Below are 57,262 nucleotides of genomic sequence, written 5' to 3'. Positions count from 1 at the left end.
GCTGACGTTGGGCATATCCTGCGTCATTAGAGGCGCCTCCGGCCTTCGCTATCGACGACCTGCTCGCCGTCCTCTTTGGCGAATGAGCCTCTCTGCCCAGCAGGCAGAATCTCCAGCACGACCTCGGAGGGCCGGCACAGGCGCACGCCGAGCGGTGTAACAACAAAAGGACGATTGATGAGAATCGGATGCTGCATCATGGTGTCGAGCAACTGCTCATCGCTCAGGGACGTGTCGCCCAAGCCGAGTTCGGCGTACGGCGTATCCTTTTCGCGCAGCGCAGAGCGGACCGTCAAGCCGGAGCGAGCAATCAGCCCCTTCAGGGTCTCCCGATCGGGCGGCGTCCTCAGATACTCGATTACTTCGGGCTCGATCCCGGCATTGCGGATCATCGCCAGCGTGTTGCGCGATGTGCCGCAATCGGGATTGTGATAGATCGTGACGCTCATACGTTTTGCCCCTTGATGCCGTGTTTCGCTTCGTACCAATGCTGCGAGCGGTTGACCACGCCGACGACGAACAACATCACCGGCACTTCGATCAGCACGCCGACTACCGTCGCTAGAGCCGCGCCGGAACGGAAACCGAACAGGCTGATTGCGGTGGCGACCGCAAGCTCAAAGAAATTGCTCGCGCCGATCAGACTGGACGGCCCGGCAACGCAGTGCGCGACGCCAAGCCGCCGGTTCAGCAGGTAGGCGAGGCCCGAATTGAAAAACACCTGTATCAGGATCGGCACCGCGAGCATGGCGATAACGAGCGGCTCCTCGACGATCGCCTGCCCCTGAAATGCGAACAGCAACACGAGCGTAGCGAGCAGTGCGCCGATCGAATAGGGACCGAGACGAGCAACCGCCTGGCGGAAATGCGCATCACCCTTGGCGAGCAGCTTGCGGCGCAGCAGTTGCGCGAGAATCACCGGGATAACGATGTACAGAGCGACGGAGATGATCAGCGTATCCCACGGCACCGCGATCGCAGACAGGCCGAGCAGGAGTGCGACGAGCGGCGCGAACGCCACAATCATGATGGAGTCGTTTAGCGCCACTTGTGAGAGCGTGAAATACGGATCGCCCTTGCACAGTTGCGACCATACGAAGACCATCGCCGTGCAGGGTGCGGCGGCCAGCAGGATCAGCCCGGCGATATAGCTGTCGAGCTGATCGACGGGAAGCAACGGCGCAAACACGTGGCGGATGAAGATCCAGCCGAGTAACGCCATCGAGAACGGTTTGACGAACCAGTTCACGAACAGCGTGACGCCTATGCCGCGCCATTGGCTCTTAACCTGACTCATGGCGGCAAAGTCGATCTTGACCAGCATCGGGATGATCATCACCCAGATCAGCACGCCGACCGGAAGATTGACCTGTGCCACTTCCATTGCGCCAATCGACTGGAAGAGCCGGGGTAGGAACTGGCCGAACAGGATGCCGCCCACAATGCAGAGGGCGACCCAGACCGTCAGGTAACGTTCGAAAAAACCGATCGCCGGCCGTGCGTCGTCGAACGCCGTATCAGTGCCGCTCATTTGCTTCCTCTGCGGGCTTCTCGCCAAGGGCGCGCATTCCTCGCTGGATCGCATTGCGATCCAGCACATGCAGCGGCCGGTTCGCTTTTGAGCACGGTGGGCTCTGCATTGCCGAACATGGCGCTGTGAAACCTCATGCTGCCGTCCATGTTCTGAACTGCGGCATGGATGTGCATCCGTTTCATGATTCGTCTCCGCAGCAGTTGGGGATGTCGCTTGCGGTACAGCTCGCACCGGCGCAGCAGTTCTCCGTCAGGAAAGCGATCAAGCCCGACATGGCGTCGAAGTTCGCCGTGTAGATGATGAAACGCCCTTCCTGTCGCGGCTTCACCAGGTCTGCATGTGACAGGTCCTTCAAGTGGAAGGACAGGCTGGACGGTGACAGCCCAAGCTGCTGAGCGATTTCGCCGGCAGCCATGCCATCAGGGCCGGCCACAACCAGCAGACGGAAGATCGCAAGGCGCGATTCATGGGCGAGCGCGCTCAAGGCGCGTACAACGAGGTTTGAGTCCATGCCCAAACAATAAATCATCCATTTCTATATTTCAAGTATTCTTGAAATGATCACCCCGTTCAGGCGAATGGCACTCGATAGGCGACCGGAGATCGAGCACGCGAACGTCCACCAGCGCCTGCCTGACTCGCTGGGTCAACGCCTGGTCAGCGACCGCGCGGTGACTCGATACCGCTCAGGATGAGATCGATCCCGGCGAGAAAATCGACCCGGTCGTCGTGAACGCGCAAGTGTCCGGCGAGGCTGCGTGCGAACGGATACTCATTCGGATCGAGCTGGGACCATACAGTCGCCATCGCGTCCAGAAAGTCCGATCTGTCGACGCTTCGCGTTCGAGCGAACTGCGTGTTGGCGGCGTTCTGTCCAGCGACACCAAGGATGTAGTGCAGCAGCGTGGACACCGCGCCCCACTGGTCTTCGTCCGCCACGCCAAGAGCGCGGACCTGCTGCCCCAGACATTCGACAATGCGCACCATGGGCAACTGCCCCGCCACTCGTGTGAGCGCCGAGCCAACCCACGGATGCACGTCGATCGCGTCGAACATGCCCAGCGCGAGGGCGCGAATTGTCGCCTCCGGTGTCGCGCCGGCCACGCACGACGCCATCGTGCGAGCGACGATGGCGTCGCAGGCGGCGGTCAGCAGATCGCTCTTGTTCTCGACGTGCCAATAAATGGCGCCAGCACCGGTGGCAAGCCGTTCGGACAGGGCGCGGAATGTCAGTCCGCTTTCTCCACTGCTGTCCAAAAGCGCGATCGACGCCTCGATGATGCGATCCCGCGAGAGCGATTCTTCTCGTCGTTGAGAGCTGCGTGGAGTGTTGCGTGAATTTTTGGTCATGCCGCATCTTGACACATTTGGAATGTCGTTCCAATATCATGGAATGACGTTCCATAGCTATCTGCGGAGTTCCCGGTGGTGGCCCCAACAACGAAGGAAGCAGGATGAATACTCCAGGCACGGCCAACGGCAAGCAATCCGCACAGAATCAATCTATTCACGATGTGATCATTTCCGGCGCAGGCCCGGTAGGTTTATTCCTCGCCTGTGAACTGGCCTTGGCTCAATGTTCCGTCCTGATACTGGAAAAGGCGGAGGATCCGCACTCGCCATTGAAGCAGCTTCCTTTCGGCATACGGGGACTCTCCGCACCAACTATTGAAGCGCTTTACCGTCGTGGGTTGCTACAGGAACTCGAGGTCCATAAACGACTTAAGAATCCCCACCAAAACTCAGGAGAAGGGTCGCGTCGTCAGGTGGGACACTTCGCCGGCATTCCGTTTCATGACGGCGATGTTGACACCTCTCAATGGACGTATCGCCTGCCGAGTTCGACCGAAACCAGTTTGATATCTGAAATGGAAGAACTTGAAGTGGTGCTGTCTCGCCGCGCAGAAGCCCTTGGCGTCGAAATCAAGCGCGGGCTTTCCGTTACCGACTTTCATCAGGCCGAGCACGGAGTCACTGTTCAGTCCGGCAACCAGACTTTTGAAGGTCAATGGCTCGTGGGTTGCGATGGAAGTCGCAGTGTCGTTCGCAAGGTAGGCGGTTTTGAATTCGCCGGTACGGAGCCAGAATTCACCGGCTACACGGCTAAAGTGGACATTGCCGATCCGCGGAAGCTCAGGTCGGGCCGAAACGTGACACCCACAGGCATGTACTTGCAATCGCAGCCTGGTTACCTGGTGATGCAGGATTTTGACGGCGGCGCATTTCATAGTGCAGGCACGCCAATCACGCGTGAACACGTGCAGGAAGTTCTACGCCGCATCTCGAACACCGACGTGACTATCAATGCTTTGCACATCGCGACTACGTGGACGGACCGAGCGCGGCAGGCAACAACCTATCGCAACGGACGGGTTCTTTTAGCTGGCGATGCCGCGCACATTCACGCGCCGCTTGGAGGCCAGGGGCTTAATCTCGGACTGGGCGACGCCATGAATCTGGGCTGGAAACTCGCCGCAACCATCAGGAAGAAAGCGCCGGAAGGCTTGTTGGACAGTTATCAGACGGAACGACACCCGATCGGTGCACGAGTTCTGGACTGGTCACGCGCCCAGGTCGCAATCATGAGACCAGACCCACAAGCTCGCGCGCTGAATGCAATTATCCGCGACCTGATGAACACGCGTGATGGTGCCACCTACTTTGCAGGAAGGGTGTGGGGCGTATTCGCAAACTACGATCTCGGTGGCGGCCACCCTCTCGTGGGCCATAGCGTTCCCAACTTTAAGTTCGAAGACGGTACAACAATTGGTGAGCTAATGCACGATGGCCGAGGCGTACTGCTTGATTTTGACAGGAACGCTTCGCTCAAAACTTTGGCGAACGAAGATGGCGGCCGAATCAAGTACGTTTCTGGCCCGGCGAAAGAACAATTGGGCTTGAGCGCTGCCCTGATACGCCCTGATGGGATTATCGCGTGGGCCTCTGACAACGACCCGGATTGCAGCGAACTCCAAAAGGCTGCGGCTCGCCGGCGAGTGACGGAATCAGGATGAATACGCCAGTCACCATTATCGGTGCCGGGCTCGGCGGCCTGACACAGATGGGATCGCGTACCCGGGGTGACTCTGCTCGGCGATGCAGCGCATCTGATGTCGCCGTTCGCTGGTGAAGGGGCCAACCTCGCAATGTACGACGGCGCTGAACTCGGGAAGGCCATCGCCACCAACCTCGGTGACGTTGAAGCTGCGCTCATCGCGTATGAAAAGGACCCCTTTCCCCGCAGCGCGTCCGCTGCTGCGGAGGCCGATCGGAACCTCAGGCTTTTCTTCAACGACAACTCGCCACAGAGCGTCGTTGAATTTTTCACCGATCACCAGCCCGTCAAGTAACCGCCTTCACACCAGCAAATCGTGCCCGTCGGCGGGCGCCGGAGGGCAGACCTTCCTCAACTGGTTTCTGAACGGTCGTCATTGCCGCTGCCATTCCGGGCTTATCTGCTAAGTTGTCGATGGCTGCCTACAGCCTAGTCCGCCTTCACGCCTTCAACCTGAATCTGCAAACGAGTCAGCGTCTTGAAGCCATATTTAGTGCCCCAAGTCACGCCGTAGTCGGCGCGGTCGAATTGCGCGCTGGCTTCCGCACCACACACCTCGCGCTTGATCAGCGGGTTGACGAAGCACTTGAACGAATCAATCTTCAACGTCAGCGGTTTGGTCACTCCGTGAAAAGTGAAGTCGCCGGCCACCTCGATCGGCGTGTCGCCATCAAAGCGGAGCGCATTGCCTTTGAACGTCGCGGTTGGGTACTTTGCGACATCGAAAAACTCATCCGATTTCACGCGCGTATCGAGTTGCGCATTACCGGTGTCAATCGACGCAGTGTCAATCGACACGTCGATCGTGCCAGCCTTCGCAGCACGGTCAAGTGTCACGACGCCGCTGCTTTTCGTGAACTTACCCCGCCACACCGAAATGCCGCCAAAATGGTCAGCTTCAAAGCTGGGATAGGTGTGCCTCGGGTCGAGGTCGTAAGTCGTCGGGGTCGCCATGGCGGCCCCTGCGATCAGCGCCAGAACGCCAGCTGCAATCAGGTTTTTGTTCAATTCAGACTCCTTAAGTTGGTCTGGTAAGAGTAAAAGAGGCAGTCTGTCTATCCACTTCACCCGGACGGTTCAGGAAGGCGAACTCACCCGGCCAAAGATCCGGACGGATCGCGTCAGGATGGGGATTCGAGGCGGCACGACGTTGTCGACTTGGCGTCAGCAACAAGAAATTCTCGCGAAATGCAGTTTCGCTCGGTGCGCGGTCTTTCAAAAATTTCCGACGCCTCTCCCAAAGCGGACTGGGACCCTCTTCGTGGGCGTCCGCGTTCTAAACGATCACGGTATCGACTCGCTCCGCGCGCTCAACGGCAACACGCATGCAGGCATGGGTCACCATAACCCTGAACATAAAGCAGGCAGCGGCGAAGTCTGAGGACTTCGGTGACGCCAACGTCGGCAGCAGCAGCAGCAAGGAAATGCAACACGACCATGGCAAGTTTTCTCGCAAAATACGGCGTCTTGATTGGCATTGGCAAAATTGAATATCGCTGTTGCTCCGCCGCCGTACAGCTGTTTCCACGTAGTGCTCTCACGCCCTCGTCTGCAATGCAGATAGCACTTGCCGTGAAAATTCGGCGAAAAACCGTAACTCCGCTCCGCATCAATTTTCGAAAAAAGAGCGCCTCGTGGCACGCCGCCGGCGATGTTGAACGCCGATACTTGCCTAACGCTGAAACGTTTGATCGACAACGTTGTTTGCTACATCTGGATTACTAACGAATCTGTCCGTGACACAGCAACCTTATCGGCGATGTCCATGCGATCATCCTATCCGCGTAACTTGACCAAGACAAGTGAACAGGTTATCCATTCCTTTGCCAACCGTGCAACAATGCCGCCGAGTCAACCAAGGAAGGGAAGTGCAATTGGACATCCATCGGCAAGATTTCTTGCCGATATGCTTGGTCTTGACTTTCTGAATTCGAAGACGATGCGCCGCGGGAACGCGGCAAATTGGCTTGCAAACGGCGATGATCTGTTGAACTGGCTTGAGCGGTGCCCACCTGGTTTCCGCTGAAGCGGCAGTGACAATCCGCGCCAATACTACTTCGGGAGAAGTCGACGCCGTCGCCCGCCGACTGCACGGAGCTGTCTGGGGGGCAAATCCAGCTGAAAGCTGTGGGTCAGAATTCGGTGAAAATCAATACTTCATGCCTTCATTCAGACGGGCTGAACCGCGAACCCACTAGGGCTCCCCGCGTGACGTTACTCCGGTACTCCGTCTATGCGGCGACCATCCGCGGCCCGAGCTGAGACCGTGCAACATCGACGAAAGCCTGCATTGCGCTCGAGACATAAGCATCATGCCGTCGGATGAATAGCGTTTCGACTTGCGCCTTCTCTGGCGATATAGCGTGGATAGTAACGAGATCCTGTTCCGCTGCCGCCGAGACCACGCCTCGCGGCAATAACGTGATACCGATACCAGCAGCAACGCACGCAATGATCGCATCCATTGAGCCAAATTCGAGGGGCGCTGCCGTGAGCACCCCCATTTCGGCGAGCAACGCGTCGAGCCGCTGACGGTACGAGCAACCCAAACGGAAGACAATTGTCTTGAGGTCCTGCACCGATCTGATCGCCTCGAGCGAGCGCACGGTACGCGGCGTAACCAGAACCAACTCCTCATGAAAGACTGTCTCAATGTAAAGGTCCGGATGGTCCAGCGGACCCGCTATAAATGCCCCGTCGAGCCGGCATTCCGCAACATCGGCAGTGAGACTGCAACTCGTGCCCGTCGTCAGGGACAATCGAACCTGCGGATACATTCGAGCGAAATTACTTAATATTGGAGACAGCCTAAGCGCCACAGTCGTCTCGAGGGTTCCAAGCGTGAGAGTGCCGCTCGGCGCGCCGTCATCCAGCGCAGCGACCTTGGCATCCGTAATGAGCTTTGCAATACGCGCGGCATACGGGAGCATGCGTTGCCCCGCAGGGGTCATGCTCACGCCGCGCACATGCCTTTGAAAGAGAGCGACCCCGACCTCTCTCTCCAGAGATCGGATTCGCGCTGTCACATTGGATTGAACAGTATTTAGCTCGGTAGCTGCCCGGTTCATACTTCCATGACGAGCTACGGCTTCGAAGACCTTGAGGTCGGCAGCGTCCATGCTTTGCACCTCTACGAAATGTCCACGGCCTCGATAAAACCTTCGCTGCCCGAGCGACAAGCTATCAACAACCGCGATTCGATAACTTCGATTTATTCAGACGCGTGCACGACAAACTGATTGAAAACGAGTGCAGACCTTCGGCAACTGTCGAAGTCAGCCAAAATCTCACGAACCGTACGGCGGCTCAAGCAGCGCTGCACGGCGAACTTATCTTGCATCCTACACCAAAGCGAAATTGAACATTCGAGGGAAACAGTACCCTTCCGTGGCTTCGCAAACGTAAGCAATAGCGCAGGAATAGAGCAGAGTCGTTGCTACGTTCAGCGTACTGCCGATCCTGGAGGATTGCATGTTTCTACCTGACGCGAATGCGTAGGAGAGGTTCGATAATCCGAACAGCAAGCCTTTCGTGTTTCACGATAGAACGCCGAGTAAACGTGCAGAGCGGATCTCGACGATCCGCCCTCGAACTGAGCAACACGTTAAATCGTTTTGTCCAGCGAACGAATACCCAATTGAATGGCCCGCGAGTTCAACCAGCCAACGGCGACACAATCTCTGTGTGCCCCTCCCGAATCTAATGACCAACCGGCCCCGCGAATACCGGATGCTCCTGTAGAGTCGCACTCCGCGCCCGGTCAGCATCCGCCTGTTTGCTGCGGTCCAGTATGGAGACCAACCAGCACGTCATGAACGCGACCGGCATAGTCACTATGGTCGGCGGATCGATCGAGAACAGTGGCTTCGCATTCCCCATAACATGCACCCAGACGGCCGGGCCTGCGACGGTCAGCAATATGGCAGAGACCAACCCGACGGTCCCACCGACAACGGCTCCAATCGTGGTCAATCGTTTCCAATAGAGGGCAAGCAGTAACACTGGAAAAGTCGAGCTGCAGGCGACCGAGAATGTGAGTCCAAGCATGTAAGCCACGTTCTGTGTTCTGAATGCAATGCCTAACGCCACCGCAATGACGCCAAGAACCAGGGTCGATATCCTTGATACCCTTACTTCATTGGCTTGACTAGCGGCACCTTTGCAAAAGACACGGGCGTAAAGATCATGCGAAACCGCCGAAGAACCCGCGAGTGTCAAGCCCGACACAACCGCAAGGATGGTAGCGAATGCGACTGCCGAGATAAACCCCAGCAACGCGTTTCCTCCCACCGCCTTTGCAAGGTGGATAGCAACCATATTGACGCCGCCGAGCGGTTTGCCCGCAGCATCCAGGAAGTCGGGATTGGAGGCGACCAGCGCGATAGATCCAAACCCGATGACAAACACGAGTGCAAAGAACAGGTTGATGAATGCACTTGCCCAGAATACCGAACCGCGTGCAGCCCGTGCGTCCGGCACCGTGAAGAAACGCATTAGAATATGCGGCAATCCCGAGGTACCAAACATCACCGCAAGACCCAATGAAAATCCCGATACAGGATCCTTCGCCAGAAACTGCGGACTGAGGATTGCACCGCCCCTTGGGTGAATCTCCACGGCACGCCGCAACAATTCCGAAAAGTTGAAGCCAAAGTTTCGCAGCACCAGAAAGCTCATCACAATCGTGCCGAGCAGCAGCAACGCCGCCTTCACGAGCTGCACCCAAGTCGTGGCGACCATCCCTCCAAAGGCCACATAAAACATCATGAGAGCGCCAACAAGAATTTCGGCGTAAACATAGTCAATGCCGAACAGCAGCTTGATCAGCTGCCCTGCCCCTACCATCTGCGCGATGAGATATAGCGAGACAATACATAGCGATGCACAGGCCGAGAAGATACGAATCGGTGTCTCGCCAAGACGCGTTGAAACCGCATCCGCGACTGTATATTTACCGAGTTTTCGCAGCCTCGTTGCCAGCAGAAAGACAACAATTGGCATCCCCGTCGCATATCCGACCGCATAGACGAGACCATCAAAACCACTACTGAACACCAAAGCTGTCAGGCCAAGAAATGCACCGGCTGACATGAAGTCACCCGCGATTGCAAGACCATTTTGCAATGCGGTTATTTCACCTCCAGCCGCGTAGAAATCGTCAGTCGACTTTGTTCGCTTCGCGGCCCAGTAGGTGATAGCAAGCGTCGCCAGCACGAAGGCAAGAAAAAACGCTATTGCCACGCCGTTTCCAGTACCTACGCCGCTCCGAGCGGCAAAGGATCCGGAACTCGCAACGCACGCGGACGCTGAGAGCGCGAGAAAAGCGCCATTTCGAAAAATATTCATAATGGGTCACCAGGCATTTAACGATTAAATTTCAGCGGAATCGATACGAAATTTTCGCGAATCGGCTGCGTTTTCAACGAGGACATACAACCCGATTAGCAGCACGCTAGCGACCAGAATGACTATCCCGTACAGGAACGCAACCGTAACCTCTGACCCATCTACCACTGGCGAAGCGAGTGTTGCCGGCGACACAACGGCAAGAGTAATGAACCCAAAGAACATCAACACTTCAACAAGCGTCAAGAATACTGCCAGCCCCACCCTCTCACTTCCGGCGGCGACACCGTCGACCACCATTCTTGCTCCATTCATCTCTCCTCCATGTTTTTTTGCATTACGTACTATATATTTCGAAAAACGCGTTTCTCACCAGACCCGACGTAGACCATGCTATGGTTTTTCCATATTCTCCATCGTTGTCACGTGCACTGCATTCCGACCGCCGGATGCCACGCCCCGGCGGAACTCCGAACAAGACCTTAGCGATCAGTTTGGCGCGGCTACCCGGTGGACTTCTTGAAGTCCTCTCCATTGATCCGACTGGAGATACTGATATTTTCAGCTGGATGTTCGTGCAAGATCACATTGATAATCTTGGGGTCCGATCCAATCGAGTCGTGCGTGACCTGGATGATTTCCCTGATGAGTTGTTCGCGTCGTTCTTGCGCAAGACCGATGTTGATATGGCATTCGATGAAAGGCACAATATTTCTCCGTCAAATCTATTTAAGACGTTCAATCAATTCTTTATCATTTGCCGCACCCTCGACATACTCCGGAAGATGCTCTCCATGTTCGACGAAATTGATTCCGCGTCCCTCGCGAATCACGAAAAAGATGTCATTCTTCGTTTCACCTGTCGCGGCACTGACCACCCGGAGTAAACCGGCGGCAAGTTGCCGCTTCTGTTCGTCGGTTCGACCAAAACGCATGTCACAAGAAATGAGTGCCATATATAAATATCCTAAAGATTTCTATGGGTTATTGAATTCCCGGATGCACCGCCGGGAATCGTGGCTCTGGACTTACTCTCGCCAAGAGGTTCATTAAGTCTTCAATCGGGTGTTCATCGAGCTCCGAGACCAGATCGATGATCTGGTCTCGGAGCTCCTGATCCGCATGCTGTTCGCTTAACCAATTGAATTTCTCGACAGTGCGTTCCCACGTGAACGGGTTGTCCAGGCCGCCTTCGAAGCCAATATGCTCCGTGACCAACACGCGACCGTCCTTGCATTTGATCGTCACGCGCGTGTTTAAAGCGTGCGGGTATTGCGCCGAAAATTCAGCGTCAGGTTTTACAGACACTTTTCTGAGCAATGCCTGTGCATCGGGGGCCTGTACACGCTCAGGTTCGAGCTGAGCCGGGCCGACCTGGTCATCGAGCAACGCGGCTGCAATCAGATACTTGAGGTTGTAGTCCGCCTGCTCTTTAGTCTGCGGGTTATCCTTTGCACCGAAGCTGCCGCCGCCGGCAATGTCGAATCCGCTTTGGAAGATGTCACATTGAACCCCCTCCACGTCATCGCTCTTCAAATCGTGTTTTCGCTTTAAGGCAAGCGTAGCTTCAAGGACGGGCTGACCATGAATGAGCGAACAATATTTCTTCATGATCGTCTGGTGAACGACTTCGAGCCGATGATCTTCCCAATCGACGTCAAGCGGTTGGTCAAACATTCTCACCAGACCGTTAGGCCCCTCGAAAAGACGGAGAGGACCTGTGAATCCGCGCTTGGCAAGCGATGCTGAATAGACCGCTCTCATGCCCGTGATACCAGGGGAGAAGCCTTTCCACTGTGAAACCGGCTCGGAATGGACACACGTCAACGAAATGTTGTCGATGGTTGCGATTGCAATCGCGTTAGCAATCTGATCGGCATCGAGACCGAACAGCTTTCCCGATCCGGCCGCGGCCGACACCGCCAACTGAATTGCGTGATTGAACCCTTTGGCCATCACCGGCACGATCGCAGTAATACGGCAGCCAATTTCATAGGCCGTTGCCAACGCCAGCATGAACTCTTCGCCACTTGCGGACGCATGCTCGGCAGCTGCCAGAATGGCCCCGAAGTTATCGCTCGGGTGGCAGAGTCCGCCGGGGGACATGTAGCTGTCCAGCAGGTCTACATACCGGACCAAACCGGAGTTGTACAAGGCGGCTTGATCGGGCGAAGTCTTACCGCCTCCAATCAAAGAACACGTCCCCGAGCCGCGGTACTCCTCGAACTGATCGCGAAGCGCCTTGAACGGCTTACCAGGCAGCGCGGCTATTGCACAACCCAGACTGTCAAGAATATTCCGCTTGAGAATTGCCCTCGTGTCGGGAGTAAGATGGTCTGCGCGTGCATCGTATGCAAAACGGCCGATACGCTGAGCAGTCGTGGGTGTACTCATCTGAAATCCATCCCTCAAAAGTTTCCGGATCGCCTCGAACGGCAGTCCGATCCTCAATTGGCGATTCGCGTGCGTTTCTTTAAATGACGCGCATCGCCTTCCGTCTACACACGCTTATGGCTGCCAGGCCATGATTTCGCTTCGTTGCCTGGCGCCATTGACCCAGCCGCAGTGACTCTGACATTTGCCATCTCTTGCCGACGTCGAGTTTCGATGTCACATTGCCGTGTCTCAAACCAATGAGACAAACTCGCACCATTCGAACTGGATATCAAGCGAAGGTATTAAATACGGTTATCTATCTCAGAGATAACCCAGTCACTCCCGCCGCCGGGGCCAATCCGGCTGGCACGCCCCCCGGAGCCGTCCGTAGGATTCTGCTCAGGTGCTTTGTAGGTTGCGCTGCTTCTAAACGGTCAATCGAATCCCGGATCATTTCGTAGCCAGAATCGAAAGATCCATCTCGATCGCCATCACACTCACCCGCCACTGAGGCGGCTTCGACGCGCAGCGCCTATCGAAACCTTTCGGCTCCGATTGACTGACAAATTACGCACGAGTATTTCGCGTCAGATTGACGTGGCCGAAGAACACGCTTGACTCACGAAGACTCATTAGCAGCGGCCACCGGGTGGCGCAAATGTATCTTTCGACTTATGGTTTCCGCCGTACGCGGATACGCCGCCGGTCCAGAATCGCACTTATCGACTCCTGCCGACCGCCAGGAATCACTTGAATGGACGAACCTGCGGAAATGAATCCAGTTTTTGACACGCTTAAATAGACACCAGAGTAGCCACTGGCCATCATATGTTTGGCTGCGCGTGCATATCCCATCACGGCGTTAAACTTGTAGCAGGGATTTCGAGGAGACTCGACGCGAAATTCAACCTCATCGATCAAGATGCGATCCCCGACCCAGAGCTGAGTTTCGAGCAGCCCACACGTCGTTAAATTCTCTCCCATCGCGGCAAACGGCAGTGGGTCGTCCGCACCCACGACACCGGCTTCAAGCCGGCGTTCCCGCCACCATGCGTAGTGTTCAGCCGGATACATATAAACAGCTTTCTCAAGGCCTCCATGCACGCTAAGGTCTACTTGCTCATCACCGACCAGCCCGAGCCTCTTAACCTCAATACAAGCCCGGTCCTGAAGCAGGCTGACAGGGGTTTTGCGTATTCCGGAATTAACCACCATCCCTGGCGAGGTATTACTCACATCCAACGGAGCACTCGAACCCACGCTAGCCGCGAGTAGCCTGGCGGCGATTGGGTCGGTCATTTCCGTCGTTGTGTGCTGCGCAAGCTGCTGTTGCATAGCCAAGCCCGTGTTGTGCTGTTCGACACCGCCCAGAATGAGGCGGGAGTATCAGTCGTTGATGCCTCCGGGCCGGTGGTACATCGAGGCCAGAAGGAATTGAAGCAGTTCTTTGTCGGCAACAAAAACGCAGTCGAGATGTCCTCTCTCCACGTCTTCGACAAGTGAACGCGACGTACCGATCGAAATCTCCAGCTCCACCCGGTGCCACCGTGCATCGTTACATTTGACTGAACATGGGCCAAATGGTGTGCCGCACGCGTCACACTCTGCTCGCTGGCGACGGCACAAAATATTTCTAACGATGAGAAATTCATTTCGCCCCCCAGTTTGGCCTTCACTCGGGAATACAACTAATGCGAGTGTTTAGTTCGGTCGAACGTGTCGTCAATCGGCGGACAAGAAAAACACTCTTTCCATCGTGGCAAGACACGCAGAGTCGCTCTTGAATCGCCACGATGGAGCGCATAGTTATTATTAGAAATTCATTGCAGAGAAAACCCTGCATTCGAATCAACTCGCTTACTTCGCTGTGGGCATGGCAAATTCAGCGCCCTTTTCCGTGCTTTCCGGCCAACGCTGCATGATGGACTTCTGCTTCGTATAGAACCGGACACCCTCCTCGCCGTATGCATGCGTGTCACCGAACAAACTGCGCTTCCAGCCGCCGAAACCATGCCAGGCCATCGGGACCGGAATAGGAACGTTGATGCCGACCATACCTACCTCGATGCGTCGTCCGAATTCGCGAGCGATATGCCCATCGCGCGTATAACACGCTACACCATTACCAAACTCATGAGCATTGATCAAATCGACCGCTTCCGAGAAGTCCTTCACACGAACGCAGGCAAGAACGGGCCCAAAAATTTCCTCCTTGTAGATTCTCATCTCCGGCGTGACGTTGTCGAACAGCGTACCGCCCGTGAAGAATCCGCCTTCATGACCGTCTACCTTAAGGCCGCGACCGTCAACGACCAACTTTGCACCTTCGTCGACACCAATCCCGATGTACCCTTCGATACGTTCGAGCGCCTGTTGCGTAACGATTGGACCCATTTCCGCGTCGGGCTCCATGCCGTTCTTTACAATGAGACTACGCGCACGCTCGGCGAGCTTCGGAATAATCTTGTCAGCCACATCGCCGACGAGAACAGCGACCGAAATAGCCATACAACGCTCGCCGGCGGAACCGTACCCAGCGCCAACCAGCGCGTCGACCGCTTGATCGATGTCGGCATCGGGCATCACCACCATATGATTTTTGGCTCCGCCCAGAGCCTGCACGCGCTTGCCGTTCTTTGCACCGGTTTCGTAAATGTAGTTGGCGATTGGCGTCGATCCGACAAAGCTCACCGCCTTCACATCCGGGTGCGCCAGCAAAGCATCCACAACGACCTTGTCGCCCTGAACCACGTTAAAAATGCCATCCGGCAGACCGGCCTCCTTCAACAGCCTTGCCATGAACAACGACGCCGACGGGTCACGCTCGCTTGGCTTCAGAATGAACGCGTTGCCCGCCGCAATCGCAACAGGGAACATCCAGCAAGGCACCATGCACGGGAAGTTGAACGGCGTAATGCCGGCGACAACGCCGAGCGCCTGACGCGTCGTCCAGTTATCCATGCCAGTTGAAACCTGCTCCGTATAGTCTCCCTTAAGAAGCTGCGGAATACCGCAGGCGAATTCGATGACATCGATACCGCGCGCCACCTCGCCTTGAGCATCGGAGAAGACCTTTCCATGCTCGGCCGTGATGATTGCGGCAAGCTCATCCCGATGCCTGTTCATCAACTCAAGAAACCGCAGCATGACGCGAGCGCGGCGGATAGGTGGCGTGTTACTCCACTTCGGAAATGCAGCCTTGGCGCTTGCGACAGCGGTGTCGACATCTGCGATCTCGCCCAGCAGAAGTTTTCGTGGACGTTCACCGGTGGCAGGATTGAAAATCGCCTGGGTACGCATTCCTGCCCCACGTACCGGCTCGCCATGAATAAAGTGGGTGACGTCAGCTGTGTCGTTGAACGCTTGCATCTCGATTCCTTGATTGATGGGTGGTGAGCAAAGTCTAGGAGTCGGCATTGCGTTTGCAAAGGCGTTAAACTTGAAATGATCGTTTCCAACGGCGAACAATAGACACATGGATACGCGAAAGGTCGAAGGCCTTTGGACTCATTTGCACTGGCTGACGGTTCTTGCCGAACAAGGCACGTACACTGCAGCGGCTGCTCGCCTTGGAGTGAGCAAGGCCGCAATGAGCCAACGCATCGCAGAACTCGAGCGAGCCTCGGGTGTCGCACTGGTGCAACGTAACACCCGCAGCGTACGACTCACCGAAGCCGGGCAGCGACTCGTCGACAACACACGTCTGGAGTACGAGCACATTGCGACGAGCTTTGCGATGGTTAAGGAAATGGCGGGCGTTGCACGCGGTTTGGTCAGGATAACCGCTCCGGTGGCATTCGCGCGGCAGCAGTTGGTGCCGAAGATGTCGGCGTTTTTGCGGGCGAATCCCGAAGTACGAGTACAACTCGAAGCGTCTGATCGTCTAACCTCGATTGCCACCGAGGGCTTCGATCTTGCCGTCAGACATAGCGCTCAAGTCCCTGAGACCCATGTCGCCTGGAAGCTGTGCGAGACGCAATCCGTAATCGTCGCGACATACGCATATCTGGAGCGTCGAGGTTACCCTGAATCCCCAACGGATCTCTCCTCTCACGACTGCCTGTTCTATCCTCGAGCTTTAGGGTCAGGAATCTGGTCGTTCGAACGCAGAACTGCGCGCAGAACGCACTCGACTCCTTTGATGATCACAGTAAACGGCCCCTTTTCCGCTAACAATAGCGAAGCATTGAGAGACGCAGCCCTTGACGATCTAGGCATCGCGCTACTGCCCGATTTCACTGCGCAGGCAGCGATTCAATCAGGAAAACTCGTTGCTCTCCTACCTGACTGGCGGCCAATAGGCGCCTTTGCCGAGCAACTCTACGTGGTCCGGCCGTACACCCCGCATGTACCCCGCGCTGTCGAACTCTTTATCACCTACCTGAGGGATACCTTCGCTGAAGGATTTCCTCCGTAGCGGGTAGCGCTGCTATGTTTTCACGAGAAGCCAGTCGATTTCGAAACGGATTCCCAGGCGTCAATTTCGCGGCTCAGCACAGACATTCTGTCCCGGACTACACTTAACGCATCATCGCCGAGCACAAGGTGAACCGGTGGCTCAACCTCGTCGATCAGGTCCAACATGATCTTCGCCGCCTTCACCGGATCCCCAGGCTGCTTTCCATCTTTCGCCATACGGGCGCGGCGGATCGGGGCAAACACCGGATCGTAATCGTCGATATTGTGCTCAGTGCGCACCATCGATCTGCCCGCCCAGTCTGTGCGAAACGCGCCCGGCGCAACGGCCGTCACCTTGATACCGAAACTGCGCACTTCCTGCTGCAGCGCTTCCGATATCCCTTCAAGTGCGAACTTGCTACCACAGTAGTACGAGATACCCGGAAATGTAACTAGCCCCGCCATCGACGTGATATTGATGATGTGACCCGTGCGTCGTATTCGCATGGACGGGAGCACGGCCTTGATCATGGCGACCGCGCCGAACACGTTCACATCAAACTGACGACGGAGTTCCTCGAGCGGAGATTCCTCGAGAATTCCCTCATGACCGTATCCCGCGCTATTCACGAGAACGTCGATCGCACCAACGCGCTCGACGACTTCCTTGATCGTCGCATTGATTGAATCAAAATCAGACACATCGAGGATCGCACCGTGAGCGTGGTGCGCATGCAATCCCTCAAACTCAGCTTTTGCAGGATCGCTTCTTACAACGCCAATCACCGTGTTGCCGGCGTCCAATGCTGCTTTCGCCAAAGCACGACCAAAACCGGAGCTCGCACCGGTAATCAAAAAAATGCGCTGCGCGGCTTGGCTCATGATTAAAACTTCCCGTTGGGTAATCTTCGAACGACAGCTTCAGCCGCCACTTTGGTGAGAAATCGGATGCCACTACTTCCTCACTGACTCAGCACAACTCAGCCAGCCTGAATTCGCGGATCAAAATCGAACTCGATTCTGATGCCGCCTGGCTCGTACACCATCGCGTGGCGCTTGGGTCCTTCACCCATGTTCTCCGGTGCGAACTCAACCACTACCCCTCGCCATCCGGAGACCCGGGTGAAAATTGCGTCGAGAGCCTCTTTACTACCGACCCGCAGCGCGAGGTGATGTAGACCGACATTTGTTTTGCGGTCGAACTCCACGCAATTTTCCAGATCCTTGACCTCCCAGAGTGTCAGCGTGACGTGGCCGTCGGACACAAAAGCCGCCGGGTAGTCGGGCCTCCCGCCAACCTGTGTCCAGCCCAGGACGTTGATGAAAAAATCCCGGGTGACGCTCAGACTACGGACCGTGAGACCAACATGGTCGATGCCAAGTGTTAGAGGTGCATCAGTCATCCGCGAGCTCTCCATTTGAACCTACACAATATTCGCCAACTCCGAAGCGGTCTCGCGTGTACCGTATTGCTCGCGACAACCCTGATTGCTCTACAAGCTACTTCCTGAATAGAAACCATAAGGTTCACGTTGAGGTAATAGCGTAATCGTTCGACACAAGTCGAGAGAAGGTTTTGCGAGGGTTGTCATCATCGCGGAGGCGAGATCGTACGTTGTCCGCTACGCCGCCGCCATCAAAGGCCCAAACTCCGAGCGCGAGACCTCGACGAAAGCACGCATGGCGCTCGACATGTAAGCGTCATGCCGTCGGACGAAAAGCGTCTCGACGCGTGCTTTCTCAGGCGAGACCTCATGGATGGCAATGATGTCCTGCTGCGCCGCCGCCACGACCACGCCCCGCGGCAGCAACGTGATCCCGATACCGGCCGCAACACACGCAATGATTGCATCCAACGAGCCGAACTCAAGCGTCGTCGCGAGAATCCCCATCTCCTCAAGCAGCGCTTCCAGTTGCTGCCGATACGCGCACCCGACGCGGAACACAATCGTCTTCAGGTTCGGGATCGACGTCAAAGACTCCAGCGAGTGTATGGTTCGAGGGGTCACAAGCACCAGTTCTTCATGGAGAATCGTCTCGCTGTGGAGCTCCGGGTGGTCAAGAGGACCTGCCATGAACGCCCCATCCAGACGACATTCCGCGACATCCATCGCGAGGCTTGAGCTTGTTCCGGTCGTTAGCGACAGCCTGACTTGCGGATACATCCGCGCGAAGTTGCTCACAATCGGCGAGAGCCGCAGCGCCGCAGCGGTTTCCATGGTTCCCAACACCAGGGAACCACCCGGCGGTCCGTCATCCATGGCGGCCACGCGGGCGTCTGCAACGAGCTTGGCGATTCGCGCCGCGTAAGGAAGCATACGCTGACCCGCCGGCGTCATGCTCACACCGCGGACATGTCGCTGAAAGAGCGCAACACCAACCTCTCTTTCCAGCGAACGGATGCGGGCCGTTACGTTGGACTGGACAGTGTGCAACTCTACGGCCGCCCTGTTCATGCTCCCATGGCGAGCGACCGCTTCAAATGCCTTGAGGTCGGCAACATCCATAACACTACCCTATGAAAAATTTCCGAAGTCGACGACGAACCGACATTGCCGCGCGGAAGTCACCGCGAAAGTCACACTACGCCCCCGCCAGAATCTGTCGGATGGCTTCCTCGAAGGCTTCGACAGGCTGTGCACCGGTCAGCAAATAACGATTATCAAAGATGATTGAGGGCACCGAATGGATGCCCATCGCCTGGTATTTCTCTTCTTCCGCACGAACTTCATTGGCGTAGTCGCCGCTTTGCAGAACAGTGCGCGCCTGCGCCGCGTCAAGTCCCACGGATTCGGCGGCTTCGACCAGAACGTCGTGGTTGCTCGGGGCTCTACCCTCGCCATGATAGGCCCGTAGTAACGCCTGTTTCAGCGGTAACTGTTTGCCTTTGATACCGGCCCAATGCAACAGGCGGTGCGCATCGAAGGTGTTATAAATGCGCGTACGCGGGCCGAAGGTAAAGCCGACATTCGCGCCACGCTCGCGGAGCGCGGCCTGTGCCTCGGCTATCTGTTCCGGGGTGCGTCCGTATTTCTTTCCGATATGTTCGACAAGTGCTTCGCCGTCGTTGCCCATCTGCGGATTCAGTTCGAAGGGATGCGTGACCAATTCGACCTCGACGGCCTCACCAAGACGCGCAATCGCAAGCTTGAGCGAGGATAGGCCGATCGCACACCAGGGGCACGCTACGTCGGAGACAAAATCGATTCTGATTGGTTGTTTCATTGCTTTCGTGATGAAGATGACCTGTTACGCGAACGGCTCGATACAAGGGCAGCCACAAACGGGGGCAGCCGAATTTGCGAATGCCCGCAGGATCGCTCGCCCGATTACGGCGCACTCAAAGCCGGAAAACGCGGCACGACATGGGTGGCGAGTTCGTCGAGTACCGGGGCCGTGCGGCATAAACGTCAGGCAAATATGCACGGAAGGTCCTGCAGCTCGTCGGCAGAGCGGCCGGCGCTGCGGCCACGAGTCATCGTCACGGAAGCGTGTTGCGGGTTAGTGTTCATGTGAATAACCTGGCCACGTCGAAAGACACCTTGACGTCTCGTCCGTGCTTCGGATGCCTCGTATTCTGAACGACCTTCGATGCGAGATTATCGCAGTCCGCGGTAATTCAATTGTTCCTGTACGTCAACCATGCGTCAGCGCCGCGCATGTGTTACGCGGCATACGGGCCTTTTTGCACACGGCCTCGCTTATTCGCCGTGCGCCGTCACCGACATTGCATTCCCACGGCGCCTGTGCGCGTTGTCCGATATTCAGCTAGCGGACTGCGACGCCATCATCAACGTAGACCGACGCCGTGGGAATTTCAATTGTTAGCCGGCGATCAAATATCCACGCGACTGTATCGACCAAAGAAAGGAGAATGCAAAGTAGGATAAGCGCGTGCTGGTGTAGCTTGCCTATCCTAAGGCTCAACCATTGTGAGGCTCACCAGGCCCAACGCTAACGCATACGTTGGGCTGCTATCCACTTTACTCAGGGAGGAAATAATGCCGCTAATTCGTATCGATGTCCTTCAAGGAAGGACGGAGGCCGAAATCACCTCCTTGCTCGATGCCATACATCGAGCCGTAGTCAAGGCTTTCGACGTACCCCAAACGGACCGCTACCAAGTCTTGACGGAACACAAGCTCCGCCGGTTTATCGCAGAAGACACCGGGCTCGGAATTGTACGCACCGACAAACTGACTCTGGTTTCAGTCACCACTCGTCCACGTTCTGATGAATCAAAGCGCAAATTCTATAGTGAGCTTACGGCCGAATTGGAGACAAGCTGCGGCACGGGCGCGAATGATGTGATCGTCTCCATCACTACCAACTCCGATTCGGACTGGAGCTTCGGGAACGGAGTCGCTCAGTATCTAACCGGCGAACTTTAACGCGTGGACGGACGTGAGCGCTGCTGTCTAAAAGTTCGTGTCGAGCTACAACTCTGTCATTCGACGGAAAGAGGTAGAAGGAGGCGGTACTGAACGCTCATCAGACATCATTGCGTTTGTTGATCGACAAATGGCTGGCTCCAACCCCATCAATGCCGGTTCGTGTCACACGCTTCAGTTGCGTTGGTGTAGGGCCAACACGCTGCATACGAGCCGAGGTACTTCATCCAACCGGACTTCTTGTGATTCTCTTCTTCAAACACGGCGACGGCATGTGGCGAGTGTTCCCACCAGGCGACAACCGGCCTGAAATGCGAATCCGACGGGCCGGACGGATAGGCCATCAGTCACTCAAACGCGGTGCGATATGCAAACAACGAAGGGGTGCCCCCACTCATAAGAAATAGAACCTTTTTTCCCGCACCGAATGCTCCATTTTCGACATTCTGAATTAGACCGGCGAACGCCTTGCCGCTATATACCGGATCCAATAGAAGGCCTTCCTGGCTGGCCAAAAGATTGACTGCCCGGCGCATTGAATTAGTAGGTAATCCGTAACCGCTTCCGAGTTGGTCACCATGAAGAACAACGTCGTTGCCGGATACCGTGAGACCAGAACCGATCAGGTCAAGCGTCTGCTGCACTTTTTCGTATGTGGTGGCATAAGCTTTTTCAAGCGGCGCAAGAACGGTGTACCCCACTACTTTCGTCGGCGACACACCAGCAGCGATCGCACCCGCTATCAGCCCGGCCTGCATGCCACCACTGCCATTCGCGACAACGATATAGTCAAAGTCAATTCCGACCTTCCTCGACTGGTCGAGAATCTCAATCGCACAGGAGACATAGCCCAGGCAGCCGACCGGGCTCGATCCACCGAGCGGACACACATACACTTTTCGCCCCTCGGCGCGCAGCGTTGCGGCCCGCTCTTCCGCAACCTGCAGCGCGCTTACGCTCCCTGGAACATCATGAATGACCGCACCAAAGAGGCGGTCTAGCACCACATTGCCATTTTCGACGTAGTCGTCGTCCTCGATCGGAACCAGCCTCGAGAGCACCAGTTCACATTTCATTCCAACGCGCGCAGCCGCCGCTGCCGTCAACCGGGCATGATTTGACTGTCGGCCGCCAACCGTGATGATCGTGTCAGCGCCGCTCGCCTGCGCCTCACCGATCAGGAATTCGAGCTTGCGCAGCTTGTTGCCCCCGCCCCCCAGGCCATCAAGGTCGTCCCGCTTGACATAGATTTCTGCACCTCTTAAGTACTGACTCAATCTAGGCAGTGCCACAATCGGTGAAGGTCCGTCGCGCAATTGCGCCTTGGGAAACCGGGAAAGGTCTGGTACTCGCAATGTCATTTAATCACCCCACAAGTTGGTTGATCGCTCGTCTGGACGGAGATTGTCGTCGTTGGGTGGCCGGTTTGAACTCGCGGTTGGGCGCACACGCGTACTGGCGCCTAGTCGTTTCCACGGCAGATCAGCCGGATCAGCTGCCATCGGACCAGGCGACTTGGCCACGAGAATGCGCTCGGCGATTGGACCGAAGTCCGCGCGGAAATGCACCGAGCTCTTGTTCACCAGAATCCTCATCTTCTCAGGCTGGATACCAGCCATTCTGAAAAGGTTGCGATCGTTCATCGGTGCCTTAACGGAACTCACCGCGACTCTGACGTCGTCGATTCGAAGGCAGGCAGTCGGACCGACATCGACATGCATTCCGTGCATCATCGGACCATCAAAGATACATTTGCCGTCTGAAAGATGTTCAACTTCGAATGTCGCCTCGAACGGGAAGTCATCGACAACCCCTGACTTGCCGCCCAACGCTACCGTGATGTAACTTCCTTTGCCCGCCTTGTGAGCCTCTCGAACGACTTCGGGGTCCCACATCAAGCCCAGTGCAGCTCCCTGAGCTTTGTTGCGCACCAGTGCCCGGAGCATTCCCGTTGTATTTGAATCAGCGCCGCCATGAGGATTATCCTGCGTATCGGCGATGATCACCGGACGGCTCGCGCGGGAAGCGATTCGCTGTGCCTCACGCACAGCCTCGTCCGGGTCGAGAAATTCAACCGCCCATTCGGACTCTCGCTCGATGACCTCGTCATAAATGGCTGCCACCGCCGCATCCGCGTGGCCTGGTTCGGTGGCGTAGCACCAGACCATCGGTCCGCATTCAGGAAAATCAGCAGCGGGGAATCCCGGTGTGAACGAAATTGACAGTACTGCCGCATTTTCCCGGGCTACCAGATGCTCGTAGACACTACGCGCCGGGTCGAGCAGCGTGCACATCGCATTCACCGGAATGAGAAACGGGATGCGCCGATAGGCCATCGTGACTGGCGTTTCGCTCGTCATCAACCTTCGCAATAGATGCGCCGCGGCCCTTCCGGTATCGGCCATGTCCACGTGGGGGTAGGTCCGGTATGCCACGAAACCGCTTGCATTGCGCAGCATCTGTTCCGTTACGTTCGCATGCAGATCAAGTGACGCGACGACAGGTAGGTCACTACCGACAATACTTCGAATGCGTGCCAGCAGTTCCCCTTCCCCGTCGTCGACATGCTCGGCGACCATGGCTCCGTGCAGGTCCAGATAAATCGCGTCTACCGTGGTGGTGCGGACCGCTTCGACGATTTCGCCAGCAATCCGCTCGTAAGCTGATCGGGTTACGTGGGCCGAGGGGCTCGCTGCCGCCCATATGACCGGGATCAGGTGATGTCCTTCCGCTTGCATCTCCTGGATAAATCCGCCGATTGGGATGTTCACTTTTTGCAGCTGAAATACGTCGTCCTTGCGGACCATGGCTGGAAATCCTTCCCCGCGGACGAAATTCTCATAGTCCGCCTTGGACGGCGCAAACGTGTTTGTCTCGTGCTGGAACCCGGCAATCAGTATTTTCATGATCTGGCGTCCTTCAAGCTTCTCGTTTGGATCGAATAAGCGCTAGAACGCACGCTCCCACCATCAACAGAGCAACCGTTGGCAAAAGTGCGGTCTGCATGCTCCCGGTTGCGCTTTTTACCCAACCTATGATGCTTGGGCTGACAAATCCGCCAAGCAGCCCAATCGTGTTGATCAGCGCAATGCCGCCGGCCGCTACGTCCCCCTTCAGATGCTCAGACGGCATGGCCCAGAACACCGTGTACGCAGCCCACGTGAGAGCCGTCGCCAACGTGATGCTGGCGAGCGATAACCACAGTGACCCTATCGAAAGTGCTGAAATGGCCAGCGCAACCGCACCAATCATTGCGGAGACCGCGCTATGCCAGCGACGCTCCATCCGTTTATCGGAGCTTCGGCCTATCATCCACATCGCGACTACCGCAAGACCATAGGGAATTGCTGACAGGAAGCCAATGGTCAAGAGATCTGACACGCCTCCTGACTTAAGGATTGTGGGGAGCCAGAAACTGACGGCGTAGATGCCACAGATAAGGCAAAAATACGCGAGTGCCATGGCGTAGACGCGGCCGTCGGTGCAGACGTCCCTAAACCCTGCGTGGCTTGCCTTCCGGCTTCCGATGTCTTGCAGAAGTGACGCCTTCTCATCGCTGGACAGCCATCGCGCCGATTCAATGCGATCATCCAGACAGAAGAACGTAACGACTCCGAGGACAACACAGGGCAAGCCCTCGAGGAGAAACATCCATTGCCAACCGGCAAGCCCGTGCGCACCCGAAAGCAAGGCCATGATCCCTGTCGACAACGGCGCCCCGACAATCCCACCGAGAGGCGCGGCCGCCATCACGAAAGCCATCACCTGTGCCATGCGCGCCTGTGGATACCAGCATGTCAGATAAAAGACCATTCCCGGTGCGAAACCGGCTTCGAAGACTCCGAGCATGAACCGCAGAATGTAGAAGGAATGCACATCGTGAACAAACATCATTGAGGCGGATGTGAGTCCCCATAGCACCATGATTCGGCTGAGCGTTTTGCGCGCTCCGAGGCGAGGTAGCAGCAGGTTGCTCGGGATTTCGAAGAGCATGTACCCAAGAAAGAAAATCCCGGCGCCCACCCCGAACGCCGCGTCGGTGATTCCGATGTCGGACTGCATCTGCAACTTCGCGAATCCGATGTTGATCCGATCAAGATAAGCGAAGAGATAGCAGGACACCAATAGCGGTAACACATGCAGGTCTATACGACGATAAACAGCTCGCTTGCCGTTCAAGAGCGCAGCAGAAGATAGTGTAGACATCAAATTGCTCCCGTTTCGACTGCGGATCCGGCGGTTCTGGTGTCTGCATCGTTACCCAAGAAAAACCTGGTTGCAAGAGCAACTGTGGACCGCTATCGTTGTCTTTTGAGCAACGCGGGGATTTACCTTATGCGGGAAATAAACCAACGCAGGCTTCGTTATTTTCATGAAGTGCTGACCCATGGCTCAATTCGCAGCGCCGCCGACAGCGTCAATACGGCGCCATCGGTCATTACGCGACAGATCAAGCTGCTGGAAGATGAGATCGGGATGGTCCTGTTTGAAAGACAATCCCGCGGCGTAACGCCAACCGAGGCGGCACATCAACTGCTGGAATATTGGAGAGCTTGCCAGGCACAGCAGGAGCATCTTCAGGGCAGACTAAATGAGTTGCGCGGCTTGCAGCGAGGTCAGGTTCGGATCTCCATCAGCGAAGGCTTCGTCGATGACTTCCTGGACGAAGTGCTGAACAGTTTCTCGGCGCAGTACCCGAAGCTGGATGTGGTCATGAACGTGGCGCCCGTCAACGAGGTGGTAAGAGAAGTCGAAGAAGACATCGCGCACATCGGAATCGCGTACAACCCGCCCAACTCCCCACACGTTCGATATCTCGCAAGCGCCCCAGAACCCGTCGTGGTACTCGCCGCAAGGGATCATCCACTGTCACAGGGCGATACCCGGGCCCCAATCTCTGTCCATCAGGCACTTTCTTATCCGATTGGTCTCATGCCAGTGGCTTTCGGTCTCGGTCAGCTCATGCAGGCCCTCGCTTTCGCAGAAAATCTGCGTCTCGCACCAGTACTCACCGTTAATTCCCTGCGTGTGCTGATCAGATTTGCGAAGGCGGGACGTGGAGTTATTTTCGCAACCAGGTTTGCTGCCCGCGCCGAGCTCGAGGCAGGAACATTGATTTCGAGAACGGTCGACCATCCGCTGTTTTTGTCCGCGCAGGCCAGAGTCCTCGTGCGCAACGGGCGTCCACTCTCAAAGGGAGCTGACGAGATCCTCAAACGCATCCTGTCTGACATGACCGTGTTTCAGTCACACGGATCCCCAGCACGGAAGCGAAGCACGCGCAAAAAGGGATGACGGGTACATCGCGGGAAAGCATGACGCACACTCTATTGACCGTGGCTGCGTCGCTCGCGATTATGCCAGGAGCCGCGATCGGGCACATCTTCAACGTTCGGCCGCCAACAGCGCATGTATTTCGGACACTACGCCGGCACCTTCTCCGACTGCGGACGTGACACGCTTGATCGACGTCGAGCGCACGTCGCCGATTGCAAAAACGCCCGGAACACTCGTCTGAAATGCGAAATTGGCCGTCACTGACTCCGTCGAATCAGTGCGGCCGGTTATAACGAAACCTTTGTCATCAACTTCCACTCCGCATCCGCGTAACCAGCTAGTGGCTGGGTCAGCGCCGGTAAAAAGAAAGAGGTGGCGAGTCGGGATTCGTGTGTGACTCCCAGCCGAACGGAAATGAACCTCCGTCACGCTGTCCTCGTCGGATACGACAGATTCGATGGCAGAGTTGCCATGAATCGTCACGTTCGCGAACGAGTTCACACGGTCGATCAAATATCTCGACATTGTTTCGTGCAAGTTCTTGCGTCGAATCAGCACATGGACATGTGCTGCATAGCTCGCCAGGAAGACGATTGCCTGTCCAGCAGAATTCCCTCCTCCCACGAGTACGAGTTCCGAACCCTGACAGAGACGGCCCTCGATCGAGGACGCCCAATAGTAGACGCCACGAATCTCTGACTCGTTGAGACCCGTGATTCGAGGGCGGCGATAAGCAGCACCGGATGCTATAACGACCGTCTTCGCGCGGGCACAACGGCCATCCCTGAGTTCGATCCTGAAAGGCGATTCCGCGCAGTGCAGTTTTGCCACCTCGGTCGGTATGACTATTTCCGCGCCAAATTTAACGGCCTGCTCGAATGCGCGGCTAACAAGAACGTGACCGGAGATTCCGGTTGGAAACCCGAAATAATTTTCGATCCTGGTGCTTGCGCCGGCCTGTCCGCCAAATCCCTTCACATCGAAAACAAGCACGGAAAGTCCTTCTGACGCGGCGTACACGGCCGCAGCGAGTCCGGCTGGACCCGCGCCGACAATGACGATGTCGTACGTGCCGGATTCATCGAAGCCACGGAGCAGACCGAGCTTCGACGCGAGGAGTGTTTCATCAGGATTGTGCAGGATAGAGCCATCGACCAGCACGGCTAGCGGCATCTGTCCTTCCAGGCACGGTGTTTTCAAAAGGAAATCGCGAGCCTCATCGTCGGTGGCCGGATCGAGGATCCGATGCGGATGATTGGCGCGCCTCAGCAGATTGGCGAGAACGATGAGTCTCGCGTCGGTCGAAGTTCCGATCAGGATCGGACCACTCCCATCCTGAATCAATCCGACGCGTCGGAGAATGAATGCGCGCATGATCTCTGAGCCGAGCTGCGCTTCCGCAATCAGAAGCGCCCGGAGCTGCTCAGGCGCGATGAGGAACGCATCAACGTCAGTGATGGCAATCGCATCAACGAGGTATGGCTTGCCGCTGAGGGTGGCTGTCTCTCCGAGAAAGTGCCCCTCTCCAACCTCCTGAAAAAGATGCGACTGCCCGAATCCGTTCCGGACGATCAAATGTACCGTTCCACGAGTCAAGATCCTCATGCCATCGCTCTGCTCTCCGGCGCGAAACATGACGTCGCCGGCTTTCCAGTGCTCCGTCGTTCCGAAGCGCGCCGCTTTAGCTATCCGCGTTTCGGTCAGACGGGGATACATCTGATACCGACGCCGCTCAATCTGGGTGCGCTGCCCTGCCTCGACGGTTTCGTAATCTTCAGGCGAGACACGGACGCCGGGTGGTACACCGTGCTTCAATGTCATGGGAGTTTCCTTGTCATCGATGGAAGGCTGGCGATGAGTCCGTTACAGAATGATTTCGTCCTTTTCACTAGTAGATGCCAAGTGATCGGCCGCGATTATCGGTTGTCGTAGACATCGCTTTCGAACGTTGCGATTGAGGCGCCGCGCTCAGGCTTTGGCTCACCATGCATCAATCGTTTCCCGAGTGGCAAGCCATGACTTCGTCAGGAATATCCACTGAAATCGCACACCCACGTTCGACCACGGCAGTCGAGATCATCTCGCTCGCGTTCAGCCTCCTGTAAGCACTATAAGGTTGCGATGACGCTGAACAAAGTCCAACGCATGAACAACACCTTTTACACCTGGTAAATAGCAATGCTTTGGAGGGTCGCAGAGGTCACCCTTTCCCGACGGTTTCAGCATGAATGCACGATTCTGGTTCTCGCCCGGATATGTGCAGACCTCGCGATGACTGTTGAGAACCAAATCTAGTGGTCACCTGTCTGCTCACCCGGCAAATTCACTAAAAGAGATTTCAGCCATCACAAATCATCATTTGATGTGATTGCGCGGCCCATATATCGTTCAAGAAACAGAAAGCTGCAGCCTGGGAGGTAGACCAAGCGATCTCCTAATGAGACTGTGCAACAAAAACCTTCCAAGGACGGAGACAAACTGATGGAAACAACCGCAGTGGCCGGCATTCGGACCAATCGGCTATTCGATGCGCCGGTGGCGAATTCGATCAGACCACCAAAACGATTATCGCGGGGGGCGAGCAAATGAACCTCGCCCATCAATTCCTCATTATCACCATCGCCGACATCGAGTCCTGCTGACACGGCCAATGCCGGATTCGTGCGCCGACTGTGTCGCACGCATCCGAAGTAGCAATCCACCTGGTTTTCGGCTGGTGCCTGCCTTGAGGGCTGAACTTGACCTGACGGTTTCAGCCTTCTTCATGGCCCGTCCGTCGTCAGAAAACACACGCAAGGAGGTAAGTATGAAACTGCGGGACAATGGCCTGGGGTTCTCACCCATCACTATCGCGCTGCACTGGCTCGTGGCCGCTCTGCTACTCTCGATTATCGGCGTTGACATCGCTATATCCGAAACAACCGGCGAGGTGCAAAGGGCGGACTTGACGCGGATGCAAAACCTGCTGGGCTCCATATTGTTCGTTATCTCGATCTATCGGTTCGCGGCGCGGATGTCTTCCTACCACCCCTTGCCCGTCGGCACGCCGAACCCCATTGAGGTGATCGTCAGCAGATCCGTGGCAGTTTCGCTAGCCTTGGCAATGGTTCTGCTTCCGATCGCCGCATGGCTTTCAAAGTCGGCCGCAGGCGAGGTTATTGGTCTGCCAGGCGGATTCGCGATACCTGCTCTCATTGAACCCAACGCGCAGTTCAAGCGGGTTGTCGAATTCCTTTTCAACGTCGGCGCGACTGCCTTTCTCCTCGGCTTGGCGCTGCATATCTTTGGCGCGCTCAAGAATCACCTGGTTCTGCGGAATGACGCCCTAAAACGAATGATCGGAAAACACGTGGAGCTTTGAAGCCATGAGCGAAGTCAAATCGGATTTTGCCGTGAGCGAGGTCACTCGACTCTGCGGCGTCAGGTATCCCATCTTCCTGGCGGGTATGGCAGCGATTTCTGGCCCCAAGCTTGTCGCCGCGGTGGCGAATGCCGGCGGAATGGGTACGCTCGGCGGCCTGCGACTGCCGCCGCTGGCCCTGCTCAAATGGATACGGGAAACAAGGGAACTCACAGACGTGCCCTTCGGAGTGAACCTCGTTCCGTCGTTCGGTGGTCCTGAGGTATTCGAAGCGCAGTTCCAGGTCATCCTCAGGGAAAAGCCGCGGCTGCTTTCCCTGTTCTACGCCGAGGACTATGCCGATATGATTCCCCGTGCCAAGGATGCGGGACTGGTGGTCTCGGTGCAGGTTGGCACAGTCGAACTTGCTGAGATGGCCATTGAGCGCGGGGCAGACATTATCGTGGCGCAGGGAAGCGAGAGCGGCGGGCACCTCAACCGGGGCACCATTGGCCTGATGTCGCTGCTGCCGGCGATTTGCAAGATCGCGCGAGGACGGCCGGTCCTGGCGGCGGGAGGCATCACCAATCGCGACGACGTCAGGGCCGCGATGGGACTCGGCGCCGCGGGCGTCCTCGTAGGTACAGCGTTCGTGGCAAGCCACGAGTCGAACGCACATCCGCTTTACAAGCAAAAGATCGTCGAATCCACCGTGGACGATACTGAGTATCGGACGGGCTACTCATTCGGCTGGAAGTACGGCACCCCGCACCGGGTGATTCCGAACCGCGACAAGTGGAATCTGCTGCGCTTCATCGGAGGCGGAGCACGAGTGATTGACAAGCCGAGGATGGCACAGAAACTGTCGCTTTATGCCGGACAGGGTGTTGGAAAGATCGGCAGTGTCGTCTCCGCGGCCGAACGGGTGGCTGAACTCATCGAAGGGCTACCTGTGTCATCGGCAGCCCCGAAAACGTGGGGCGATGATGCAAACGACCACTGCGCACCGGTGCCCTTTTATCAGACGGCAGGCGGAGCTGTCTAACCGCAACGGCATCTCAGACGCCCTACTTGCGAAAACATCCAATCGTCTCAGGACCACGCTTGAGCGCACCGTTTGTCTGGGCGGTATGCATGTGGATGGCGGATCCGGGACATGCAAAGGCACGCCGTGCTGTCCGCTCGAGATCGCGGCGCTAACCTCGCACGCTGGGCAGCGCCGCCGTCACCGATCCAGCATTACCTGTCACCCTAGTGGACGTTGGCCTCCGGCGCGCTGATAGCGGCATGTTTCCCTGTCACGACTCTCTCCATGACGATTTTCGTGTCTTCGTTCACCGGGATAAACTGATCTCGCGCCAGACTAATGAATGCAGTCAACGCCGGGGTGATCAAGGTGTCACTCCTGCGAATGAAAACTGTCTTCACATTTGCGAACTCGGGCGGCAGCCGATGGTAGCGGATCGACTGCCGCGATCCATAGCTTTCAGCGACGGTCTTCGGCAACAACGTGACGCCTATGCCGGCAGCGACACATGACAGGATGCCATCAAGCGTTCCCAGTTCCATCAACTGATTGGGAACCAGCCCGACCTGATGAAACCAATGCTCAAGCGTGGAGCGGTAAAAGCATCCGGTCCGAAAAACAAGCACCGTTTGCTGAGGCATGACGCGGATAAGCGCTGCCAGCGAGTCAAACTCACAACTGCTCACAAGGACCAGTTCCTCTTCGAACGCCTCCTCCTGCGACAGACCTGCGTTCTCGTGAAATCCGCCCACGAAAGCGCCATCGAGGCGATAACTTTCGATGGCCTTGATCAATTCGGCGGTGGTGCCCGTCAATAGAGATAACTTGACCTGGGGATGCTTTGCCCGGTACTTCGTCAGTACTTGCGGCAGTCGTATAGCAGCCGTCGTTTCCATCGATCCGAGTCGAAGGTACCCTGTCGGCGTTGCGGTATCCAGCAGCGCATTGCGGCTCTCCTCCGTGAGTTGCAGAATGCGGCGTGCGTAGCTGAGGAAAGTCTGTCCGGCCGACGTGAGCACCACTCCGCTCTTTTGCCGAATGAACAGTTGCTGACGCAACTCGGCCTCGAGTTCTTTCACCCGCATAGTGACATTGGACTGCACGGTGTGCACTATGTCCGCCGCCGCAGTGAAGCTGCCCTCTTCGGCCACAGCACAGAAGATTCTCAATTGACGCATTTCCATGGCGGTATCCTATTGACCACCGAAAATGATGAATAGCGCGGTGCAATTCGACGCTCTTTCACCCAGGCTTCAGACCGTTGTCAGCGCACGATCTACGTCGTGGTCCAGGCGCTGTGAAATTGCCGCCATCGCATTAGGCATAGATCCAGGAAGCGAGCGGAAAAAGTCAATGCAGAAATCGACGAAGGTCCTCAGCCTCACAGGAAGCAGTTCGCGGTGCGAGTAGAAAAGACATATCTCCACACCACTTTCTGACGTGGAGCACCGCGGCAAGATGTGCGTGAGATGCCCTGCGGCAATGTCTTCACGAACCATAGCCTCAGGTAAGGTCGCAATGCCGGTTCCCGTAAGTGCCGCTGCCCGAAGCAGCACTTCGTTACCGTCCATGGACGACATTGGCAGCACACTCATTCGTGATCCGGTTTCCAGAAGATCGATGAAATTCGTGCCCTTCTGCTTTGACGCAGGGTCCAGGAGAAGGAAATGGCCAGCCAGATCCGAAGCGGCTTCAGGTGTACCGCATCGTTCAAGATAACCGGGTGCGGCGACAAAAACGTGCCGCGACCTGGACAGCGTACGGCGAATAACCCCAGACTGTTCTACAAGATGAGGCGGAAGGATCGCCATATCGAAGTGGCCGTCATACAGGTTCACCGCTTCTTCCCGAACGGAAACCATGAGATTCACGTTGGGAGCGATAGCTTCATAGTTGGACACAAGTCGCGAGAAGGTCCTGTTCACCAGCATCGGGTGTACAACAAGTCGTAACCTTCCACTATCGATTTCACGCTCCTGCGCAATCCGACGATTCGCTTCATCAAGTTCTTCGAGGAGACGGCAGCAACTCAGATAGTACGACTGTGCCGCATCTGTCACTGAAACGGATCGGGTTGTTCTATGCAGGATCAGCGTCTGGACGCTCTCTTCGAGCTTGGCGATGGCTTTGGAGATCGAGCCGGTGGTCACGCCCAATGATGCAGCCGCCTTGCTAAAGCTTCTATGCTGTGCGACTGCAACGAACGCTCGCAACATGTATAGTTGGTCCATCGCCTACCTCGCTGATAAATTTCACAAAGCGAACATCCCCCGGCTGGAACTTTCGTGGCTGTAAGGATCCGAAGGTTGCCATCATTGCGGACATATCCATCGAAGGTCAGACGAACCATATAGCGACGTTCTCACGTTCGGATTGTTGATATATGGCGCAGGAAACAGCTTAGCAACGTTTCCAATATGCATAGGCGGTTTGTGACGATAGGGGTATCGCATAAACAGATAACCCCCGATTCGCTCGCAAGAGGCGAACGGCTTCCGGGCACGCTCACAGATGTCATGCAAATCTTCGGCCTCCATGCAGTTACCGGCCAGACGGGGCCGCTGAGTGCACGCTTAACTTGTTCTCGCCGGGAAAGAGTGTTTGCCTATGGTGGGTATTCAAACTCGAAGGCAACGAGCTTACGATTCGCAACTTATCAGCATCGCAGGTCCGATCGATAAGAGAATCGAATCTGGATATTCCGAGATCTGAGGCACGATGAGAAAGTGGAGTCAACGTGGGCAAACCGCTCCTCGTCTGTTCGTCACGATCTGAACGCATAGACGGTGATGTGCAGGGAATGCAAGCTGTCCATTGCACTGCATATATTGCTTCCGATGAATGCAAGCCGCTACGCTCCGGCGGGCGTGGGAATATCGCATGATCCATTGGTTCAACCGCTTCGTTCCGTCACCCATCTCTGTCTTGCCTCGCTGCTAAAGAAGCGCAGATGTTGGCCTACGCTCGTAGCTTCGGCGAGCTGACGTGTGGCGACGTTATGTCACGTCCGGCCATCTGCATACCAACAAAGACCTCATTGAAAACAGCTCGCGACATTTTGCTTAGACATCGCATCAAAGCTCTTCCGGTAACCGATGGATCGAAACAGGTCATTGGCATAGTCACGTGGGCGGATGTCTACGGACGCGAAGAGACCGTCCGCGCTACCGAGGCCTGCAGTTCGCGTCCCGATCCCTGGACCGTCTCCAGCCAGGAGACGTTGGTCGATAGTTTGATGACGGAAAGACCGGAAACGGTCGAAGCCAGGACGTTACTGATGACAATTGTTCCGATGTTTGCAAAGCACGGACATCACCACATACCAGTTGTCGACTCCCACGGCCAGCTAGTCGGGATGATGACCCAAGCGGATGTCATCTCAGGGCTCTATCACCACAGTCAGGCGTTCGCTTAACACCTGAAAACCAAGAGGAAATTCAGTATGTCTATCGAGAAGATGCCCGAACTTGTCGAAGCCGTCGATCTATATTTTCAGGCACTGCACGAGTGCGATCTGGACAAATTTGATCGGGTTTTCCACACGAGTTGCAGCTTGTTCGACATGGACGATGGAAAACTAACTGTCGTCCCCATTGCCGACTACCGCCGAGTCATCGCTGAACGTGTGTCGCCAATGAGCAAGGGCCAAAAACGTGACGATGCGTTGATCTCGGCGGACTTTCTGTCGACCGACATTGCAGTCACCAAAGTTCGCCTGCGCATCCACGACAAGGTTTTCATCGATCACTTGAACTGGGCGTATGTGAACGGTTCCTTTGTGATCGTCGCCAAGCTATGGCACGACATATCGACCGGTTCCGCCTGATCGTATTTGTCCGTTCCTTATGAAACGTTGCATGATCGCTGGCCAACTCGCGTCGGCCATCGGTTGACTGGTTTTTTTGCGGCATGAAGGGACTTTCCTCCTACCCTACCCTGCCCTTCTTTCGTCGCGGCGCACGTTCTCAGAAGTGCGCTTTTTTTGTTTGCTATCCCCATCATCCAGTAGCGGCTTCGCCCCACAAACTTGTACGGACCACAAAAGGGCGGTCTCATTCGTTGCCGGCGTTGCGTTATCTGTCAAACAGATAGCCGTATATTTTCCCTTCGCTTGTCAAGCACCTTAAACAGTGCGACGGTATGACGTCGATCATGCTCCTGACCGTATGCGTGATGCGATGGGTTTTCCGTGAAATACCCGGGCGAGCGCTGACCCCTCTAACGGTTAGTCACCCTCTATACATCCCTAGCGGAGAAGCGATGACGCTGACCCCCAGACAGCAATCGATCAAGGACGAGTTCATTCGCGTGCGGAAGACGTGGGCTCCGCAATGGGAAAGTATTCTTCGCGTCGACTGTGATTTCCTGCATGCCTACCTTAACCTGTCAGCGGTGCCACTGCGACACAATCACCTGGAGGACAAGGTCAAGGAGTTCATCTATATCGCCGTGAATGCGTCCTCGACCCATCTCTTCGCTCCGGGCATCCAGATGCATCTGAAGGCGGCCGTGGATTTTGGTGCCACGCGTGAAGAACTGATGGAAGTGCTCGAGTTGACCAGTACGATCGGTATTCACGCTGCCAATGTAGCGATGCCCATCCTGGCAGAAGTGCTTGTGGAAGAAGGTCTCCGAAAACGGACAGTGTCTGCGGATAGCCGCCGGCAAGCTTTGAAGCGGCGCTTCACCGAGGTACAGGGGCATTGGGATCGCATATGGGACGATGCGCTGGAACTCGATCCGGATTTCTTCGAGGCGTACCTCGAATTCTCATCGGTTCCGTGGCAGAACGGTGCTCTAGCGCCGAAAATCAAGGAACTTGTGCTTTGCGCGCTCAATGTCGCCGCCACGCATCTTTACGAGCCGGGCATCAGGATCCACATGCGCAATGCACTTCGTCACGGGGCAACCGCGGAGGAAATCATGGAGGCCGTCGAGATTGCGAGTGTTATCGGAATCCACGGCGCACTGATCGGTACTCCGATGCTGGAAGACGCAATCGCAGCTGCACAGAGTAGATAAATACCAACGGAAGGTCGACCGTGTTTTTTCCACGCCGGCTGGATTCGTCGGGCGAGAGCGCATTACCCCAAGCAACGCATTTGGGGCACGCTCTGCCCATTGCTGACGATAAGTCGTGGCCTATCGATGGCGGAACACAGGAGCGCGCTTGGCCAGGAACGCGTGCATGCCTTCCTTTTGACCTTCGGTCGCGAAGGCGGCCTGAAAAAGTCGACGCTCGTGCAACACACCCTCGCTCAGCGGCGTCTCGAACGCGCGATTGACCGCCTCCTTGGCAAGCCGTACGGCCGGCAGGTTGTAACCGGCTATGGTATGCGCTGTCTCGAGCGCAGTCTGCAATAAGTCGGACGACGGAACAACGCGCGCAACGAGGCCGGCTGCGAATGCCTCATCAGCGGCCAGATTCCGGCCAGTAAGAATCAGATCCATCGCAAGCGACTTTCCGACTGCACGCGTCAAGCGCTGCGAACCGCCAATACCAGGCGGAATCCCGAGCTTGATCTCCGGTTGGCCGAATTGGGCATCATGGGCCGCAATGATGAAATCGCAGGCCATCGCCAACTCGCAGCCGCCGCCGAGTGCATAGCCGCCAACAGCCGCGATCACCGGCTTCGAAATGGTTCGAATGCGATCCCATTCGGCGAACAGGTCTTTCGCGTGCCAGTCGGCGAAGGACTTGTCGACCATTTCCTCGATGTCCGCCCCGGCTGCAAATGCGCGCGCATTGCCTGTGATGACTATCGCGCCGATTCCATCGTCCTGATCAAATGTCGTCAGCGCCGCGAGCACCTCGCGCGACATCTGAACATTGAGCGCGTTCAGGTTCTTCGGACGATAGAGCGTAATCAGGCCGATACGCTCCCTTCGATCGATCTTGATGGTTTCGTACACACCGTTTTCCGACACGGCGCCGACGGCATCTGCATTCGCGCCCGCGGCAGCGGGTCCCACATTCGGTTCGATCACTTGCATCCTGGTTTGCTTGGCGGATGCTTCCTGCACTGCTGAAACGTCGGTCTTCATATGTTCACCTGTCAGTTGAAAATTGCGGCGTCATGCCGCAAGGCTTGAGGAGCGCTTCGTCTCATCGACGCCTGCTTCGGAATCAGCCTGCGACGCGTACGCGCCCGACGAAGCCATCAACTCGGCCAGAATCGCTTCGCGATGCTCGTCCACTTCTGGCGCTCGCCTGACCACCGTGACGTCCTCATCGGGTGAGGTGCTCATCTTGATCGGATTACCGGCTGTTTTCACTTTCCGCTCGGACTTACCCTGGACATGGATGAACATGTTGCGCGCGTGCAGTTGCGGATGATCGATGACCTTGTCGATCGTGTTGATCGGGGCACAGGGCACGCCAGCCTCGTTCAGCTTGTCGAGCCAAACGCTGACCGGTGCCGAGCGGGTTACCCGCTCAATGGCCTCGATCATGGCGGGCCGGTTTTGCACGCGGAGATCGTTCGTCAGGAACAGCGGGGCGAAGGCCACTTCCGGCACGCCCAAGGCGTCCGCCATCAAAAGAAAGAGTTGATCGTTGCCTGCGGCGATGATGAATCGACCATCCTGGGCAGCAAAGCTTTCGAACGGCGCGAGCGACGGGTGGGCGTCGCCAGTCCTCGTAGGCACCTTCTTTTCGACGTCAAACCTGGCGAACGCCGTTTCCATCAACGCGGCCTGGCAATCCAGCATCGCGATGTCTACGTGCGTGCCTTGTGCATCTCTGGAGCGCTTGTAGAGCCCCGCCAGGATGCCTATCACGGCGAATAGTGCTGCACCGAGGTCACCGAAGGCGGTGCCAACACGTGCCGGCTGAGTGTCCGGCCACCCCGTCAGACTCATGACGCCGCCCATGGCCTGTACTACGGTGTCGTAACCTGGCAGATCCTTGAACGGGCCGGTGTGGCCAAAGCCCGAAATCGATGCATAGACGATGTGCGGATGCGTCCTTGCCAATTGCTCTGCGCCGTAGCCGAGCCGCTCCATCACGCCGGGCCGGAAGTTCTCGACCACCACATCGGCCTTGTCCAGCAAGCGGCCGAGAAGTTCGCGGTCACGCGGGGACTTGAAGTCGAGCGCAATGCTCTCCTTTCCGCGGTTGAAGCACATGAAGTACGCCGATTCGTCGTCGACGAACGGACCGAACGCCCGAGTATCGTCTCCCGTGCCCACACGCTCTATCTTGATGACGCGTGCTCCGAGGTCAGCAAGCGTCATCGCGCAATACGGTCCCGACAACACACGCGAGAAATCGATCACCGTGATTCCTTCAAGGGGCAAGCGCTTCTTCACCCCGGTTTTGTTCTCAGTCATGGCCAATTCCTGGTTGGGTAAAGTCAAACGCCTTGCTGAATCCAGTGCGAAGCTTTCTCGGCGATCATCATCGTGGGAGAGCTCGTATTGCCGCTGGTGATCGTGGGCATCACGCTCGCGTCCACCACCCGAAGACCCGCGACGCCGCGCACGCGAAGATGGCTGTCGACAACAACGTTCGGATCCGCGAGCGTGCCCATCTGCACAGTGCCCACGGGGTGGAAGATCGTGGTGGCGATGTCACCGGCCAGTTTCGTGAGTTCAGCATCCGATTCGTACTGCGGGCCCGGTTTGTACTCTTGCGGCCTGTATTTCGCGAGGGCCGCCTGGCTCGCGATATGTCTCGTCAAGCGGAGGCTGTCGACGGCGACTTTTCGATCGTCTTCCGTGCTGAGGTAATTCGGCGCAATGGCCGGCGCATCCTCAAAGTTGCCGCTCCTGATGTGCACCGTGCCCCGGCTTGTCGGGTTCACATTGGCGACACTGGCGGTGAACGCGGGGAATGTGTGCAGCGGCTGCCCGAAAGCGTCGAGACTGAGCGGCTGCACGTGATACTCGATATTCGCGTGCTTTCTTGACGGATCGCTCCGGGTAAAGGCCCCGAGCTGAGAGGGCGCCATGCTCATCGGACCCGAGCGGTGCAACGCATATTCGAGGCCGATCTTCGCCTTGCCGAACATGTTCGACGCGAGGACGTTCAGTGTCTCGCAGTTTTCGACCTTGTAGACCGCGCGAATCTGAAGGTGATCCTGCAAGTTCGCACCGACGCCCGGTGTGTGTTGGACAATATCGACGCCGTGCTTTTTCAACAGAGACGCCGGCCCAATACCCGAATGCTGCAGAATATGCGGCGAACCGATCGCACCAGCGCTGAGCACGACTTCGCGAGCTGCGCTCACCGACACAAGCTCGCCATTGCGAATAATGTCCGCGCCGGTGCAACGCAGCACACCGTTTTTGTCACGGTCGATCCTGAGCTTCTTCACATGGGAGTGGGTCCACGTCGTGAGATTCGACCTGTGTTTGATCGGACGCAGGAACGCCTTCGAAGTATTCCAGCGCCAGCCGTCTTTCTGCGTGACGTCAAAGTAGCTGACGCCGAAATTATCACCGGTGTTGAAATCGTCGATGATAGGAATGCCCGCCTGCTCCGCCGCTTTGGCGAACGCATCAAGAATTTCCCACTTGAGACGCTGCTTCTCGACACGCCACTCGCCGCCGCTTCCGTGAGCCTTTGCGATCGCGTCGACATTGCTGTTCAGCAGTTCACGTTGTTTCGGATCGAGTTTGTAGAAGTCTTCGTGAGCCTTGAAGTCCTTCAACGAGTTGTTCCATTTCCATTCCGGATCGCCCGTCAGGTCGGCCCAATGATCGTAATCCCGAGCCTGGCCACGCATGTAGATCATCCCGTTGATACTGGAACATCCGCCCAACGTTTTGCCACGTGGATAAAGAATCTGTCGGCCATTGAGGCCTTTGTCCGGCTCAGTGCGGAATTGCCAGTCCGTGCGCGGATTGTCGACGCAATATAAATAGCCGACGGGGATATGGATCCACATGTAATCATCGGTGCCGCCCGCCTCGACCAGAAGAACATTCCTGGTTTTGTCGGCGCTCAGACGATTCGCGAGCAGGCTGCCTGCGGAACCGGCGCCAATCACAATAAAGTCAAATGTCGTACTTTGCATTTGCATCCTGTTTGTCCATGCGAGCGGTTTCCAGCGCTGCCTGCCTAAATTAGACCGATCGTCTATAAAAACAGAAAAAAAAGCGGCCTAACCGAGCGCAGCGAAAAAAACGTTCGCAAAAGTGCGCAATGCTTCAGGGCCGCCCTCGAGCTTCGCCCTCAACACCGCGCCCTCCCAGCCTATCCAGAAAAATGCGGCAAGTTGCGAGCAATCGGCCCCTTCCGCAATCTCGCCCGCTGCCTGCGCTTCCAACAGGCACCTCGCCGTGCGGGCTTCCCAATCGGCAAAAACCTCACGCAGCCGCACGCAATGACTTTCCGGGAGTACAGCCATTTCCTGCCCGAGATTGCCCACGAGACACCCACGTCGAAAGCCGTAACGGTCCATCCCCGCCTCGGCATCTGAGACGAAATCCTGGAAGCGCTTCAGGGGCGATTTAGATTCGTCCGTGAGGAACTGATCAAGCTTTCTCGCGAAATACATCGCGTAGCGGTCGATCAATTCGAGGCCGAACGCTTCCTTGCTTCCAAAGTAATGGTAGAACGAGCCCTTTGGCACGTTCACGCTACGCAAGATTTCGTCAAGTCCAGTTGCAGAGAAGCCTTTTTCCGTAAGCGCAACGACTCCAGCGCGCACGAGAAGCTCTCGGGTTTCGCTAAAGCCTGCAAGTTCTTTCGGTGGACGCCCTCTACGGCGCGGTGCGGTATGCGTATCCATGCCACCGATATTAGACCGCTCGTCTACGAAATGCAAGGCAATCGCGCGCGTTGCTATACGTAGGGCAATTGCGCCCGGTTTTTCTCTTTAGAGACGTTGCACCTCGACTCAAGACTGCCCGGCGCGAGGTGCACCGGAAGCAACGGTCCTGCAGGTCGTCAATCACCAGGGCGACCCGCAGATCACCGAACAGAATTGCGGCTTAGACGAGCGTAAGCGTCACGTCTATGTTGTTCCGCGTTGCGTTCGAATAAGGGCACACAATATGGGCCCTCTCTATGAAGTCCTGAGCCGCTTCGCGTGCCATGCCCGGCAACGATATCTTCAACTCGACTTCGATGCCGAAGCCATTGGGAATGGGTCCGATGCCTACGATTCCGTTCACCGACACATCGGCAGGGATAGCAATTTTGTCGCGCGCAGCGACGAATTGCATCGCACCGATAAAGCATGCGCTATAACCGGCCGCAAAAAGCTCTTCGGGGTTTGTACCTTTCTCGCCCTTTCCACCCAATCCCTTCGGCCTCGTCAGCTTCAGGTCCAGTCCACTCTCAGACGCCACGGCGCGCCCTTCGCGGCCTCCAGTAACCTCTGCGTGAGCACGGTAGAGAACATTTTCGATCGACATTGCCAACTCCTTATCGATAAGTCAGTTAACAGGCGCAACCCGCAGCGCCCGATGATGCTTTAGTGCCCAGCGCTCTGACCGCCGTCCACGTGCAGGATTTCGCCGGTCACGAACGGCGCCGCATCCAGATACAGGATCGCGTTCACGATATCGCTCATCTCGCCCATGTGGCCCATCGGGTGGAGTGCGCCGAGCGCCGCGTGCGTTTCGGGCGCATGCATCGGCGACTTCATGATACCGGGTGCAACCGCGTTCGCGCGGATGCCGCGCTTCGCGTATTCAATGGCGAGCGACTTCGTGGCCGCGTTCAGACCGCCTTTCGTCAGCGATGCCAGCACCGACGGCACACCGTCGATGGCGTGGTCAACCAGACTGGTCGTGATGCTGACCACGTGGCCGCTTTTGTTCTTCTCCATTTCAGCAATCGCCAGCTGCGTGATATAGAAGAAACCGTTCAGATTCACGCCCGTCACCGCAGCGTAATCTTCCGCGGTATAGCCGGTGAACGGCTTTGCGATGAAGATACCGGCGTTGTTGATCAGCGTGTCAATGCGGCCGAAGCGCGCCACGCCTTCCGTAATGACGCGATGCGCCGTCGCCGGATCAGCGATGTCACCCGCCACCGCCAGGATGCCGGGGTCGTCGGACGGCTTGATGCTGCGTGCCGTTGCGACGATGCGATAGTCAAGCTTGCGGAATGCTTTGACGGTCTCTGCACCCATACCTTGCGATGCACCCGTAACGACTACGACCTTTTGCGACGCGCTCATTCACACCTCGAAATTTGGATTGGGCTCTGTTGCCCACCGGGCCGGCGGCTCCGATGCGTGCCTAATCTAGGTGTATTTGTGCCTCGAGCAAATACCCGCCATGGACAAACTATTTTTCGCGCGCGGAACAAATCGGATCGCGGGCCCATGATTCATGGGTTAACGTGGGCCGAGCGAAGTCTTGGTTCTCTGTCTTCCGCAGATCACCTGGCGCTCGCTCTGCGTCATCCCTTGTTCGCGAATGCCAGCGCGATAGCGTTTCCCAGTTCGTCCGCGACGGGCGCGGCTGCACCCGCCGCAGTGAAAATCGTGAACTCGACATCGGGCAGTGAAGGCAAGCCGGCATCCGGCGAGACTACGTGCAAGCCGTGCACGAGTTGTGTCTGCGCGACCGGCGTCACCGCAAAGCCGGCCTGCGCTGCGGCACACAAACCAGCGCCGCTCGAGCACACCAGCGCAATCCGGTAGTCGATGCCAGCGCGGGCGAGCGCGGCCAGTGCAGCCTCACGATACGGGCACGGTTCCGGCAGCACCGCCAGCGGCACCGGAGCGCCCGGTGTAAGCGACGCCCATTCCGCGCCAGCCCACACTAATGGCTCGCGCCAGAGCACGCGTCCGGAACGGGCGCCTTCGCAGCGACCGCCGATCACCATGTCCAGTTCTGCCTGATCCATCGCGTGCAGCAGTTCGGTAGGAATGCCGACTCTGACGCTAAACGCGATGCGCGGGTAGCGCACCGCGAACGTCTGCATGACGTTCATCAGCCTGACGTTGGCAAGGTCCTCGGATAGGCCGACACGGATCGCGCCCTCGCTCGGTGCGCGCGAGAGCTGCGCCTGCGCATCATGATTGAGTGCGAGGATCGCCCGCGCGTAACCCAGCAGCAGTTCGCCGTCCGCCGTGAGCGTGACCGAGCGCGTGGTGCGCGCGAGCAGATCGCGGCCGATCTGTTTTTCCAGGCGCCGCAGATGCGCGCTAACGGCAGACTGCGTCAGATTGAGTCGGGCGGCGGCGAGCGTGAAGCCACCCTCCTGGACCACGGCCACGAAAGATCGCAGCAGGACGGTATCGAACATGGCGAGTCCTTGCTCATATAGTGCGAATCTAACTGAATATGGCGATGATACTTCGTTTATATTTTGAATCGAAATATGTTGTGATGGGGGCTCTCAACACACCTGGAGTAGTCCCATGCCTGCCTTGCTGCATATCGAATCGTCGCCACGTAAGAAGCGGTCTGCATCGCTCGACGTCGCACGCGCTTATCTGGACGCTTATCGCGACGCTCATCCGGATCATCGGATCGACGTGCTCGATCTGTGGTCGGTCGGGATGCCGGAGTTCGACGGCGACGCGCTCGACGCCAAATATGCGGACCTGAGCGGCACACCGCTCAGCGAAGACCAGCAGCAGGCGTGGACGAGCATTCGGGAACTCGCGCAGCGATTGCACGACGCGGATACGTTGCTGTTCTCCGTGCCGCTATGGAATTTTTCCATTCCCTACAAGCTCAAGCATTTCATCGACGTCGTGTCGCAGCGCGGCATCTTGTTCTCGTTCGACGAGCGTGGGCTACAGGGCTTGCTGAAAGACAAGACAGCGGTCGTCATTTATGCGAGAGGTCTTGACTATTCAGTGGGCTCGAGCACACCCGCCCATTCGTTCGATTTTCAGCGGCCGTTCATGGAAGCGTGGTTGCGATCCGTCGGCGTGACCCACGTTAGATCGATTGTCGTCGAGAAAACACTCCTTGGTCCCGAAGTCGATTACGCGGCAAGAGAGGCTGCACGCGAGCAGGCAATGGCGCTTGCGCGGGCGACTTCCGTTTCAGTCGGCAAGTGAAATATTGAACCACCCACATCAACAAGCGCATCGTGCGCCCGATCACGGCTCCGCCCATCGCATCACCATGCCCGTTGATGTACTTCGTCAGCCCATGAACAACGAGATCGGCGTCATGTTCAAGGCCTCGAAACATCGGCGGGGGCGTGAACGTTGTGTCGATCGAGACCGCTTTTCAGAAAGGTGAAGAATATCGAATGCAACGCAGCAACACCCGTGCTGAAAACGGCTGCATCCTCACCGCGCTCCATCGCGGCAAGCTTGCGCTCGAGGCAAAGCTGATTGTGGCTAGAATTGCGGGTATAGAACAGCGTTTGAGAATCCGACCAGTCGAGTGAAGACGGGTCACCTGGCAATTGGTACGAGTTAGCCATCACGATCGGCGTACGGAGCGCGCCCGTCGTGGTGTCGGTGACGTTCCCGGCATGCACCGCCTGACTGGCGAAAGAGAGGCTTGCCGGCTCGTCCTTATTGGGCCGTTACTGAATGTTCCTGGTTTCCATGTACCGCCTTCCTGATGCACACGACCTTCGGTTGAGTCATTTCCTCGTACGCGAATCTGACACCTTCGCGGCCGAGGCTTCCGTACTTGAATCCCCCGAACGGCATGGCATCGAATCTGTGGTCCGACGAGTCGTTGATCATGACCCCGCCGGCCTCCAGCTTGTCAGCCGCCTTAAGCGCGGCATGCAGATCGCTTGTGAAGATGCCGGCATGCAGACTGTATTCGGGACTGTTGGCGAGCGAAAGTGCGTCATCCAGTGTCTCAATCCGCTGAAGCACGGCAACCGGGCTGAATACTTCCTGCCTCCACAGATCGCATTCGAAGCTGACGTCCTCAAGTACCGTCGGAGCGTAAAGTGAACCGTCCTGAGTATTGCCGCACAGCAGTCTGGCTCCCTGACTGATCGCGGCATCCACCACGCGTTTCGTGCGAGCCGCTGACTCAGCTGTGATCATTGGTCCAACGTCCGTGTCAGGCAACGCGGGATTGCCCGTCCTGAGCGCTTTGGTGCCGGCAACGAAACGCTTCCTGAACGCATCATAGATGGACGACTGGATCAGAATGCGTTGCGTGCCGATACAGTTCTGGCCCGCGGCCCAGTATGCGCCAGACACGCACGAATCAACGGCATCCTCGAGGTCGCAGTCACCCAGAACGATGACGGGTGCGTTACCTCCCAAATCCATCGCAAGCTTTTTGAGGCCCGCGGACCGGGCTATTCTCTCTCCGGTTACGAATCCACCGGTAAAGGAAACCATTCTGACGTCCCGGGATGAGACGAGTGCTTCGCCGAGCGCTGCGCCACCGGTCGCGACCGATACGACGTTCGATGGCATCCCGGCCGCCACCAGATATCCAACGAGCTTGATCGCCGAAAGCGGCGTGAGTTCGGATGGCTTGAGAACCACGGCATTGCCGCCAGCAATTGCCGGTCCGAGCTTGTGCGCGACCAGGTTGAGTGGATCGTTATACGGCGTGATGGCGACGATGATGCCGAGAGGTTCTCGAGTGAACCATCCCTGCCGGTTTTCCGATCCACCAAACGCGTCGAACGGCACGACCTCACCGGCGTTTCGACGCGCCTCATCGGCGGATAGCTTGAGCGTGTTCACGCAGCGCAGCACTTCCTTCCTGGCCTGCTTGACCGTCTTACCTGCTTCCGCAACGATGAGATCGGCAAACGCGTCCTTGTCACGCTCCACGAGCGATGCGCAGGTCTCGAGCACGCGAGCCCGTTCGTGACGTGACAGGTCACGGCAAACGCGCGCGCCATCCTTCGCGGTCTGGATCAGCACCTGCGCGCCTTCTGGCGGAATGTTCACGACCGTGCCGACTTCGACGCCATCGAAGGGATTGGTGATCGGGATAAAGCCGGGCGATGAGTCAATGGAGAATGCGGAATTCATTTCGGAACACCTGCGTCTTATCTTTCGAATGCGGAAAATGTCGGAAACCAACGCGCAACCAGTATCAGCGCGTCTCTCGCCCAGTCCCTGTCTAGAGCATAAGCGAGCCCTCCACCGATGTGACGCAAGAACCGCCCACGCGTACATTTCCGTTCGCATCGACGCTTACCTTTACCCGTCCATCTCGACCGACGCACCGTCCCTGAGCAGCCACGTAATCTGTACCGCCGGGTGGCAACAGGCCGCGTTGCCACTGGAAGGCAGCCACACTGCCGTTGCCGCTTCCGCAGACAGGATCCTCCGCCACCCCACAGGACGGCGCGAAGGTACGCACTTCTATTGCCGCGCGGTCTCCGTGCTCGCGAGTGCCGAATACAGTCAGGCCCGTGACGCCGAGGCGGCGCTCGAGATTCGCCAATCTCACGAAATCCGGCCGAAGGTTTAGTACGGAAGCAGCATCGTTCAGATGCACCACCATCCAGATGGCGCCAACATTCACGATAGCTGGCGTAGTCTTGCGGTCCACTTTGCACCCGAGGATAAGCTCCAGCTCCGCCACATCCGCCGCGTGCAGCGGTTCTAACTTCGCAGGCGGCAGGTCGAACGTGAGCTGGCGGTCTCCGCCTCGCTCTTCGATCGTCACTTCAACGAGGCCAATGCCGCATTGTTGAATCAATCGACCGCTTCCGCGAGGTATGACGCGCCCAGTTTCCGCGACGGCGTGAGCACTACCAAGGGTCGGATGTCCAGCGAAGGGAAGCTCATTACGCGGCGTGAAGATCCTCAAACGATAGTCGGCCTCGGCTGTCGTAGGCGGAAGGACAAACGTGGTCTCCGAAAGGTTAGTCCAGTTCGCGACAGCTTGCATCGCGTCGGTGGTCAGGCCCTCGGCGTCCAATACCACGGCCACCGGATTGCCCAGAAGCGGCCGGTTGGTGAAGACGTCAACTACTTGATAGGATCGCTTCATGTTCGCCTCGTCTGACTACCGTGGGCATCTGGGCATTCTTCAGATGCAAATGGAACACATGTATCGTAGCGTGTGCGGCACAACCGTAACAGTCACAATTTTTCGCCTATTCGACCATCACAATTTCGCCCGGCGGGCCGCGGGCGCCGACTCGATAATTGCCGAACTCTTCGGTCACGAACGAGCGCTTCTGTGGACACTTCCACCCGTACGGCTGCGGACAGTAGCCCAGGCGCATTGTCGGCCTGGCCGACAACGGCATGCGCTCACCGGTTGACGATCCGCTTCGGCATCGCCAGCGCCAGCAGGCAACCCAGGAGCAGGCAGATGCCAAACGTGATGACGCCCGCGCCCACGCTATGTGTTTGATCTTTTAGCCAGCCAAGAAAATAGGTACTCGCGAAGCCTCCAAGGTTGGCAATCGAGCACGCGAATGCAATACCGGCTGCTGCGGCCGTGCCGCGAAGAAACGTCGACGGAAGCGCCCAGATCACCGGCATCGCCGCCGCTGCCCCAGCGTTTGCCATCGAGAGAAGGATGACTATAGCGGCAACGCTGCCAGGGAAAAAAGCGCTTGCGATCAGGCCAAACGCTGACAACAGCAACGGCACCGCGACATGCCAACGACGCTCCCGGAACCAGTCAGAACTGATCCCGGCTGCCAGAACCATGACAACCGCCAACCCATTGGGGATCGCCATCAGGGCGCCAATCTTGATCGCGCTCCTGATGCCCGCATCGCGCAGCATCGTGGGCATCCAGAAACTTATCGAATAAAAGCAGAGCAGTACGCAGAGATCGAGGTAGCCCACCACCCATACTTTCGGATTGGCGAACGCCTGACCCAACCTATGCGCCTTCTTCTCCTCGTGATCCGTCCCAATGTCCTGCCTTAGCTTCGTGAGCTCGGCAGCAGTGAGAAAACGCGCGTCCTGATATGTTTTCGGGAGGAAGATATAGACGAGCACGCCGAGCAGCACGGAAGGCAGCGCTTCCAGCGCGAACAACCACTGCCAGCCTTGCAAGCCATTCACGCCGTCAAAGAGCGACAGGATCCAGCCTGAAAGCGGCGCGCCGATCAGACTCGATAGCGGCAAGCCCACCATGAAGAGTGCGACGATCCGGCTGCGCCGCGCGTCGGGAAACCAGTAGGTAAGGTAAAGCAGTGCGCCGGGCAGGAACCCGGCTTCCGCCACCCCCAGCAGGAAACGCACGACGTAGAACTGCCCAGGCGTCTTCACGAACATCGTCAACCCGGAAAGCACGCCCCATGTGACCATGATGCGCGCGATCCAGAATCGGGCGCCCACCCTTTGCAGTACCAGGTTGCTGGGCACTTCAAACAGGATGTAGCCAACGAAGAACAGTCCGGCACCGAGCCCGTAAACGGTTTCGCTAAATCCGAGAGAATCGAGCATCTGCAGCTTGGCAATGCCTACATTCACTCGATCCAGAAATGCGGAAAAGAAGCACAGACCCAGGAATGGGGCGAACCGCCACGTGAGCTTGCGATAGAGCCTGCGCCCGGTCAGGGCGTCATCTTCAAGGTCACAGGAGGGGATGTTCAGGGGAGACGTCGACATGTCGTATCCTGGCAGAGGGCATGGAAAGCGCGTTTCGCGGCCTTCAGCGAAACGCGCGACTCGGTTTCACGAATAGTTGATCACGAGCAGCTTGATCTCCGACATTTCGTCCATCGCGTAGCGCGTGCCCTCACGGCCGGTGCCGGAGTCCTTCCAGCCGCCGAAAGGCATGTTATCGATGCGATAGATCGGAACGTCATTGACCATCAGTCCGCCGACATCCCATTTCTCCAGCGCCCGGAACGCGCGCTGCAGGTCTCGCGTGAACAGGCCGCCCTGCAAGCCATAGCGCGAATCGTTTGCACGCTTGACGGCTTCGTCGAATGTGCGATAGCTGTTAAGCGTGAGTACGGGTCCGAAGATTTCCTCGTCCTCCACCAGCATTCCCGGCCGGGTGTCCGCCAGTACGGTCGGCCGCACTACTGCGCCGACGCGCGGGCCACCGGCCAGCAGACGCGCGCCCCCGGTCAGCGCCGCGTCTATCCAGCACTGAATGCGGATAGCCGATTTCTCATCGATAACCGGACCCACGTCGATGCCCTCTTCCATCGGATCGCCGACCTTACACGCGCGGACCTTGTCGAGCAGCCTGGCCTCGAACTGAGCCCGTACATCTTCGTGCACGAGAACGCGCTGCACCCCAATGCAATACTGCCCCCCGAACACCACTCCGCCACGCACGCACCGGGCCGCCGCGAGATCCAGATCCGCGTCTTCCGCCACGATCACCGTGCCGTTGCCGCCGAGCTCGAGCGCTACTTTCTTGTGCCCTGCGATCGATTTGATATGCCAGCCGACGCTGGCACTTCCCGTGAAGGTCACCATTGCGAAGCGGTCGTCCCGAACCATCGACTCCGCAAGCGGAATACTGCAATGACACACCTCCAGCGCACCGTCGGGCAAGCCCGCATCGCGCATGACATCCTGAAGCAGGAGGCTGGTGAGAGGCGTTTGTGGTGCAGGCTTCAGCACGACGACATTGCCTGCCGCAATCGCCGGCGCGACTTTGTGCAGGACAAGATTGAGCGGAAAATTGAATGGCGAGATCGCCAGGATGAGGCCTATCGGAAATCGCCTTGCAAGACCCACACGACGGCGCATGTCAGCCAGTTTGTCGAGATCGAGACTGGACAGTTCCGTAGCGCTGCCGCTTGTATCGGTCGTCTGGTATTCGAAAACTCCCGCATCGACGTCAAGCGGCACCTCTTCACCATGACTGCGCCGCGCTTCGGCAGCCGCGTTACGCAAGTTGAAGATGCCACGCGAAACCTCGCCTCGCGCATCGTACAAGGGTTTTCCTGATTCCGAAGCGATCGTGCGCACGAACTCATCGCGCCGGGATTCGATCAGGTCGGCCGCGCGTCGCAGGATATCCGCACGTGCGAATCGAGGCAATTGACGCATGATCTCGAATGCGGCTTGTGCCCGGCCGATCGATCGCTCGACTGCGTCCGCGTCCGCAATTGGCATATGACCTATCACGGCGCCGTCATAGGGACTACGCACAGCGTCGGTAGGCCGGGTTTCCGTATCAACGTCATATTTCATTGGGTATCCTTATCTATGATTCCTGTTTGAATTCCTGGCGGTTCACTTCAAATCCGCGTGCACGTGCCAATAGGAGGCGTTCTCGCCAGCTAGGCAACTACCAGGGTCTGGTTGAGGTCTGCGATCGCACGCACGAGACTACACGGCGCCAACATCGAGGTTTTTGGATTGCTCGGGAGTGTCTTGCCTGTGACAGAGATGTCGATGTGGCCAAAATCGCCTTCGGCTTTGATCCGGTGCGTGTTGCCGGTCGCAAGCGGATCGGCGTACATGACCACCGTGGTCCGATCGAAGCCGACGCCGGCCAGCGCTACCGCAGCCGCCACGTTGGCGTTCTTCGGAAAGAGGCGCGCCGCATCTCGCGCCGTGCCTTCATAGATGGCGGTCGGCCTCTCGATGTCGTCGAGCACGACCAGCGCTTCGGCAGGCGTGCCCTGCCAGGCGCCCGGCGCCTTGTGCGATTCATATCGCACCTCGCGCAGACCCGCGAACTTTGCCGCGCCAAGCGCGTCGAGCCCGCCCAGCGCACCGGAAGGAATGCGCAGACGCGCCCCTGCGGCGGTCGCGGTATCGATCAATAGCGTCTCGAGCGTGCGATCCGCCAACGCACCGACCGAGGCGACGAGCAGGTCGTGCCCTGCTGCAAGGACGGACGGGCCCAGGTTGCGTAGAGCCTCGTGGCCTGCGCATTCGACGACGAGGTCGAGATCACTATCAAGGAGGTCGTCAACGCTATCGATAATCCGGACGCCGGCGCCGAGCGCCCTGCGCGCACCCTCGCGATGTTGGTCCCGTTCATAGACAGCCACGACACGGACGGCGGGTGCGTACTGGCTCAGCAGGTCGCACAGCAGGCCGCCAATGGCGCCGCATCCTATCAATCCCACATTCATCATGTCTCTCGCTCGGTTCGTGGTGCTCGGGCTCGACCCCACGTGATGAATGCATTAGACGAGATTCAAATTTTTCGGGGAAGGTGGTCGAAGTGACGTCTACCGTCACCAAAACAGAACACTGCAGGTGGCAGTCAGGGAAACTGGCGGGTTGTCCTGAGACGTCGGATCAGGATGTCGAGGAAACTCTGTGCCGCGGCAGACAATTGTCGCCCGCGAAAGGTAATCACGTCGATTGTCGCCGACCCGGAATCGCGCTCGTCAAGCGGTATTGCCCGTAACCATCCGTGAGCCGTCTCCCGCGCGATGGTGAGCGGCGGCATGAAGCTGACAATATCCGATTGCCTGACGAGGTTCTTGATAACCTGCAGTGAGTTCGCTTCAATCGCAACCTGAAGCGCGATGTTCGCCCGTTCGGCGGCTTTTTCAATCAGATAGCGAATGCCGAATGTCCGTGTCGGCAACGCCACCCTTACAGTGGCCAGTTCGGACATCGACACCGCTTTCCGGCTGGCGAGGGGATGCTCCGGCCGGCATATCATTTGCAAAGGCTGGATTGAGCGCCCGTGAAGATTGATGTCGTCGCGGTTGAGGACATTGAAGGCCATTCCAATCTCGGCGCGATGATCCACCAGCGCGTCGACGATCTGTGCGGTGCCGCAGACATCGAGAAACACCGTAATACCCGGGTAGTCACGCGAAAACTCTGTTATCAGGTCGGGCATGAAACTATGTACGGCGGCTTCAACCAGCGCAATCCGGACCACCCCATGGCGCAATGAGCTCAGGTCGTCCATCGCAGCATGCAGTTGCTCGACCTGGCGCGTGCTGACGTTCACGTATTCGAGCAGTAGCTGACCGGCTGCGGTTAGCGTCGCGCCACGCGGCGAACGGTCGAACAACGCAGCGCCGAGTTCCTTTTCCAGGTTGCTGATCTGTTTGCTGATCGCGCTGGGTGCGACAAAGAATGTCTCCGATGCGTGTCTTAGTGAACCCGTGCGCGCGACTTCGGCGAAATACCTGAGTGACTGGGGCTGAATCATGATTTCGTGTCCGCGTGGCAGACCGCCCGGCCGGCGCGTTGCGTTGTCGACGCGGATGGATTCCGTGCCAAACGTATCGCGACAGCCGTTGCACGGGCGTCACCGGGGCGGCCTGGTGCATCATTCCGTCAGGCTGCGCTCACGCTGTCGAGCTCGGTCTGAGTGAGACCGTACTTAGCCATGCGGGCACGGTGATCAGCCGAACCGAGGTACGTGCGAAGTTGCTCATTCACCGCCTGCAGAAGGCCTGGATTGCTCTTGCTGAACGAGAAGGCCCCTGCAGGTGCTCTGCCTTCCTTGCTCTTTTCGTGCGCAACCACCTCCAGTTCCTTATTGGCACTGGCAAGGACACGGCTCCCAACCGCCGTGCTCGCGTATGCGTCGATCTTTCCTGCGAGCAGCGCGTCGATCGCGTCGGGTTGGCTCTTGAACGCCACGATCTGGCTATCGCTCACGCCTGCCCTCTTTGCAGAGTCCAACTGAACCGTCCCGGCGACGATCCCAAGCCGCGCGTCGTTCCGCGCCGCGACGGCCCCGTAGCTCGTCAGCGCTTTCGGATTGCCATGATGAAGCAGGAATCCGTCGCCCAGCGCCCATACCGGCACGCTGAACGCAACGCGCTCGGCGCGCTCAGCTGTAACGAAAATCGGTACGTTCATGTCCCAGCGGCCTTCCTGCACACCAGGCAGAAGTTCTTCGAACGAAGTCAAATGATGTTCGATGGAGGACACACCGATCGCCCGAAGCACCACCTCGGCCAGTTCGATGTCGGCCCCCTTCACCGATTGATCTTCACCCGTCCAGTAGAAGGGCGGTTCCTCGAGATAGGCGATTCTTACTTTCATAGCTGTGCTCCACACGTTGAGGAGTTATGGTTGAGGTCGCCTGCAGTTCGGCGCGGCGATTCATCTGTGCGTCGATGACGCTGCTTTCATCACGCACGCTGTTGCGCGACCACACGAGCGGCTCCCGCGGCGGGCGGGAGGCTGTAGCCGCTTCTGGCAGCCGCGAGAAGTTTCCCGGCTATTCCGGCACGTCATGCCGTAGCGGCGTCCATGGCCATTGAAAGAGCGGACAGTGCGGGTCCGAGGCACGCAGGCGGCAGGTAGCCAAAGCCCAGCCGGAATACACGGCTGCTTTCGCCAAACCATGTGCCGGATGCCAGCTGCAAGTCATGACCTGGTAGCAGCCCCCAGAAACGCGAGACAGCAACTTCGTCGAATGCGTCGGAGCGCAGGCGCAGGCAGCACAACGCGCCGGCGTCAGGGCGCACCCACTCGACACGCCCGTGCTCGCTCTCGCACCAAAGCGCCAGTTCCTGAAGAGCAGCGGCGAGCAACCGGCGTCGTGATGCGAGCACACTTTCCCTGTTGCGCAAAAGCGCTGTGGCGAGCGTCTCGTCAAGCACCGATCCCGAGATCACGGTGTTCATTTTGGCGACGGCCAGACGCTCGCGAAGCTCCGCGTCCGCCACAGTGAGCCAACCCGTCCGCAAGCCCGGCGCACCGAGCGCCTTCGATACCGACGCGCCGGTGACGATACGTGAATCGAGTCCCGCGAAACTGTCGACCACCGCATTGTCGCCATAGGTGGCCTCTCGATAGGTCTCGTCGATGAAAAGTATGGCGTCCGGTGACCGCCTTTCCAGCAACACAAGGAGCTTCTCGATGTCGGCACGAGAGGTCTGAATACCACCTGGATTTTGTGGCGAAGCGATACTGACCAGCTTCGTTTTCGGCGACAGACTTGCGTCGATCTGGTTCAGGTCCAACCGATAGCCATTCTCGAACGAGAGCTTGATCTCGCGGACGCTAACGCCGGCTCCGAGAAGGCAATCACGGCTCGGCGGAAAGCAAGGTGTCGCAAGGACAGCCTCGTCGCCGGACCGGCAAACTTCGAAAGCGAGAAGAAAGAGACCGAGCGCGGTACCTTGTGTCGTGATGATCTGCCCGGCTGGAACGTTGCAGCCCTCGGCAATCGCCTCGCGAAGCGCGACCGAACCAGCGGACGTGCCATAGCCGAGCTTCAGATTGCGGATAGGCTCGAGACCAGCCAGATCCAGGAGTTCGCCGACCGTCAGGTCCTGCGACGTGCTCTCCGCCAGGTTGAACGGCCGATTCACGTTGAGGAGCGAAATGATCTCGTTGCGAGGAAATCTCCCGCGCCACTCCTGAGGATTCGATTCGCTGAGGCCAGACTGTGGTCGTTCATCGACATTCCGTTGAATACCCTGCATGCTTTTGCCTTGTATTTGCTGTGAATTGTTCGTCAGACGATCCGTTGCAAGCAGCCAAACGGACGTTCCAGCACAGCCCTGATAGCAGTCACTACCGTGCGCGGCGCTTTGCTGCGGCGCGGCATCCGGGCTCCTTCAGACGCGATCGCAACGCATGCATCGTAGCGCCCGCCGGCCAACCATAACAGTCACAATTTTCTTCTGAATGGACCATCACAATTCCCCTTGGCGCGCCGGGGCGCCGCATCGATAATCGTGGATTACTCCGTTATGAGCGCTTCCATGAACACGCCCACTCCGTACCGCTACGAGCGGTTGGCCGAGCTCATCACCGGCATGATCGACAATGGCGCGCTCGCGCCGGGCACGCGTCTTCCATCCGTGCGCGCCGTCAGTGAACAGCACCGCATCAGTATCTCCACGGCACTACAGGCGTATCGCCTGCTCGAAGATCGCGGCATCCTGGTTGCGCGGCCGCAGTCAGGCTTTTACGTCGCAGCCGCACGCCGCGGTGCGCTCGCCTTACCTTCGGTCTCACGATCGCGCGCGAAAGCGTCGACCGTGTCGATCAGCGGAGCCGTCGCGGCACTGCTCGAGCACGCATCGAATCCGGCGCTGGTGCCGCTCGGCTGCGCCGTACCCGATGCGGCGTTGCTGCAATCGAAGCGGCTCGACTTCGCGCTCGCGCGTGCCGCACGTCAACACGGCACGCGCTACAACGTCTATTGCGCACCGCAAGGCGACCCGCGCCTGCGCCGCGAAATCGCGAAGCGGGCGATGCGCTTCGGGCACGCGCTGTCGCCCGACGACCTGCTCGTCACGAGCGGCTGCACCGAGGCATTGACACTGGCGCTTACCGCTGTCGCCAAGCGGGGCGATTCGATTGCAATCGAATCGCCCACTTACTTTGGCCTCCTCCATACCCTTGAAATGCTTGGCCTGAAGGCATTCGAGCTGCCGACCGACCCGGCGCGCGGCATCGAGGTCGGCGCGCTCGCCCGCCTGCTCGATACGGAACCGGTGGCCGCCTGCGTGCTGTCGTCGAATTTCAACAACCCGCTAGGCTGCACAATGGCCGAGGCCGACAAGCGGGCGCTCCTTGCGCTGCTCGCGCGGCATGCCGTGCCGCTGATCGAAGACGACGTCTACGGTGACATCCACTTCGGGCACGAGCGGCCAAAGCCGTTTATCGCGCTCGACGGCGGCGCCAATACGATCTACTGCAGTTCATTTTCGAAAAGCCTTGCACCCGGGTATCGGGTCGGCTGGGTTGTAGCGGGCGCCTATGCGCAGCAGGTGTTGGAACGCAAGCTAGCGTTCAGCCTCTGCAGTCCTGTCTTGCCTCAGGTCGCGCTCGCAGACTTTTTGGAGAGCGGCGCCTACGATGCGCACTTGCGCGGCATCCGGCGCCTCTTCGAAGAGAACCTCGGGCGCATGACGCGTACCATCGAGACAAGCTTCCCGACCGACACGAAAGTGAGCCGGCCGGCAGGCGGGTTTATGCTCTGGCTGGAACTGCCAAGGCGCTTTGACTCGCGCGCGCTTTTCGACGAAGCGCTCGAACAAGGCATTTGTTTCGCGCCCGGTGACGTCTTCTCCGCAAGCCGGCGCTTTCGCAATTGCCTTAGGCTGAGCGCCGGGCATACCTGGAGCGACCGCATCGAAGGCGGCGTCCGTCAACTGGGACAGCTCGCGCAGGCGCTCCTCGAGGGCTGAGCGGGAAAAAAAATACGCTTGGCCGTCGGATACAGACCGCTGACCGATGCGACCAATCCGAGCTGTTTGAGGATTCATGGCTCACCCTGTTCCTGCGGCAACGCATGCGCGATCGCGTGACACGCCATCAGTTGCCGCGTGCCTCAGGGCAATTCATCCCGGAGATTGCCGAATGACCATGATTTCCGATGCTTTCTGCAGCACGAGTCGGATGCTAACCAGGACTCGCTTTCCGTCGGATCGCAATCGTAAGTGAACTCATGCCCGTCTCACCTTCTTCATCAAAAAGTCGACCAGATCCTGCTGTACAGTGTCGAGCACGTCGCCCGCGCTGATCAGCGCAAGTTCTGTTGGTGGCAGCGGCGGCATATCGGAGCATATTCGATGCTCGGGTAAAACCGCCGACCTGGGTAACACCGAGATCGCCAATCCTGCGGCAACGGCAGCCTGAATCGCAGTGAGACTTTGACTGCCGAACGCTACTCGCCACGCGCGCTTTGCCTTGTCGAGGCTGCGAATCGCGCGCTTGCGGTAGATGCATCCTTCTGGGAAAAGCGCAAGCGCAAAAGGCTCCTCCGAATCCAGTTTCGGCGAAACGGCGTCCCGACCGCGCACCCAGACAAGTGCCTCTGGCCACGATGCGAAGCAGTCGCCGCTACCAGGTTCACGTTTGATGAGCGCAATATCGATTTCTCCGGCGGAAAGCTTTTGTTGCAAAACCGCGCTCATGCCCGCCAACGTTTCAAGTCGTGCATCCGGACGGATTTTCAGAAAACCGGAAAGCATCGCTGACATACGTCGCGCGTCGAAGTCTTCCGGCACGCCAATCCGCACCGGCGAAAGCTGCACATCCCGCCGGGCCGCCTCCCTCGCCTCTTGAGATAAAGCCAGCAACCTGCGCGCGTACTGCGTGAGCAATACGCCATGCTCGGTGGCACTCACATGGTTACCGGTGCGGTCTCGTAGAAGCAACGGTCGCCCAACGGATTCTTCAAGTTTGCGCACCTGTTGGCTTACTGTCGATTGCGTGCGATGTACGCGCTCGCCGGCGCGTGTGAAACTGCCTTCATCAACGACGCAAACCAGTGTCTTCAGCAGTTCGAGGTCAAACATCATTCGTCATTTGCCTTTTCACTGAGCATCAGCGATTTATTTAATTTTCCAATATAGAGCATTCAACCTATCCTGCAAACATCTTCTGTACGAAACGGAGTCAATGATGTCACTGAAGGGTACGCAACGGCCGAAATGGCTGACTTTTGACTGCTATGGCACGCTCATCCAATGGGACGAAGGTTTGCTTGCTGCAGTGCAAGAGATTCTGAGCAATCGTGGCGCGACTGAAGTCGAGGCGCCCAGGTTCATTGAGGTGTACGACCGGCATGAACACGCGCTCGAACAGACGCCACCGCATCGCTCTTTCCGGGAGGTCTCGGGCCAGGGGTTACGTCTTGCGCTGGAAGAGTTCGGGCTCGATGGCAGTGAAAAGGACGCCGTCTCGCTCACCTCGCGAATTTCGGCGATGCCGCCGTTTCCCGAAGTCGTCGACACGCTCGGGAAGCTGAAGGCGATGGGGTATCGCCTTTGCATCGTGTCAAATACTGACGACGACATCATTGCTGGCAACGTCGCACAACTCGG

The 57,262-nt window shown here is 57.6% G+C and carries 56 protein-coding genes and 1 pseudogene (2 of these 57 cut by a window edge); 14 read left to right on the top strand and 43 right to left on the bottom strand.

All coding sequences use genetic code 11. The features are described 5' to 3' along the window. The 5 genes from arsH to PQR42_RS13400 all read right to left on the bottom strand — a co-directional run. Positions 1–27, bottom strand: the 5' portion of a protein-coding gene (gene arsH / locus PQR42_RS13420; protein WP_408384319.1) for an arsenical resistance protein ArsH. 738 nt of this gene lie to the left of the window's left edge; the window shows 27 of its 765 coding nt (coding positions 1–27); it begins with the start codon at positions 25–27; its stop codon lies beyond the left edge, outside the window. Further along, positions 27–449, bottom strand: coding sequence for an arsenate reductase (glutaredoxin) (arsC, locus tag PQR42_RS13415; RefSeq protein ID WP_408493647.1), 423 nt, complete (start codon positions 447–449; stop codon positions 27–29). Before arsC ends, arsH begins: the two co-directional genes overlap by 1 nt. Next, complete coding sequence (arsB, locus tag PQR42_RS13410; RefSeq protein WP_408384321.1) at positions 446–1,531, bottom strand: ACR3 family arsenite efflux transporter; 1,086 nt, start codon at positions 1,529–1,531, stop codon at positions 446–448. Before arsB ends, arsC begins: the two co-directional genes overlap by 4 nt. A 181-nt stretch (positions 1,532–1,712) precedes the next feature. Then, a complete protein-coding gene (locus PQR42_RS13405) occupies positions 1,713–2,045 on the bottom strand; it encodes an ArsR/SmtB family transcription factor (RefSeq protein WP_408204245.1) in 333 nt (110 codons plus the stop codon). 146 nt (positions 2,046–2,191) lie between these two features. Then, complete coding sequence (locus PQR42_RS13400; RefSeq protein ID WP_408384322.1) at positions 2,192–2,884, bottom strand: TetR/AcrR family transcriptional regulator; 693 nt, start codon at positions 2,882–2,884, stop codon at positions 2,192–2,194. 104 nt (positions 2,885–2,988) lie between these two features. Here PQR42_RS13400 and PQR42_RS13395 point away from each other — a divergent pair, with 104 nt between their 5' ends. Together PQR42_RS13395 and PQR42_RS13390 are read left to right on the top strand one after the other, a co-directional pair. Further along, positions 2,989–4,548: an FAD-dependent monooxygenase gene (locus PQR42_RS13395; RefSeq protein WP_408493646.1), complete on the top strand. Its 1,560-nt coding sequence runs from the start codon at positions 2,989–2,991 to the stop codon at positions 4,546–4,548. Positions 4,549–4,614: 66 nt separating this feature from the next. Beyond that, complete coding sequence (locus tag PQR42_RS13390; RefSeq protein ID WP_408384324.1) at positions 4,615–4,884, top strand: FAD-dependent oxidoreductase; 270 nt, start codon at positions 4,615–4,617, stop codon at positions 4,882–4,884. A gap of 134 nt (positions 4,885–5,018) precedes the next feature. Here the strand turns inward: PQR42_RS13390 and PQR42_RS13385 are convergent, their stop codons facing one another. Beyond that, positions 5,019–5,543, bottom strand: a complete 525-nt coding sequence (locus tag PQR42_RS13385) for a YceI family protein (protein WP_408384619.1) — start codon at positions 5,541–5,543, stop codon at positions 5,019–5,021. Positions 5,544–5,914: 371 nt separating this feature from the next. Between PQR42_RS13385 and PQR42_RS13380 the strand changes: the two genes are divergently transcribed. Then, on the top strand, positions 5,915–6,079 hold the full coding sequence (locus PQR42_RS13380) for a hypothetical protein (protein ID WP_408384326.1): 165 nt from the start codon (positions 5,915–5,917) through the stop codon (positions 6,077–6,079). 741 nt (positions 6,080–6,820) lie between these two features. On the opposite strand, the gene PQR42_RS13375 is transcribed toward PQR42_RS13380, so the two are convergent. From PQR42_RS13375 to PQR42_RS13340, 8 genes are all read right to left on the bottom strand, one after another. After that, positions 6,821–7,708 carry a LysR family transcriptional regulator gene (locus tag PQR42_RS13375; RefSeq protein ID WP_408204241.1) on the bottom strand — a complete coding sequence of 296 codons (888 nt, stop codon included), beginning with the start codon at positions 7,706–7,708 and terminating at the stop codon, positions 6,821–6,823. A gap of 580 nt (positions 7,709–8,288) precedes the next feature. Beyond that, a complete protein-coding gene (gene actP, locus PQR42_RS13370) occupies positions 8,289–9,935 on the bottom strand; it encodes a cation/acetate symporter ActP (protein WP_408384330.1) in 1,647 nt (548 codons plus the stop codon). A gap of 24 nt (positions 9,936–9,959) precedes the next feature. Then, positions 9,960–10,235 (bottom strand): DUF485 domain-containing protein, encoded by a 276-nt coding sequence (locus PQR42_RS13365; RefSeq protein ID WP_408384332.1) that lies wholly within the window; start codon positions 10,233–10,235, stop codon positions 9,960–9,962. A 203-nt stretch (positions 10,236–10,438) separates the two neighbouring features. After that, the gene (locus PQR42_RS13360; RefSeq protein ID WP_408204238.1) at positions 10,439–10,642 is read right to left on the bottom strand and encodes a tautomerase family protein; all 204 of its coding nucleotides are present in this window, start codon (positions 10,640–10,642) and stop codon (positions 10,439–10,441) included. Positions 10,643–10,660: 18 nt separating this feature from the next. Then, positions 10,661–10,891, bottom strand: a complete 231-nt coding sequence (locus PQR42_RS13355) for a tautomerase family protein (RefSeq protein ID WP_132374109.1) — start codon at positions 10,889–10,891, stop codon at positions 10,661–10,663. A 28-nt stretch (positions 10,892–10,919) separates the two neighbouring features. Beyond that, positions 10,920–12,329: an MmgE/PrpD family protein gene (locus tag PQR42_RS13350; RefSeq protein WP_408384334.1), complete on the bottom strand. Its 1,410-nt coding sequence runs from the start codon at positions 12,327–12,329 to the stop codon at positions 10,920–10,922. Positions 12,330–12,983: 654 nt separating this feature from the next. Further along, entirely contained in the window at positions 12,984–13,646 is a 663-nt protein-coding gene (locus tag PQR42_RS13345; protein WP_408384336.1) for an MOSC domain-containing protein, read from the bottom strand. A 522-nt stretch (positions 13,647–14,168) separates the two neighbouring features. Next, positions 14,169–15,680, bottom strand: coding sequence for a CoA-acylating methylmalonate-semialdehyde dehydrogenase (locus PQR42_RS13340; RefSeq protein ID WP_408384337.1), 1,512 nt, complete (start codon positions 15,678–15,680; stop codon positions 14,169–14,171). Positions 15,681–15,786: 106 nt separating this feature from the next. On the opposite strand from PQR42_RS13340, the gene PQR42_RS13335 reads away from it, so the two are divergent. After that, entirely contained in the window at positions 15,787–16,728 is a 942-nt protein-coding gene (locus PQR42_RS13335) for a LysR family transcriptional regulator (protein WP_408384339.1), read from the top strand. Between the two features lie 20 nt (positions 16,729–16,748). On the opposite strand, the gene PQR42_RS13330 is transcribed toward PQR42_RS13335, so the two are convergent. From PQR42_RS13330 to PQR42_RS13315, 4 genes are all read right to left on the bottom strand, one after another. Beyond that, positions 16,749–17,591, bottom strand: coding sequence for an oxidoreductase (locus PQR42_RS13330; protein ID WP_408384341.1), 843 nt, complete (start codon positions 17,589–17,591; stop codon positions 16,749–16,751). Positions 17,592–17,689: 98 nt separating this feature from the next. After that, the gene (locus PQR42_RS13325) at positions 17,690–18,112 is read right to left on the bottom strand and encodes a VOC family protein (protein ID WP_408384343.1); all 423 of its coding nucleotides are present in this window, start codon (positions 18,110–18,112) and stop codon (positions 17,690–17,692) included. 219 nt (positions 18,113–18,331) lie between these two features. Then, complete coding sequence (locus tag PQR42_RS13320) at positions 18,332–19,216, bottom strand: LysR substrate-binding domain-containing protein (RefSeq protein ID WP_408384345.1); 885 nt, start codon at positions 19,214–19,216, stop codon at positions 18,332–18,334. Positions 19,217–19,292: 76 nt separating this feature from the next. Continuing rightward, entirely contained in the window at positions 19,293–19,934 is a 642-nt protein-coding gene (locus tag PQR42_RS13315; RefSeq protein ID WP_408384347.1) for a DsbA family oxidoreductase, read from the bottom strand. Positions 19,935–20,710: 776 nt separating this feature from the next. Between PQR42_RS13315 and PQR42_RS13310 the strand changes: the two genes are divergently transcribed. Beyond that, on the top strand, positions 20,711–21,100 hold the full coding sequence (locus tag PQR42_RS13310; RefSeq protein ID WP_408384349.1) for a tautomerase family protein: 390 nt from the start codon (positions 20,711–20,713) through the stop codon (positions 21,098–21,100). Between the two features lie 347 nt (positions 21,101–21,447). On the opposite strand, the gene PQR42_RS13305 is transcribed toward PQR42_RS13310, so the two are convergent. Genes PQR42_RS13305 through PQR42_RS13295 form a run of 3 tightly spaced genes read right to left on the bottom strand, consistent with a single transcriptional unit; the run spans position 21,448 to position 25,306 of the window. Further along, the gene (locus PQR42_RS13305; protein ID WP_408384350.1) at positions 21,448–22,461 is read right to left on the bottom strand and encodes a D-cysteine desulfhydrase family protein; all 1,014 of its coding nucleotides are present in this window, start codon (positions 22,459–22,461) and stop codon (positions 21,448–21,450) included. Continuing rightward, positions 22,462–24,006 carry a M81 family metallopeptidase gene (locus PQR42_RS13300; RefSeq protein ID WP_408493645.1) on the bottom strand — a complete coding sequence of 515 codons (1,545 nt, stop codon included), beginning with the start codon at positions 24,004–24,006 and terminating at the stop codon, positions 22,462–22,464. 13 nt (positions 24,007–24,019) lie between these two features. After that, the gene (locus PQR42_RS13295) at positions 24,020–25,306 is read right to left on the bottom strand and encodes an MFS transporter (protein ID WP_408384354.1); all 1,287 of its coding nucleotides are present in this window, start codon (positions 25,304–25,306) and stop codon (positions 24,020–24,022) included. 129 nt (positions 25,307–25,435) lie between these two features. On the opposite strand from PQR42_RS13295, the gene PQR42_RS13290 reads away from it, so the two are divergent. Continuing rightward, complete coding sequence (locus PQR42_RS13290) at positions 25,436–26,395, top strand: LysR family transcriptional regulator (protein WP_408384620.1); 960 nt, start codon at positions 25,436–25,438, stop codon at positions 26,393–26,395. A 90-nt stretch (positions 26,396–26,485) separates the two neighbouring features. Here the strand turns inward: PQR42_RS13290 and PQR42_RS13285 are convergent, their stop codons facing one another. Together PQR42_RS13285 and PQR42_RS13280 are read right to left on the bottom strand one after the other, a co-directional pair. Next, positions 26,486–28,198: an FAD-dependent oxidoreductase gene (locus PQR42_RS13285; protein ID WP_408384356.1), complete on the bottom strand. Its 1,713-nt coding sequence runs from the start codon at positions 28,196–28,198 to the stop codon at positions 26,486–26,488. Positions 28,199–28,722: 524 nt separating this feature from the next. After that, the gene (locus PQR42_RS13280; RefSeq protein ID WP_408204224.1) at positions 28,723–29,022 is read right to left on the bottom strand and encodes a hypothetical protein; all 300 of its coding nucleotides are present in this window, start codon (positions 29,020–29,022) and stop codon (positions 28,723–28,725) included. Positions 29,023–29,183: 161 nt separating this feature from the next. Between PQR42_RS13280 and PQR42_RS13275 the strand changes: the two genes are divergently transcribed. After that, a complete protein-coding gene (locus tag PQR42_RS13275; RefSeq protein WP_408384358.1) occupies positions 29,184–29,738 on the top strand; it encodes a cytochrome b in 555 nt (184 codons plus the stop codon). A 4-nt stretch (positions 29,739–29,742) separates the two neighbouring features. Beyond that, positions 29,743–30,762: an NAD(P)H-dependent flavin oxidoreductase gene (locus PQR42_RS13270; protein WP_408384360.1), complete on the top strand. Its 1,020-nt coding sequence runs from the start codon at positions 29,743–29,745 to the stop codon at positions 30,760–30,762. A 206-nt stretch (positions 30,763–30,968) separates the two neighbouring features. Here the strand turns inward: PQR42_RS13270 and PQR42_RS13265 are convergent, their stop codons facing one another. After that, complete coding sequence (locus PQR42_RS13265; protein ID WP_408384361.1) at positions 30,969–31,928, bottom strand: LysR family transcriptional regulator; 960 nt, start codon at positions 31,926–31,928, stop codon at positions 30,969–30,971. Positions 31,929–31,997: 69 nt separating this feature from the next. Continuing rightward, positions 31,998–32,975 (bottom strand): LysR family transcriptional regulator, encoded by a 978-nt coding sequence (locus PQR42_RS13260; protein ID WP_408384363.1) that lies wholly within the window; start codon positions 32,973–32,975, stop codon positions 31,998–32,000. 719 nt (positions 32,976–33,694) lie between these two features. On the opposite strand from PQR42_RS13260, the gene PQR42_RS13255 reads away from it, so the two are divergent. The 3 genes from PQR42_RS13255 to PQR42_RS13245 all read left to right on the top strand — a co-directional run bounded on the left by PQR42_RS13255 (position 33,695) and on the right by PQR42_RS13245 (position 35,766). Further along, positions 33,695–34,159 carry a CBS domain-containing protein gene (locus PQR42_RS13255; protein ID WP_408384364.1) on the top strand — a complete coding sequence of 155 codons (465 nt, stop codon included), beginning with the start codon at positions 33,695–33,697 and terminating at the stop codon, positions 34,157–34,159. A gap of 27 nt (positions 34,160–34,186) precedes the next feature. Continuing rightward, entirely contained in the window at positions 34,187–34,570 is a 384-nt protein-coding gene (locus tag PQR42_RS13250; protein WP_408204218.1) for a nuclear transport factor 2 family protein, read from the top strand. A 434-nt stretch (positions 34,571–35,004) separates the two neighbouring features. Beyond that, a complete protein-coding gene (locus PQR42_RS13245) occupies positions 35,005–35,766 on the top strand; it encodes a carboxymuconolactone decarboxylase family protein (RefSeq protein ID WP_408384367.1) in 762 nt (253 codons plus the stop codon). 120 nt (positions 35,767–35,886) lie between these two features. On the opposite strand, the gene PQR42_RS13240 is transcribed toward PQR42_RS13245, so the two are convergent. From PQR42_RS13240 to PQR42_RS13210, 7 genes are all read right to left on the bottom strand, one after another. Then, positions 35,887–36,789 (bottom strand): enoyl-CoA hydratase-related protein, encoded by a 903-nt coding sequence (locus PQR42_RS13240; protein ID WP_408384368.1) that lies wholly within the window; start codon positions 36,787–36,789, stop codon positions 35,887–35,889. A gap of 30 nt (positions 36,790–36,819) precedes the next feature. Beyond that, positions 36,820–38,076 carry a CaiB/BaiF CoA transferase family protein gene (locus PQR42_RS13235; RefSeq protein WP_408384370.1) on the bottom strand — a complete coding sequence of 419 codons (1,257 nt, stop codon included), beginning with the start codon at positions 38,074–38,076 and terminating at the stop codon, positions 36,820–36,822. A 23-nt stretch (positions 38,077–38,099) separates the two neighbouring features. Beyond that, a complete protein-coding gene (locus PQR42_RS13230) occupies positions 38,100–39,764 on the bottom strand; it encodes a GMC family oxidoreductase (protein WP_408384621.1) in 1,665 nt (554 codons plus the stop codon). A gap of 87 nt (positions 39,765–39,851) precedes the next feature. Continuing rightward, a complete protein-coding gene (acuR, locus tag PQR42_RS13225; RefSeq protein ID WP_408384373.1) occupies positions 39,852–40,481 on the bottom strand; it encodes an acrylate utilization transcriptional regulator AcuR in 630 nt (209 codons plus the stop codon). Positions 40,482–40,683: 202 nt separating this feature from the next. Next, entirely contained in the window at positions 40,684–41,109 is a 426-nt protein-coding gene (locus PQR42_RS13220; protein ID WP_408384375.1) for an organic hydroperoxide resistance protein, read from the bottom strand. Positions 41,110–41,168: 59 nt separating this feature from the next. Then, positions 41,169–41,879 carry an SDR family NAD(P)-dependent oxidoreductase gene (locus tag PQR42_RS13215; protein ID WP_408204210.1) on the bottom strand — a complete coding sequence of 237 codons (711 nt, stop codon included), beginning with the start codon at positions 41,877–41,879 and terminating at the stop codon, positions 41,169–41,171. Positions 41,880–42,103: 224 nt separating this feature from the next. Continuing rightward, a complete protein-coding gene (locus tag PQR42_RS13210; RefSeq protein WP_408204208.1) occupies positions 42,104–42,955 on the bottom strand; it encodes a LysR substrate-binding domain-containing protein in 852 nt (283 codons plus the stop codon). 115 nt (positions 42,956–43,070) lie between these two features. Between PQR42_RS13210 and PQR42_RS13205 the strand changes: the two genes are divergently transcribed. Continuing rightward, on the top strand, positions 43,071–43,721 hold the full coding sequence (locus PQR42_RS13205; RefSeq protein ID WP_408384377.1) for an FMN-dependent NADH-azoreductase: 651 nt from the start codon (positions 43,071–43,073) through the stop codon (positions 43,719–43,721). A 91-nt stretch (positions 43,722–43,812) separates the two neighbouring features. Here PQR42_RS13205 and PQR42_RS13200 read toward each other — a convergent pair. From PQR42_RS13200 to PQR42_RS13155, 10 genes and pseudogenes are all read right to left on the bottom strand, one after another. After that, positions 43,813–43,857: pseudogene (locus tag PQR42_RS13200) on the bottom strand (hypothetical protein); the annotation flags it as partial. After that, a complete protein-coding gene (locus tag PQR42_RS13195) occupies positions 43,841–44,152 on the bottom strand; it encodes a PLP-dependent transferase (RefSeq protein ID WP_408384379.1) in 312 nt (103 codons plus the stop codon). The gene PQR42_RS13195 and the pseudogene PQR42_RS13200, both read right to left, overlap by 17 nt. A 37-nt stretch (positions 44,153–44,189) precedes the next feature. Continuing rightward, complete coding sequence (locus PQR42_RS13190) at positions 44,190–45,632, bottom strand: aldehyde dehydrogenase family protein (RefSeq protein WP_408384381.1); 1,443 nt, start codon at positions 45,630–45,632, stop codon at positions 44,190–44,192. Between the two features lie 91 nt (positions 45,633–45,723). Next, the gene (locus tag PQR42_RS13185) at positions 45,724–46,602 is read right to left on the bottom strand and encodes a PhzF family phenazine biosynthesis protein (protein ID WP_408204200.1); all 879 of its coding nucleotides are present in this window, start codon (positions 46,600–46,602) and stop codon (positions 45,724–45,726) included. Positions 46,603–46,868: 266 nt separating this feature from the next. Next, positions 46,869–48,185, bottom strand: coding sequence for an MFS transporter (locus PQR42_RS13180; RefSeq protein WP_408384383.1), 1,317 nt, complete (start codon positions 48,183–48,185; stop codon positions 46,869–46,871). Positions 48,186–48,251: 66 nt separating this feature from the next. Next, the gene (locus PQR42_RS13175) at positions 48,252–49,733 is read right to left on the bottom strand and encodes an aldehyde dehydrogenase family protein (RefSeq protein WP_408204196.1); all 1,482 of its coding nucleotides are present in this window, start codon (positions 49,731–49,733) and stop codon (positions 48,252–48,254) included. 89 nt (positions 49,734–49,822) lie between these two features. After that, on the bottom strand, positions 49,823–50,629 hold the full coding sequence (locus PQR42_RS13170; protein WP_408204194.1) for an aspartate dehydrogenase: 807 nt from the start codon (positions 50,627–50,629) through the stop codon (positions 49,823–49,825). Positions 50,630–50,760: 131 nt separating this feature from the next. Next, positions 50,761–51,669: a LysR family transcriptional regulator gene (locus PQR42_RS13165; protein WP_408204192.1), complete on the bottom strand. Its 909-nt coding sequence runs from the start codon at positions 51,667–51,669 to the stop codon at positions 50,761–50,763. Positions 51,670–51,797: 128 nt separating this feature from the next. Next, a complete protein-coding gene (locus PQR42_RS13160) occupies positions 51,798–52,514 on the bottom strand; it encodes a transporter substrate-binding domain-containing protein (RefSeq protein ID WP_408384385.1) in 717 nt (238 codons plus the stop codon). Between the two features lie 191 nt (positions 52,515–52,705). Continuing rightward, positions 52,706–53,905, bottom strand: a complete 1,200-nt coding sequence (locus PQR42_RS13155) for a pyridoxal phosphate-dependent aminotransferase (RefSeq protein ID WP_408384386.1) — start codon at positions 53,903–53,905, stop codon at positions 52,706–52,708. Positions 53,906–54,187: 282 nt separating this feature from the next. Here PQR42_RS13155 and PQR42_RS13150 point away from each other — a divergent pair, with 282 nt between their 5' ends. Continuing rightward, positions 54,188–55,621 carry an aminotransferase-like domain-containing protein gene (locus tag PQR42_RS13150; RefSeq protein ID WP_408204186.1) on the top strand — a complete coding sequence of 478 codons (1,434 nt, stop codon included), beginning with the start codon at positions 54,188–54,190 and terminating at the stop codon, positions 55,619–55,621. Positions 55,622–55,879: 258 nt separating this feature from the next. On the opposite strand, the gene PQR42_RS13145 is transcribed toward PQR42_RS13150, so the two are convergent. Next, on the bottom strand, positions 55,880–56,734 hold the full coding sequence (locus PQR42_RS13145; protein WP_408493651.1) for a LysR substrate-binding domain-containing protein: 855 nt from the start codon (positions 56,732–56,734) through the stop codon (positions 55,880–55,882). A gap of 106 nt (positions 56,735–56,840) precedes the next feature. Here PQR42_RS13145 and PQR42_RS13140 point away from each other — a divergent pair, with 106 nt between their 5' ends. Continuing rightward, positions 56,841–57,262, top strand: the 5' portion of a protein-coding gene (locus PQR42_RS13140; RefSeq protein ID WP_408384625.1) for a haloacid dehalogenase type II. The gene runs 283 nt beyond the window's last position; the window shows 422 of its 705 coding nt (coding positions 1–422); it begins with the start codon at positions 56,841–56,843; the stop codon falls past the right edge of the window.

This window comes from Paraburkholderia sediminicola (genome assembly GCF_046027355.1).
Lineage (GTDB): Bacteria > Pseudomonadota > Gammaproteobacteria > Burkholderiales > Burkholderiaceae > Paraburkholderia > Paraburkholderia sediminicola_B.
The sequence above is the reverse complement of the archived record's forward strand: the minus strand, read 5'-3'. Positions and strand labels throughout refer to the sequence as shown.

Coding starts and splice junctions, on each gene's coding strand:
- PQR42_RS13340 (WP_408384337.1), bottom strand. CDS start 15,680: ATGCAAGCGTTCAACGACACAGCTGACGTCACCCACTTTATTCATGGC.
- acuR (WP_408384373.1), bottom strand. CDS start 40,481: ATGGATACGCATACCGCACCGCGCCGTAGAGGGCGTCCACCGAAAGAA.
- PQR42_RS13385 (WP_408384619.1), bottom strand. CDS start 5,543: ATGGCGACCCCGACGACTTACGACCTCGACCCGAGGCACACCTATCCC.
- PQR42_RS13405 (WP_408204245.1), bottom strand. CDS start 2,045: ATGGACTCAAACCTCGTTGTACGCGCCTTGAGCGCGCTCGCCCATGAA.
- PQR42_RS13185 (WP_408204200.1), bottom strand. CDS start 46,602: ATGAAGCGATCCTATCAAGTAGTTGACGTCTTCACCAACCGGCCGCTT.
- PQR42_RS13210 (WP_408204208.1), bottom strand. CDS start 42,955: ATGTTCGATACCGTCCTGCTGCGATCTTTCGTGGCCGTGGTCCAGGAG.
- PQR42_RS13330 (WP_408384341.1), bottom strand. CDS start 17,591: ATGAGCCAAGCCGCGCAGCGCATTTTTTTGATTACCGGTGCGAGCTCC.
- PQR42_RS13170 (WP_408204194.1), bottom strand. CDS start 50,629: ATGATGAATGTGGGATTGATAGGATGCGGCGCCATTGGCGGCCTGCTG.
- PQR42_RS13335 (WP_408384339.1), top strand. CDS start 15,787: ATGGATACGCGAAAGGTCGAAGGCCTTTGGACTCATTTGCACTGGCTG.
- PQR42_RS13395 (WP_408493646.1), top strand. CDS start 2,989: ATGAATACTCCAGGCACGGCCAACGGCAAGCAATCCGCACAGAATCAA.
- PQR42_RS13175 (WP_408204196.1), bottom strand. CDS start 49,733: ATGAAATATGACGTTGATACGGAAACCCGGCCTACCGACGCTGTGCGT.
- PQR42_RS13150 (WP_408204186.1), top strand. CDS start 54,188: ATGAACACGCCCACTCCGTACCGCTACGAGCGGTTGGCCGAGCTCATC.
- PQR42_RS13325 (WP_408384343.1), bottom strand. CDS start 18,112: ATGACTGATGCACCTCTAACACTTGGCATCGACCATGTTGGTCTCACG.
- PQR42_RS13345 (WP_408384336.1), bottom strand. CDS start 13,646: ATGCAACAGCAGCTTGCGCAGCACACAACGACGGAAATGACCGACCCA.
- PQR42_RS13375 (WP_408204241.1), bottom strand. CDS start 7,708: ATGGACGCTGCCGACCTCAAGGTCTTCGAAGCCGTAGCTCGTCATGGA.
- PQR42_RS13310 (WP_408384349.1), top strand. CDS start 20,711: ATGCCGCTAATTCGTATCGATGTCCTTCAAGGAAGGACGGAGGCCGAA.
- actP (WP_408384330.1), bottom strand. CDS start 9,935: ATGAATATTTTTCGAAATGGCGCTTTTCTCGCGCTCTCAGCGTCCGCG.
- PQR42_RS13315 (WP_408384347.1), bottom strand. CDS start 19,934: ATGAAACAACCAATCAGAATCGATTTTGTCTCCGACGTAGCGTGCCCC.
- PQR42_RS13160 (WP_408384385.1), bottom strand. CDS start 52,514: ATGAAAGTAAGAATCGCCTATCTCGAGGAACCGCCCTTCTACTGGACG.
- PQR42_RS13300 (WP_408493645.1), bottom strand. CDS start 24,006: ATGAAAATACTGATTGCCGGGTTCCAGCACGAGACAAACACGTTTGCG.
- PQR42_RS13320 (WP_408384345.1), bottom strand. CDS start 19,216: ATGGATGTTGCCGACCTCAAGGCATTTGAAGCGGTCGCTCGCCATGGG.
- PQR42_RS13165 (WP_408204192.1), bottom strand. CDS start 51,669: ATGATTCAGCCCCAGTCACTCAGGTATTTCGCCGAAGTCGCGCGCACG.
- PQR42_RS13205 (WP_408384377.1), top strand. CDS start 43,071: ATGCCTGCCTTGCTGCATATCGAATCGTCGCCACGTAAGAAGCGGTCT.
- arsC (WP_408493647.1), bottom strand. CDS start 449: ATGAGCGTCACGATCTATCACAATCCCGATTGCGGCACATCGCGCAAC.
- PQR42_RS13180 (WP_408384383.1), bottom strand. CDS start 48,185: ATGTCGACGTCTCCCCTGAACATCCCCTCCTGTGACCTTGAAGATGAC.
- PQR42_RS13230 (WP_408384621.1), bottom strand. CDS start 39,764: ATGCAAAGTACGACATTTGACTTTATTGTGATTGGCGCCGGTTCCGCA.
- PQR42_RS13275 (WP_408384358.1), top strand. CDS start 29,184: ATGAAACTGCGGGACAATGGCCTGGGGTTCTCACCCATCACTATCGCG.
- PQR42_RS13295 (WP_408384354.1), bottom strand. CDS start 25,306: ATGTCTACACTATCTTCTGCTGCGCTCTTGAACGGCAAGCGAGCTGTT.
- PQR42_RS13155 (WP_408384386.1), bottom strand. CDS start 53,905: ATGCAGGGTATTCAACGGAATGTCGATGAACGACCACAGTCTGGCCTC.
- PQR42_RS13240 (WP_408384368.1), bottom strand. CDS start 36,789: ATGAAGACCGACGTTTCAGCAGTGCAGGAAGCATCCGCCAAGCAAACC.
- PQR42_RS13215 (WP_408204210.1), bottom strand. CDS start 41,879: ATGAGCGCGTCGCAAAAGGTCGTAGTCGTTACGGGTGCATCGCAAGGT.
- PQR42_RS13145 (WP_408493651.1), bottom strand. CDS start 56,734: ATGTTTGACCTCGAACTGCTGAAGACACTGGTTTGCGTCGTTGATGAA.
- PQR42_RS13245 (WP_408384367.1), top strand. CDS start 35,005: ATGACGCTGACCCCCAGACAGCAATCGATCAAGGACGAGTTCATTCGC.
- arsB (WP_408384321.1), bottom strand. CDS start 1,531: ATGAGCGGCACTGATACGGCGTTCGACGACGCACGGCCGGCGATCGGT.
- PQR42_RS13285 (WP_408384356.1), bottom strand. CDS start 28,198: ATGACATTGAAGCACGGTGTACCACCCGGCGTCCGTGTCTCGCCTGAA.
- PQR42_RS13190 (WP_408384381.1), bottom strand. CDS start 45,632: ATGAATTCCGCATTCTCCATTGACTCATCGCCCGGCTTTATCCCGATC.
- PQR42_RS13400 (WP_408384322.1), bottom strand. CDS start 2,884: ATGACCAAAAATTCACGCAACACTCCACGCAGCTCTCAACGACGAGAA.
- PQR42_RS13305 (WP_408384350.1), bottom strand. CDS start 22,461: ATGACATTGCGAGTACCAGACCTTTCCCGGTTTCCCAAGGCGCAATTG.
- PQR42_RS13365 (WP_408384332.1), bottom strand. CDS start 10,235: ATGGTGGTCGACGGTGTCGCCGCCGGAAGTGAGAGGGTGGGGCTGGCA.
- PQR42_RS13265 (WP_408384361.1), bottom strand. CDS start 31,928: ATGGAAATGCGTCAATTGAGAATCTTCTGTGCTGTGGCCGAAGAGGGC.
- PQR42_RS13270 (WP_408384360.1), top strand. CDS start 29,743: ATGAGCGAAGTCAAATCGGATTTTGCCGTGAGCGAGGTCACTCGACTC.
- PQR42_RS13250 (WP_408204218.1), top strand. CDS start 34,187: ATGTCTATCGAGAAGATGCCCGAACTTGTCGAAGCCGTCGATCTATAT.
- PQR42_RS13290 (WP_408384620.1), top strand. CDS start 25,436: ATGCGGGAAATAAACCAACGCAGGCTTCGTTATTTTCATGAAGTGCTG.
- PQR42_RS13260 (WP_408384363.1), bottom strand. CDS start 32,975: ATGGACCAACTATACATGTTGCGAGCGTTCGTTGCAGTCGCACAGCAT.
- PQR42_RS13220 (WP_408384375.1), bottom strand. CDS start 41,109: ATGTCGATCGAAAATGTTCTCTACCGTGCTCACGCAGAGGTTACTGGA.
- PQR42_RS13350 (WP_408384334.1), bottom strand. CDS start 12,329: ATGAGTACACCCACGACTGCTCAGCGTATCGGCCGTTTTGCATACGAT.
- PQR42_RS13380 (WP_408384326.1), top strand. CDS start 5,915: ATGCAGGCATGGGTCACCATAACCCTGAACATAAAGCAGGCAGCGGCG.
- PQR42_RS13235 (WP_408384370.1), bottom strand. CDS start 38,076: ATGACTGAGAACAAAACCGGGGTGAAGAAGCGCTTGCCCCTTGAAGGA.
- PQR42_RS13355 (WP_132374109.1), bottom strand. CDS start 10,891: ATGGCACTCATTTCTTGTGACATGCGTTTTGGTCGAACCGACGAACAG.
- PQR42_RS13255 (WP_408384364.1), top strand. CDS start 33,695: ATGTTGGCCTACGCTCGTAGCTTCGGCGAGCTGACGTGTGGCGACGTT.